Origin of the sequence: Aquidulcibacter sp., assembly GCF_044346625.1 — a bacterium.
In the GTDB taxonomy this organism is placed as follows: Bacteria; Pseudomonadota; Alphaproteobacteria; order Caulobacterales; family Aquidulcibacteraceae; genus Aquidulcibacter.
In genome coordinates, this window is sequence record NZ_JBIIYV010000018.1 from 1 (window position 1) to 50203 (window position 50203).

Sequence of the window (50203 nt, forward strand, 5' to 3'; positions counted from 1 at the left end):
GCCGACCAAAAACGGCTCAAAGAACGTCCATTCCCCATCTTCCATCAACAAACGCGCCAAGATAGCCTCCCCAAAAGCTACCTTGAATCAGAATTCAACTGATTTGGGAATCCAGTTTGTCAACAGGTCCTAGATCACCGCCGAAATTAGCAAAACTGCTCTAGGACGCAATGAAGTGCCGTTTCGAAGCGGCCGTGTGTGAATTGTAGGGATATTGCCCGAAGCCTCAGAGGTTAGGGAGTACATGTCGGTATGGAGACGGAAGTCTCGGGTAAGTGAACGTCAAGAGACGCTTTTCGAAAAGCAAGGCTTGTGTCTCGATCTTGAAGCCTTGCTTTCTCTTTATCAAGAGCTTCAATGGTTCCGCATGAACATTGCTTTGGAATGATTGATGTTGGCGGCATCGGTAGACTAGGACCAGATTGCGCTCGTTTAAGGCTATCAGATCCGAGTGTCGGCTGTGCGTTTTGTTGGTTCGTAACGACCTTCTGCATGGTTCACGCCGCGTTACGCCCCGCAAAGTTCCGGACAGTCTCAACGATATAGTCTTGTGTATCTTCGTCCAAATCTGGGTGCATGGGAAGCGAAATTACAAGATCGGCCTTAGCTTCTGTCACGGGAAGGCCACCTGGACCAACAGGGAAGCGGCTATAGACGTCCTGCTTGTGAATTGGAATGGGATAATAGGCTGCCGTTGGTACGCCGCGGGTCTTGGCGTAGGCCGCTAGGCCGTCACGGTCTGGGACTTCGATTGTATATTGGGCCCAAGTTGAGACGCCGCCTTCTATGACCGTAGGGACTACCACGCTGTCGCCCAATAGCTGGTTATACCGCGCAGCAATCCTATTGCGGGCTTCGATTTCCTCAGCGAACACAGCCAGCTTTTCAAGCAAGATCGCGGCCTGAACGGTGTCGAGGCGAGAATTCATGCCGATCCGGATATTGAGATATTTCGGATCATGTTCAAAGGTTTTGCCTGCCAAATCGCTCTTGGTCGCTTTGCCATGCACACGGAGGGAATCCATCACCTCCCAAAGCGCGTAATCGTCTGTGAGTACGGCGCCGCCGTCGCCATAGCAGCCTAAGGGCTTAGCCGGGAAAAAGCTGGTGGTGGCAACATCTGCCCAATGGATCGGATGTTGGCCGTTGAGGGTGCAGCCAAAACCTTGGGCGGAATCGGCTATCAGCTTCAAGCCATATTTTTTAGCAATTGCCGAGATCTCTGGGTAATTGGCGGGCTGGCCAAAGAGATCCACCGCGATGATCACTTTGGGCTTTAATTTACCTTCTGCCAACACGGCCTCAATTGAGGCTTCTAAATGCGCAGGATCGAGATTGTAGGTCACCGGGTCAACGTCAACAAAGACGGGGGTCGCACCCAACCACGGCACCACTTCGCCGGTCGCGGCAAAGGTGAAGCTGGGACAGAAAACTGCATCCCCAGTGCGAATGTGCCACGCCATCAAGGGCAAAACCAAAGCGTCTGTCCCGTTGGCGCAGGACAAGGCGTATTTCGACTGTCCAAACTCTGCCAGAGCTGCTTCAAAGGCCTGAACCTGAGGGCCCATGATATAGGCACCACCATTGATCACACCCATTACCGCATCATCAATGCGGGTGCCGAGCCTGCGACGCTGCGCCAGAAGATCAATAAAGCCAATCGGGGGGCGGGTGCTGTCAGTCATGCTCGTGTATCACTCATCCTCAAGCTAGCCTGTAATGCTGGCTAGGCTGTCTCATAAGCCATCGATTGGGGGTTTACTGCAAGCCAACGCAGATTGGCCCATCACTTTTGGCAACCAAGAGCAACAATCAAGCACGGGTGGCTTGATCAATCGCCTCCGCTATCCGCACAGCTGCTGCACCATCTGCGGCAGAAATCGCAACCGTCCGCTCGCCCAGTATAGCGGAAATAAAGTCGGCAGTGGCAGCGCCCATCGGGTCTGGGATACGAGTCGCAAAGTCTGGGTGGAGGCCGAAGTTGGGTCCATCGTCGAAACTCTTCGCAATAAAGTCGATCGCGACCTCGCCTTCAGCATAGCCAATAGTCATGCGGCGATCGCGCTCTTCAGCCGCGCGACTGGCAAGAAATCGGGCTTCGCTGCCGCCTTCAAAGGTCAGAACGGCTTCTACGGCATCGGGATTATTTGGCTCACCAGCCAAACGGGTGGCCTTAATGGCGACTGGCTCTGACCGGAATAGGATGCGCGCCAAATCAATGTCATGGACCATCAGGTCCAAAGTCACAGACACATCGGCGCCACGAATGCTGGGCAAGCCAACCCGCGTTGCTTCCAAGAATTTTGGCCGCTCCATTACCTCAAACAAACCCATCGCCTTGAAGATGTAACGTTCTTGGTGGCCGGCCTGCAGCACGACCCTGCGGTCCGCCGCATGCTGGCACAAGATGTCAGCGTCTGCAGACGTTGCGGCCAAAGGCTTTTCGACCAAACAATGTTTGCCCGCATCGATCGCGGCGCGCGCTACACCACCATGGGCGATGGCGGGGGTGGCAACCACCAGCGCATCAACTTCAGCCAGAATAGCTGACAAGTCGGTAAAAGCCTGTGTAGACAATTCGCTTGCAAGCGCCTCTGCCCGCTCCGCGTTCAAGTCAAAGATACCGACCAAGGTGGCGCGAGGGTTTGATTTAATTTTATTGGCGTGATTACGGCCAAATACGCCAGCTCCAGCAACACCGATCCGGACCTGTTTCTCTGAGATGTCTGACACGTAGAGAGCCTTCTGATAGGGCAAAAGCGCAGCAAATCCCACGCTGGACTTATGACCTGTCGCTAATGTGCTTCTAGGCGGTCCGCAACCCGAAGCACCTCTGCGAAGGCCAAAAACAAATGGTAGAAAGTGGAGGTGGGCATGGCTTTCGCGATGGGTTGTCCTGCATGGTCAAAGGCATCTAACCAACCGCCTATAGGCTCGACCGCCAAATAGCGATTGAGCAATAGCTGCAATGTCGGCCTTAACACGGGCACTGGATCAGCCCCTGTCAATTCATAGAGCGCGACAGCCGCTTTAAGGCGTTCGGTGTTCGGCCAAGTACGTGAGCCCGCGTCGACGAATCTGCCATCGTCCAGAATAACATTATAAGTGGCTGCACTGACGCGATCGACGCCTTTTTCTTCCCCAAACGCGATCAGGCCTTTGACTTGGTCTGTTACCTCAATACCCAATAATTTATGGGCTGAGGCCAGTATCCACGCCCATTCAAATTGATGACCGGGCTCTACCCAATGGCCTTTCTCTTCAGCCAATCGATCGAGATTGTCGTCAAAATACTCACACAAGGTCCCACGTGTCGGGTCGTAGAAATGGGACTGAAACAGTCCGATGATCTCGCGCGCTAAACGCGCAAAGATTTGGTCTTGTGTTGTTTCAAAACAAGCCAGGCAAGCCTCAAGCGTGTGCATATGCGGGTTTTGCAGCCGGGATCCCTTTACAGGAATCTGATGCCAAAATCCAAGCTTGGGGTGACGCATCTTCGTATCAATTAGGGTCACAGTCTGATGCATTAGGTCCAAAACATCGGGCGTTGGCGAAACGCGGTAGAACCAGCCCAACGAGAACAAAGCAAAAGCATTGTCATAAAGGTCCGTCGTTGGATCCAGGATCTGATTGTCAGACGTGACCAGTTTGGCCCAGCCTGAATCTGGCCCCTGCCAACAATGGGCCACCATGGCTTTATACATTGCTTTGGCATGGGTAATGCTCGGCTGCCAGCCAAGTAAACAGCCATGAGAAAACACATAAACTTGGCGGCAGAACACTCGGACCCGCTTAAAGCCTGGGTCAGACAGACCACCATCTAAGGCCAATTCCTCAACCGGGCCACCATGAACATGATCCCAACCGCGCGTCGCCCATAAGGGCAAAGCGTGATCAAACATCCAAGAGCGCAAGCGCTTGATCTCTAGGTCCACAACATATTGTCCCGGCGAGGCTTAAACGGTTTGATTGTAATGACCCACTTCAGAGAACGCCGCGAGTCTTGGCTTGGCTTCCTGATGGAACAGGGCGCGCATGTCGGCATCACTGAGCGTGCTCTCGACCACCACCACCAATTCCGGCTTATTTGAAGAAGCGCGAACCAAGACGAATGAGCCATCTTCCAATGTCACACGGGCACCATTGACCGTATTCACATCCCGGATTGAGCGACCCATGATTTTCCCGCCAGCGGCAGCCAACGCGACATAATCAGCGACCACCCGATCAATGACCCCATATTTCACTTCATCGCCGCAATGGGCGGACATGGTGAGCGAGGTCCAGGTTAGGGGAAGCTTTTGCTTCATCTCTGAAAGCTTGGCACCACCTGCGCGGTCCAACATGGCAAGGATAACCCGCGCAGCGATTAAAGCGTCGTCATAGCCACGCCCATATGGTGCACGCAGGAAAAAGTGTCCAGACTTCTCAAAACCAGCCAACGCATCAAGCTCATTGGTGCGGCGCTTGATATAAGAGTGGCCTGTCTTCCAATAATCGACCTTTGCGCCATTGGCCTTCAGGACTGGATCGATCTCATAAGCGCCGGTGGACTTCACATCGACTACAAAAGTCGCGTTTGGATGCAGGGCGCTCATGTCACGGGCGAGCAGTAGACCGATCTTATCCGCAAAAATCTCTTCCCCGGAATCATCGACTACCCCGCAACGGTCGCCATCGCCATCAAAGCCTAAGGCGAGCTCTGCACCTGTCGCACGCACGGTTTCGGCCATAGCGTGAAGCATTTCCTCATCTTCTGGATTGGGATTATACTTTGGGAATGTCCAATCGAGATCGCAGTCCATCTCCACCACTTCAGCACCCATCCGGCGCAGCGCATCTGGCGCATAGGCCCCAGCGGCACCGTTGCCGCAAGCGACGACCACTTTGATTGGACGGCTGAGTTTAAAGTCGCCAACTGCGTCCGCAATATAACGCTCCCGCATCCCCTCGATCCGGGTAAGGCTGCCGCCCGGGCGTTCAACGAAAGCACCGGACAAGACGATATCGCGCAGCTTGCCCATTTCATCGGGGCCAAAAGTCAAAGGCTTCTGAGCGCCCATTTTTACCCCAGTCCAGCCATTCTCATTATGGCTGGCTGTAACCATCGCGACAGCGGGCGCGTCCAAAGCAAATTGAGCGTAATAGGCCACGGGCGACAAGGCCAAGCCAATGTCCAAGACTTCACAACCAGCCTGCATCAGACCAATGGTCAAAGCTTGCTTGATCGACAAAGAATAAAAGCGGAAGTCGTGACCAACGACAACGCGGCTGGCACCATACTCATGCAACAAGGTGCCGAGGCCCAGACCCAGTGCCTGAACGCCAAGGAAATTCAACTCCGGCGCCTTCTCATTGCCTTGGATGCCAAACCACCAGCGGGCATCATACTCACGGAAGCCTGTTGCCTTCACTAGCGGATTCATCTCAAAATCCAAAGTATTGGTGGCCAAGTCCGTCCGTGGTTTCGGCATGGTAGTTTGCGTCATCTTGTAAGCTCCAATTGAAGTGGCAGTGCACTAGCGCGGAATGGGATTAGAATAAAGAGAAAGCATTTATGAGCCAGGCGGCAGTACCTACCTTTATATGCTATCGAAATACGACGGTCTGTTGGCCAGCCAGGAAACGTCATACAGCTGCGAAGAGCACAGCTTGATCAGGACGTTAGAGGTTGAAAATGCAGCTAAAGTCCTTTGGCACTCTAATTCTTTGTTTTGAAAGCGTCCGCGGCAAGTCGAACATCTTGCGCACGGTCCTTGTGCATCACCAAAATGCCTTGGGCGGTTGCGATGACCACAAGGTTTTCAACGCCGATTAAAGCGACGGGAACCTCCTCGGATCGCACCAAGCAGCCCTTAGTATCAAATAAAGCGGTTGGTCCCTGGACAACATTAGCGGACTCGTCCTTCTCAGCCAGATCCCAAAGTGTCAGGAACGAGCCAACATCGTTCCAGCCCATATCAACGGGTGCTACCGCGGCGCGGTCTGTGGATTCCATCACCGCATAATCAACCGAGATGGATGGAGCTTTCACAAAAGCGGCCTCATCAAGATAAATGCAACCGGATTCACGGCGGCTCTGGGCCAAAGCAGCACCCGCGGCCATCAAAACGTCTGGGGCGTGGGTGCTGAGCTCAGCCAAAAACGCACTGGCCTTAAAATAGAAGATGCCAGCATTCCAAGCATAATTGCCATCCGCTAAATAGGCCTTGGCCGTCGCCAAGTCAGGCTTTTCGCGGAACGCTTCTACCGCAAAAACACCCTCACCCAAGGCCTGTCCACTTCTGATATAGCCATAGCCCGTCTCCGGAGAAGTTGGGGTCACAGCAAAGGTTACGATTCTGCCGTCGACCGCAGCAGCACACGCATCTAGGCACGCTTGGTGCAAACGCTCTGGGTAAGCGATGACATGATCTGCCGGCAGAACAAGCATCAAGGCTTCAGGGTCACGTTCAGCTTGAATCAAAGCAGCAACCGCCAAAGCAGGCGCAGTGTTTCGGGGCATCGGTTCTAAGACAATGGTTGCGTCAGTTACATTTTCTCGGGCCAGTTCTTCACTAACTGGGCCAAGATGGCTAAGGCCGCAGATAACGAGCGGCGCACCAAAGCGCACCGCCTGATCTGCTGCGACACGCTGCAGAGTTTGACCAAACATCGTCGCTGTCCCAGCAAGTGCGTGAAATTGCTTCGGCTTGGTTTGTGTTGACAGGGGCCAGAGACGAGACCCAGCGCCCCCGGAAAGGATGACAGGTATAATCAGTTGAGAATGCAACGATGTCGTCAAAGACCTGCCCTTATTCCTGCCGAGCGCCCCAACCGCCGGCCATCATATGCCCACGGATTTTCTAAATCGCCTTAGAGGATAGACTGACCTGTCTTAGCCCAATCTTTCATGAAAGCTTCTAAACCAAGATCGGTTAAAACGTGCTTATAGAGCGCGTTGAAAACTGCAGGTGGCAGCGTCGCACAATCAGCACCCGACAAAGCTGCATCTCGAACATGCATTGCTGTCCTTGCGGATGCAGCAAGGATTTGGGTTTCAAAGCCATAATTGTCATAAATAACACGAATATCTCGGATCAGTTCCATTCCGTCCTGACCATTGTCGTCAAGCCGTCCGATAAAGGGAGAAATATAAGTTGCACCCGCCTTGGCGGCCAAAAGTGCTTGAACTGCCGAGAAACATAAGGTGACGTTTACAGGCGTTCCTTCCTCGCTCAGCGTCTTGCAAACACGCAAACCGACTGGGGTCAAAGGCAATTTCACCACAACATTGGGTGCAATTTTTGCTAAAAAGCGTCCTTCCGCCAACAAGGTGTCGTAGTCGCCTGCTACTGCCTCTGCACTTATGGGCCCCGGAATCAGCGCGCAAATTTCTTCAATTGCCTCTGCAATTTTGCGCCCAGACTTTGCAATTAGAGACGGATTTGTCGTCACGCCATCAACAAGCCCCGTTGCAGCCAGAACTCTCAGATCGGCAATCTCGGCGGTATCAATGAAAATCTTCATAAAGCTATCCAGTCAATTGGTGCGGAGGACGAAAGTGACCTTTAGCCCCTTAAAGCACGCAAGACAGTCCCTCAAGGCTAGGAGCCAGTTTGCAATTGCCATGCTTGTTCCTCAGCTGCAAAAGCCACCGATTTTCAGCCACCCATGGCATGATTCCTGCTAGTTCTCGGCAGACTCAGGTCAACCTGGCTTCCTTGTTATCTGCAACAGCGGGTGGGCACTGACGACCGGAGAGACTATAGAGCGCTATTGTTTACGCTGACTCAGGGAAGTTAGTTATGAAAAAAATTCGTAAGGCCGTTTTGCCAGTGGCAGGGTTTGGAACGCGGGTACTGCCAGCGACCAAATCTTTACCGAAAGAAATGTTGCCCGTCTTTGATCGGCCTGCGGTACATTGGGTTGTCGAGGAAGCCTTGGAAGCGGGGATCGAGCATTTTGTTTTTGTGACCGGCCGCAACAAAAATGCGATCGAAGACTATTTCGATCGCGCTTACGAGCTTGAAGATTCTTTGCGTCGTGCTGGCAAAACTGTTCAATTGAAAATGCTGGAAGACATGTTGCCTGAAGCTGGCTCAAAGAGCTTTGTGCGCCAACAGTCACCGTTGGGCTTAGGTCACGCCGTTTGGTGCGCCCGCGACATCATTGGGAATGAGCCTTTTGCGGTGTTGTTGCCAGACGTTTTGGTGCAAGCAACTCCTTCCTGTTTGACGCAGATGATCGCTGGTTATGAGGAAGTGGGCGGCAATGTGATTGCCGTTGACCCGGTGCCCATCGAACAAGTATCGAGCTATGGCGTCATCGCGCACGGACCAAAAGTTGGCAAATCCATGCCGGTTACGGGCATGGTCGAGAAACCAGCCAAAGAAGTAGCACCCTCAAACCTACGCATTACGGGGCGTTACATTCTTCAGCCTGAAATCTTCCATTATCTCGAAACTCAAGAACGCGGCGCAGGTGGGGAGATTCAATTGACAGATGCCATGTTGCGCTTGATGGAAGTTCAGTCTTTTCATGCTGTCGAATTTGCAGGACGCGACTTTGATTGTGGCTCGCGCATCGGCTACGCAGAAGCATTTGTTGGATATGCGCTCAAGGACCCGGAACTTGGGGCGGATGTGCGCGCTATGATCGAACGGCTACTTGCCCGCGACTAAGAAATGGACGGTTATGCCGCACCCATAGAGCTTTTGCAGAACTAGACTTAATTTCTTCAAACCCGTCGCCTAAAGAAGCAGGCTTAAAGTTACTTCATTTGAGCCCAGCAATCGGCTCTGCATCACATGACATCGTCATAAGTAAGGGTTCAAGTTATGCGCGTTACAATGGTTGGCACTGGATATGTTGGATTGGTGTCGGGTGCCTGCTTTGCAGATTTTGGTCATCAGGTCATCTGCGTGGATAAGGATGTCGGCAAGATCGACCGCCTCCATCAAGGGATCATGCCGATCTTTGAACCTGGCCTTGAGGATCTGGTAGCATCAAACGTTAAGGCAGGCCGCCTATCCTTTACTACCGACCTGAGCGAAGCGGTAAAAGAGGCCGACACCGTGTTTATTGCGGTTGGCACACCTTCGCGACGCGGCGACGGTCACGCTGATTTATCCTACGTAGAGCAAGCGGCCCGCGAAATTGCAGAGCACATGCAAGGCTATACGGTGGTAGTCAATAAATCGACTGTCCCTGTTGGTACAGGCGATTTGGTCCAGTCGATCATGACCGAAGTGAACCCCAAGGGCGACTTTTCGGTGGTTTCTAATCCCGAGTTCCTGCGCGAAGGGGCTGCCATCGGCGATTTCAAGCGTCCAGACCGGGTTGTGGTAGGCACCGAGGATGAACGCGCGCGGCAAGTGATGCGCGAACTCTACCGGCCGCTCTTTCTGAACGAGACGCCGATCTTGTTCACGGACCGTCGCACAAGTGAACTCATCAAATATGCCGCGAACGCCTTCTTGGCCGTCAAGATCGCCTATATCAACGAGATGGCGGACCTGTGCGAGCAGGTTGGAGCCAATGTGCAAGAAGTTGCTCGCGGGATCGGCCTAGACAATCGGATCGGCAAGAAGTTTTTGAATGCCGGCCCAGGTTATGGCGGATCTTGTTTCCCGAAGGACACGCTAGCCTTGATGCGTACCGCACAAGAATCCCATGCGCCTGTGACCATTGTCGAAGCTACAGTTGCCTCGAACACAAACCGGAAGAAGCGCATGGCTGGCAAAATCATCGAGGCTTGCGGCGGCGATGTTGCGGGCAAGACAATTGGTATTTTGGGCCTGACCTTTAAGCCAAATACCGACGATATGCGTGACTCCCCAAGCCTCGACATCGTACCAGCTCTCTTAGCGGCTGGTGCCAAAGTCAGGGCTTACGACCCAGAAGGGATGGAAGAAGCGAAAAAGGAACTTACAGGCATTGAGATGGTAGGCGGTCCTTACGAGGTCGCTGATAATGCCGATGCGATCGTCATTCTCACCGAATGGGATCAATTCCGAGCCCTCGACTTTGAACGGATTGCCACACAGATGAGGAAGCCAGTAATGGTGGACTTGCGCAACATCTATAATCCAGAAGACCTACGCCAAGATGGGTTCACTTATGTGAGCATTGGGCGCAAGTGAAGCCTTTAGATTGGGCTTTACACGAGTGGTAACACCTTTTTACAGTCAAGGATTATTGCAGAAGAGATAGGCCGCGGAGACCGGAATGGGGATCATTGAAGACTGTCGGCGATTGTGGCGTAAACTGCCGCTTCCGACACGCCTGATGATCGGAAAGCGGATTCGCTTTCTGACTGAGCCGATGTTGGCTGCGAGTATCCCGGAGGCTGGATCATATCCGCAAAAGGCGTTTCAGTCGGTCACTATTTTGGGTTCATTTTCCTCCCCCATCGGTCATGGGGTCGCTGCAAAACTGCTCGACTATGAATTGCGATCCCGTGGGATCATCGTGCGGCGGATCGATGCTTCTGAATGGATTGGGGCCCCAATTGACCCCAAGCTCGCCATACGTTCAGAGGAAGCAGCCCCCGATGATGTTTTGATCGTCGCCTTGAACCCCGATGTCGCCATCCACGCCTTAGCAAAACTGGGCAAAGAGAAACTCCGCAACCGCAAAGTTATCGGCTATTGGGTCTGGGAATTGGAGGTAGTTCCGAGGTTCTGGAAGTTGGCCGGGCGATTTGCGCACGAGATTTGGACACCCAGCAATTTTTCCGCCCAAGCGCTCAAGAAGCTATTTGACGTGCCTGTGCACGTGGTGCCTCATCCTGTCGCGCTTTTGCCGCCACCCACAATGACAGAGGAACGTCGTGCCAAGGGCCGCGAAGCCTTAGGCGTTTCCAAATCCGCTTTTGTTGCGATCCAAAGCTTTTCGCTTGCATCAAGCCTGACGCGAAAGAATGCAATTGGAGCCATTTCTGCTTTTGTTGCCGCGTTCCACGATCGGCCGGACGCCCGGCTAATCCTCCGCCACCTGTCTGGCGACCGGTTCCCGGATTCTCTTCAACGGTTGCGCGAAGCGGCACAAGTAGCGGGCCCACAAATCATTTTACGGCCTGCAGGCGAAGGGCTTGATGACCTACACGATCTTTATGCCGCGTGCGATGTTTATATTTCATTGCACCGAACTGAAGGATTTGGCTTGAACTTGGCCGAAGTCATGATTGCGGGACGTCCCCTCATCGCGACCAAATGGTCCGGCAATCTCGATTTCATGGACGCCAAATGCGTAGCTCTGATTAATGCAGATTTGGTACCGCTCGACGATCCCGACAAAGTCTATACCCAAAAGGCAGCCCGATGGGCAGAACCACGAACGGATGAAGCCGTCCGCTGGTTAAGGACCTTAGCCGAGAACCCAAAACAGCGCAGCGAGCTAGCACAAGCTGCAAAAGCCAAGGCGATGACGGAATTGAGCGGGAATGCGGTTCAAACCTTGCAACAAGGCACTCAGAAAGCCGGCAACTAGCTAGAGCAACCTCTTCCGAGCTAATCTAGGCTCCGCAGGTCGACGCTTTTTACCATCGCAATATCACCGCGCCGCTTAAAGTCCGGTAAGATGCGCTGCAACCACATTAATGCTGCGGTTTCTTTGTCTTTGCGGGCCGCATCCAACACATGATTAATCAGGGTGCGCAGATTTTCGGGCGGCTCCATAGGATCGCTTGCAACCAAAACACCTTCTACTGGTGTGTTCTCAACCCGCTCAAACGTATGGAATAATTCTTCGTGCAAGCGCTCACCATCTCGTAAGCCTGTTTCAACGATAGCGATATCGCGCCAAGGCTCCTTGCCTTTCATTCGGATCATGGCCTCAGCTAATTCCATAATCCGCACAGGTTCGCCCATATCCAGCACAAATTGACCGCCAGATATTGAACTGCCCTTCTCGGAACCAATCGCCGCAGCCTGTAAGACCAGAGAGCTAGCTTCCTCCACGGTCATAAACCAACGCGTCATTTCCGAATGCGTGATGGTGACCGGTCCGCCACGTGCGATTTGACGCTCAAAAACGGGCATAACCGAACCGCTAGATCCGAGAACATTGCCGAAGCGGACAGAGTGGAAAGCCCCTTTCGCGCGGCGGGAACAGTCGCGTACATAAAGCTCGGCAACACGTTTAGCTGCCCCCATGACGTTGACAGGATTTACGGCCTTGTCAGTCGAAATGAAGACGAACGATTCAACATCTACTGCAATCGCAGCATCAGCCACTACACAGGTCCCGCCCAGATTGACTTCAAGCGCCTCACAAAAATGGCCTTCCATCATAGGCACGTGTTTGTTGGCGGCCGCGTGAATGACGACATGAGGACGATATTTCTCAAAAATGGCATTGATGCGTTGCGCGTCGCGTATGTCGCACAAGCGAGCCACAATATCGATACTAGGATGGGTTGCCCGTATCTCTGATGAAATTTGGAATAGATTGTTCTCAGAAGAATCAACCAAAACAATCCGACTGGGTGATAGCTCAGCGATTTGCTTGACGATTTCACTACCTATGGTTCCACCGGCACCGGTCACTAAGATCTGCTTGAAGCGCACAAGTCCACGTGGCCCGCGCAAATCGAGTTCACGGCGTGTTCGACCCAAAACATCAGCAGGGTGCACCGCCCCCAAGGTAGCCCCAGTGCCTTCGGGAATTCGCATGAGCGCTACGCCTTTGCGCGCTGCGACTTGTAATGCGACTTGAGCAGCGCGCCGAGCAGGATCGCGGCCGATTAAGGCAATGCGGACTTCGGAATTGCGTGAAAGGGCGTCTGTAACCAAAGGCTCCAGTGCGTCAAGGCTACCAAAAACGCGCGCACCGGCAAAAATCTTACCAACTTGAGTGCCCATCGTGGAAACAATGGCGATCGGTCGGATTGGCAACGGCCCTAGGAGACGTGCCGCGTGGATTGCCTGAGTAATGGCATCGGTTGGTCCAACAAGGATTGTCGCCGGGGCATTTGGTGCGATGGTACGGAACAGGGCGCGCAAGCCACCCCCAGAAAGCACGCGGGCAAAACCCCGCGCTGCCGCCATCAGAATAAGGGAGACCGCCGCAGCTACGGCAGGCGAAATGCGCGGCACTGTCACCCTAGGATCAATGAAGAACAAGACCGCTACTGTTCCAATGCCAGCGGCGGCAATGGCCTGCGACAAACGGACTAAGTCATCGGCCGAGGTCCAGCGCCAAACCAATTGGTTGAGACGAAACGCCACCAAAGCGATGGCAATCGAAATTCCGTAACAAGCCAATGCCACGATTGTGCCTTCAGTAGTTGCCGGCTTCAATCCGATCCCATAGGCCAAGTACAGCGCCAACCAAAAACTCAACACCGCCAATAGGATATCAATCAGATAGCCCGTGGAAAAGATTTTTAGCTTAGCGTTAGTCAAATCAAATCCTCAAGCTGAAGGTCCCAGCGCATAATAATATCCGTGCTGGTGTCGTTGGCTCGACGCTTACAAACCAACTGATGGCGGCGATTTTGTGACAATCCTGACAATAATTCTGCATTAGACTGATTTATCTGGGTATCAAAGCCCGGACATCGGAACCGCCACGCCTGTCGCGCTGGTGTACGGATCAAAATGCTCTCGCCATCCCGACTGGGTACAGGACTACAACCTTCGCCCAAATCGAATTGTAGTCCAACCACTTGGACACGTGCGCCACTGGCCCCTGAAAACAAAGCGTCCTCGCCATGCATTTGCCTACCATCCTCGCGGATCGTCACGGTACGGATACAGCTATGTCGCTGACCATCCACTTCAAATGTTGCTTTGCCTTCGAGAAGGGCTTGTCCGTCTTCATCCCGACGTCGAATTTGTGCGTCAGACATGGCAACAGACCGCTCAAAAATCATGGCTGATAGGCCATATGGGCCGCAGGAGACAAGTTCAACGCCATGAGCCTCTACTTCGCAGATCGGCCCAGTGTCTGATAACCCTTGGGGTGTGCGCAGCCAAAGTCGCGTTGAGCCAGCTTCGATCAGGCCAATATGCCCGGTCTTGAGGATCGAGGATCGCCGCCAACGGCCAGGTCCCAGAACAGACTCAACTAAGCCGCCATAGCCACGCTGCTTGTTGAAAGTCACAAGCGATCCGTTGGCACGCTGCAAGGTAGCTAGAGCTTGGCGAACGCGTTGATTAATCGGCTCGGCCTCCACCACACGGGTCAACATCGCGAGGTCAGCTGCTGCTGATAAGGTACCCAATGGCGAACCGTCTGCGAACATGCCATCCGGGGCAATTAGTTCCTCCACCTGGTCTAAAGCCTCTTCAAAAGTAGCTTGACGTAACAGGCCAGGGGCACTGCCGCTGACACCCAATAGGGCCGATGCTCTTGTCCAGATGGCGCGACGGTTCAAAGGCTCCCATCCTCTTGCAAGACCAGCCAGAAAGCCCCGATCCGGCTCAATCAAGCGGGTTATATCGGTCAAGAGTTCACACCAGATTTTCGTCTGCAGCTTGAGTGAGAAATCCTGCATCATCGGCAAGAGATGCGCCAACCAATTGATAATGCGTCGACCGCGCCAAATCTGCACCTCACTTTGGCTCGGCCCGATGGATGCGGCCTTCCATTTTGCCAAGCCCGATTGAGGCTCTTGAGTTTGGCGGATGAACCATTGATCGAGCCAGAGTTCGAGGATTGGAACGAGATCACCATAGGCGGGCGACAAATCACGCAAAAATTCGAAGGATGCGGTCCAGCTTTGGTTAAAAGCGGATGGAAGTGAAAACGGACCTAGAAATGGGTCAAAATTGCCCAAGCCCGTCCTGGTTGGAGTTCGTCCTTGAAGAAGATCCAAACCTTCTTCCTGCACAGATGGGCGGAAATCCGGCAATTGATGCCATTGCCTTCGAACCAGTGATCCCTCGTCATCAAACACGCCTGTCTCAAATAGGCCGCGCAATTCGTGGCCGAGGCGCGCTTGACTGCCCGCCCCTGATTGATGCTTGGCTTGGATTGGCATCTGGGGCCCCTAGCCTGCTGCCGCTTTGAGGGCGGAGATATTGGCCTGATACTGCTGTGGGCCACCTTTAAATACCGCTGTCCCCGCTACCAATGTATTGGCCCCAGCATTGTAACAATCGCGGGCCGTCTGTGGATTTACCCCACCATCAACCTCCAGCAGGATTTCTCGCCCAGTCTGATCGATCATTTTACGCAATGCTTCAATCTTGCCCAACTGGCTGGGCAAAAAGGCCTGGCCGCCGAAGCCCGGATTGATACTCATCACCAAGATCAGGTCAACCATATCCATGACATGGTCCAACACAGATTCATGGGTCGACGGGTTCAACACGACGCCCGCCTTCTTCCCCAAATTCCGGATCGTTTGGAGGCTACGATGTAAATGAGGCCCGGCCTCGGGATGGATAGAGATGATGTCCGCCCCTGCCTCGGCAAAGGCTTGCAAATAAGGATCAGCAGGAGCGATCATCAAATGCACGTCAAATGGCTTATCGGAATGCGGTCGCAGCGCCTGCACAACTTGCGGGCCAATTGTAATATTGGGAACAAAATGGCCGTCCATCACATCGATATGAATTAAGTCAGCACCTGCTGCCGTGATAGCCGCGACCTCTTCGCCTAACCTGGCAAAGTCCGCAGACAGAATGGAGGGGCTGATTAGAAGCTTTGACATCGTCCATTCATGCTCTGCTTCGGGTGGTTACTGCAAGATGACAATGTGGCTCGTCAATCCAAGGCCTAAAGAGGCTTTACAAATCGAGCGATGAAAAACCCATCCATGCCGCCACGATCAGCCCAATAGTGAGGTAGAATTCGCAGAAAGCCTTGCTCTGTCACCGCCAGGCCCAAATCGGGGACCTCTTTAGGCAGAATTGGGGCTAGCTTCAGCCCCGCCTCAAAGGCCGCAGCCACCGCAGGATCGGCCTCCTCAGGCTCCAATGAACACACGGCATAGACCAGACGCCCACCAGGCTTTAGGGCACCAGCCGCGGCTTTCACCAGTTCGATCTGCACGGCGGCAAAACGCGCTACATCGCTGGGTGTCTTGATCCAAAGCGCTTCGGGATTGCGACGCAAGGTACCAGTTGCACTGCAAGGGGCGTCCAACAAAATGGCGTCAAAATAGGGCTCTGCGTCAACCGTGCGCGCATCTGCGACTTGGAGACGGGCTGTGAGACTGGTTCGCGCCAAGTTTTCCGCTACCCGATTGATCCGCCCTGCATCGAGGTCAAGAGCTGTGACATCGGCCCCGGTCGCGGCCAATTGCATGGTTTTGCCCCCTGGTGCGGCGCACATGTCCAGCACTTTTTCACCAGGCTTGGTTGCCAAAAGGCGCGCAGGAAGGGCAGCTGCCGCATCTTGCACCCAATAATTGCCTTCACCCCAGAGCGGCAAAGTGGTCACATCGGTTGGTGTTTCCTTCAAGCGTATGCTGCCAGTGGGCAGAATTATGCCGTCAACGGCTTCAGCGATAGCTGCGCCTTCGCCTTTTGTGGTCAGATCGAGAGCTGGCTGGCGCGAAAGGCTTTCAGCAATCGCATCGGCGGCCTCGCTACCATAAGCCGTGCGCCAACGGTTCCACCATAGGGCAGGCACCCGCTCACGGTCAGGAGGCCGCACCAAGGGCTCCGTGGCAATCCGGCGCAACACGGCATTGATCAGCCCAGCAAAGCCGCGCCCTGTGGCCTCAAACTTGGCCAAATCAACGGACCGGCCGACTGCGGCATGGGGTGGGGCCAAGCCTTCAATCAGCTGTGCAGCACCAACGCGTAGAAGAGCCTTCGCAAAGTGGGCGCTATCAGGCAGAGGCTTTGCCAATTTTGTCGCCAACACCGCGTCGACGAGGCCAAGCGCGCGCAAAGTCGCCAAGGTCAAATGGGCAGCAAAGCCCCGGTCCCGCCCATCGAGGCGAACGAATGCTTGCTCTTTCCGCATCGCCTCTTCCAGGGTCCAACGCTGATCGACAACATGGGAGACAAGGCAGACAGCGGCGAAGCGCGCAGGGTCGGGATTGACCAGCGGGCGAGGCGGGCGACGGTCACCTGTTCCTCTTTGGCCGGAATCGCGGCGAGATGAACCAGAGTGGGACTTGCGGGGACGCGAACGTTCAAAATGGGGTGGATCAGACGGCATGGCGCAGGCTCCTGCGCGTCCAATAGCTTTGGGTCAAGTGCCAGGACAGATAGAGCCGCACGCAGGCACACCCATAATGATTATCCCCACGGACCTTTCTTGGCCCCCCAAGGTCCGGCACCCCGACCAGTACTGTCATCCAGGCCAAGCGCATTGCCGGGCAAGTCATGGCTTTTTAGGGCTTGTAATTGCGCCACGCGGTTCTCGGTGGCCGGGTGGGTAGAGAACAAATTGTCGCGCAGACCACCAGCCAGCGGATTGATAATAAACAGATGTGCTGTCGCGGGTTGGCGTTCTGCATCTTCATTATGGACTTGGCGGGCACCCTGCTGAATTTTCTGGAGGGCTGAAGCCAACCATTGCGGGTTGCCGGCAATTTCAGCCCCTAGACGGTCGGCTTCATATTCGCGTGAGCGGCTTATGGCCATTTGCACCACAGCCGCCGCCATAGGTGCAAAAATCATCATCGCGATCATCGCAATCGGGTTGGGCCGTTCACGGTCACCGCCAAAAAACATCGCGAAGTTCGCCAGCATGCCAATAGCCCCTGCCAGCGTTGCAGCAACAGTCATCGTCAAGGTGTCATGGCTTTTCACATGCGCAAGCTCATGCGCCATAACGCCAGCAATCTCTTGCCGGCTCAACATGGACAAAAGACCCGTGGTAGCCGCAACAGCCGCATTTTCTGGATTACGACCGGTGGCAAACGCGTTGGGCTGAGGGTTCTCGATCACATAAATTCGCGGTCTCGGCATTTGGGCCTTGTGCGCCATCGTAAGAACGTCTTGCGCATAGGTTGCAATTAAGGGGTCACGGTGATCTGGTCCGACTTCGATGGCCCGATAGGCACTCAAGATCATTTTGTCGGAGTTCCAATAGGAGAACACATTCATCCCAGCAGCCACCACAAAAGCTATGGCCATGCCGCCTGCCCCACCAATCAGATAGCCCACGCCCATAAAGATGGCAGTCATAGCTGCCAGTAGCATAAAGGTCTTTGTGGTGTTCATGGAAAGCTCGACTCCGATTAAACTGAACCTATATGTAGGGGCTATGATATCCGAAGAAAGCGCCGATCCTGTCTCTTCTCCTTCACCTCTGCGTGAAGACCGGTCCTATGACTTGGACACGCCCGCTGGCCGCGCCCTTGCCGAGGCAGCCGCACGCCGAGCTCAGACCGAAGCTGAACTAGCTTTGGCTCATGAAATCAATGGCCCAAAAGGGGCAGAACCGACCCGTTTTGGCGATTGGGAACGCAAAGGCATTGCCTACGACTTCTGATGGCCTCTTGCTGTCTCAGATCAAGACACGAAGTCGCCTCATAGGGTTTGTAAGGTGGACCCGGGTGCCCAAATTCCCCGCACGCGGGCACCGCCTTGAACTTTTAAGCTTTATCAGCCCTTTAGAAGGCAACGACGTAAATCTGAGCCGGGCCACAGGACGTGGCTTGCCATTATAGGGGGTCAGAATGACCAAAACTGCTTTCATCGTCTCTCTGATGGCACTTGCCGCCGCTGGACAAGCTTCTGCAGGTAGTCAGCCCGCTTCAGGTCCGCAGAGCCTCGCCACAAATGATCCCTGCCTGCTTGGCACTGCCGCTGACCAAGCCGCTTGTGCTGGCATGATCCGCGTTGTCCCTGGCATGACGGTACAAAGCCAAACCTACAGCACTTCGCCTACCCAAGGCTCTGGCAGCCAAAGCTCTGGCCCGACCGTCTTGTTTGATCCAAATCGCGGCAATAACCATGCTGCGGCTACCCAAGTTCAACCAGTCCAGACCCAAGCCATGGCCTCCAGCGCACCGCGCCAGCAAACCTTGACTGTGACCTCCACTCATCACAACAGCACTCCGCAAGCCGCAACCAGCAATCAAAGCGCATTGACCACAACAGACGCGCGGACAAATCAGACGATGTCCATGAATTGCGTATCCCCTCAGGCAGGTGCGGATGTGACCTGCCGCGGCCATTGGGTCCCAACTCAGCAAGCGCCAACGATCCAACCACATTTTCAATCACAGCCTGCGCAAGTGGTGATTTTGCAGCCACCGGTCGCGCAATCGCCCATCATGGTGCCCCCAACTCTCCCCCGGACCTTGGTAACACAGCACCTGATGCCACCAGTGCCTTGCTGCCAGCAGCAGGAAGTGACGGTGATCCCTGCAAACTTCTTTATGGGCGGCATGAGTTATGGCGTCGGCTTCCCAACCGAAACCAGCTATAGTTATGGCGGCGGTGGGTATGCCATTGTTGGTGGCGGCACGCGCTTTTCAGGCGTGCGCGAGCGCGTCCATCTCGACCCGCCACCACGCAAGCCGCGCAAACCACCACACAAGCCTTGCGGCTGCCACTAAAGGCGAAGCTTTAATCGGCGCGGCGAAACTTTTGAACTTGTGATTTCATCAAGCGCAACGCGAGGCCGTCGGGCAAAAGCTTGCCGATGGCGGCAATAGTCTTGTTGGTGGTACCCGTGACCACCACTGGCTGATTGGCCTCCAGCGCGTCATAGCCAATCTGGGCAACGCTCTTTGCATCCTGCCACAACCATTTCGGCATGGTAGAGACTTGATCGCGCATGCCGTTCACATCATGGAACTCCGAATAGGTGAAGCCAGGGCAAAGCGCGCTGACGTGCACCCCATTATCCGTGTTTTCCAGATTCAGAGCTTGGCTAAACTTGATCAGGAAAGCCTTCGAAGCGCCATAGAGCGTGGCACCTGCCGCCGATGGCAGATGTCCGGCAAGGGAGGCGACATTCATGATACGGCCGAAGCGGCGGGCCTGCATTCCGGGCAGCACCCGATAGGCAAGCTCGAGGGGAGCCTCGACCAGCACTTGCATAAAGGCCGCGTGATCCTCCCAACTAGAGGCAAGATAATTGCCTTGAAGGCCATAGCCAGCATTATTGACCAAGGCGTCTACCGGCCGGCCGGCAGCCTCCAAAGCCGACACAATCTGCTCGGGTGCCGCCCGGTCTGCCAAATCTGCCGCAATCGTGATACTTTCCGCGCCCCAAGTTTGCTTCAACTCGGCAGCGAAAGTCTCCAATCGATCAGACCGGCGGGCGGTCAGCGCCAAATCATAGCCGCGCTCAGCGAAGATGCGGGCAATTGCCTGACCGATCCCTGCCGAAGCACCGGTTACCAAACAAAGTCGTCGTGCCATGATGTGATCTCCTGCCGCCAAAACGGGTTAGTTTGTGTATGGGGTGGATAGACGGCCCCTGCCAGCCCGTCTAGCGCAGAACTCGCAACAGCGGAGGCAAGGCTTAAAGCAAAGTCAGCGAGAAACGCGCAGTAACACGGGAAATCCAACAATCGCCTCTACCTATTGTGCTTGAGCATTGAAGCCACCCGACAAAAGGCGTATTGGCGCCGCCTACAATCGCGCACAAGCAGCGGGTCGGGTGTCCGACTCACTGTGTTCGGGGAGCCAAGATGGCATCGCCTTCAAATATGTCAGCGGACCAAGAACCCTCCAAGGGCTTTAGCGATCCAGCCAGCGGTGCCCAGGGTGGCGGCCATGGACATGGCAGCCAATCAGCCGGCGGATTTTTCATGCTCGCCTTGGGTTCGGTCGGTGTCGTATTTGGCGACATCGGGACTAGTCCGTTTTATGCGATGCGCGAAGCGCTCGCCCATGCCAAGGGCTCTGGAAATCTGGAAGTAGCTGTTCTGGGGGTGGTATCCCTCGTGCTCTGGGCTCTATTCCTGATTGTGACCTTGAAATATGTCGTGTTCCTCATGCGGGCCGACAACAAGGGTGAAGGCGGCACGTTGGCTCTCATGGCACTGGCCCAACGCGCCATGGGCCGAAAGTCACCTTGGGTCTTTTTCTGCGGCGTGATGGGCGCAGCCTTCTTCTATGGCGATGGCATCATCACGCCCGCCATTTCCGTTCTGGGTGCGATTGAAGGCCTAAAAATCGCGCCAGGTGTCGGCAATCTGTTTACGCCATATATTCTGCCGATTTCAGCAGCCATTCTGATTGGCCTTTTTCTGGTCCAGTCCAAAGGCACCCATAAAATTGCGGCTTTGTTTGGCCCCATTACGGCTTTGTGGTTCCTAACGCTAGCTGGTCTAGGTATCTACCATATAGCCGATGATCCGCGTGTCTGGCTTGCCTTCAACCCATTATATGCCGTCCGCTTTTTGATGGAAAATGGCTTTGTGGCTTTAGTCATTCTTGGCTCAATCTTCCTCGCTGTAACAGGCGCTGAAGCGCTTTATGCTGATATGGGCCACTTTGGGAAAAACCCGATCCGTGCGGCCTGGTTTGTCCTAGTCTTCCCATCCTTGGCGTTGAACTACCTAGGTCAAGGGGCATTTGTGCTGGCCAATCCAGCAGCAAAAGCAGATCCCTTCTGGATGATGGTACCGGAGGCCGCCTTCTGGCCTGTGATGATTTTGGCGACAATGGCCGCGGTGATCGCCAGCCAAGCCGTGATCACCGGGGCTTTCTCAATGACGCAACAGGCGGTCCAGCTTGGCCTGCTGCCACGGATGCAAATCCGCCGTACCAGCGAGACCCAAGCCGGGCAAATCTATGTGCCCCAAGTCAATACCTTTTTGCTGATTGGTGTCTTGGTGCTGTTGTTCTCGTTTAAGTCCTCCGGCAATTTGACTTCCGCTTATGGCATCGCGATTACCGGGGCCATGTTTATGGACACGCTTTTGGCGGTGCCAGTAGTTACGCGCCTGTGGAAGTGGAATGGGTTCCAAGCTGCCCTATTGTTGGTTCCCATTGCAGCTTTGGATATGGTCTTTTTAGGTTCGCAAATACTCAAAATTCCCCATGGTGCGTGGTTCCCCCTCGTGTTGGGGGCAGCCATCGTAGTGATCATGTGGAGCTGGCAGGAAGGCAGTCAAATCCTGTCTGAAAAGACGAGGCGAGATTCAATCCCGTTGCGTGACCTTTTAAAAACCCTTATGGCCCACCCACCCCATCGTGTCGCAGGGACCGCCATTTTCTTGACGAGCGACCCCGATCTTGCGCCAGTGGCGCTGATGCATAACCTCAAGCACAATAAAGTTCTGCACGAGAAGATTGCTATCTTAAGTGTTCGCACAGCTGAAACACCGCGTGTGGCCGATGCCGACCGGATCGAGATTGAAGAAATTATCCCCGACGTCCGCGTCGTCATCGTCAATTACGGTTTCATGGAAAGCCCCAATATTCCCAAAGCACTGACCATGTGCCGGAAGCAAGGGCTAAAGTTTGACATTATGTCGACGAGCTTCTTCTTGGGCCATCGTACGATTGTGGCGTCCAGCACGTCGGGCATGCCTTTGTGGCAGGATCATTTGTATATTTTCCTGTCGAAGAACGCGACCAATGCGACAGACTTCTTCCACATTCCTTCTGGGCGTGTGGTGGAACTAGGAACGCAGGTTGTGGTCTAGAGCAACACCTGTTGCTCCAATCTGGACTGGGCGCGCAACTTTGATCCCGAGCGGATCAAAGCGCGCTCAAATCTAAAGTGGGCGCGCAACTTTGATCCCGAGCGGATCAAAGCGCGCTCAAAACCCCTATCCAAGAGGACGATATGGTGCTCTAGTCGGTTGGGTGAACCCGCTCGATTTTTCTCACTTTCTGCTGTGGACCGGGGATTTGTGCTTTGTCGCCGGTCTCATCCTGATGGCGTTGATTTCGGCGTCTGCTGCGGCAAAAATTGATCCCGGAGCGCAAGTCCCGATGCAATTTGGGCTGAACGGACAGCCCACTTGGTCGGCACCCCGGCGGCTGGCACTGTTGTTCGCCCCCGCCCTTGCCGCTGGCTTCGGGCTACTCCTAACCTTCCTCGCCCATCGTCTGCCAAACGAGCAATTGACCAAAGAAGCTGTTTCATTGGGAACGTCTCGGGTGTTTATGGCTTTCACCTTTGTGCTGGCGCATATGGTGCATCTGGCTTTTGCCCTTAAATGGCTCAACAAAGACAAACGACGCTGAGGCCATTGCTCGTATGACAGGGAGTTAGCGGATCAGATGTTGCTTTGGCCGCTTGATCTCACGACGGGGATTGCCTAGCACGACACCCATGCTCTTCAGCCTTGGAACCCAAGCCCTATGACCACCCAACGCAAAGTCAACAAAGTCGTTCTCGCTTATTCTGGTGGTCTCGACACCTCGATCATCCTCAAATGGTTACAAGAAACCTATGGCTGCGAGGTCGTGACCTTCACCGCCGATCTGGGTCAGGGTGAAGAATTGGGCCCGGCGCGTGCCAAGGCGCTGGCGGCAGGGGTAAAGCCCGAGAATATCTTCATCGATGACCTGCGCGATGAATTTGTCCGCGATTATGTGTTTCCGATGTTCCGCGCCAATGCACTTTATGAAGGGGTCTATTTGTTGGGCACCTCGATTGCGCGGCCCTTGATCGCTAAGCGCCAGATCGAAATTGCAAACCTTGTGGGGGCTGATGCCGTCTGTCACGGCGCAACCGGTAAGGGCAATGACCAAGTAAGGTTTGAAGTCTCCTATTATGCGTTAAAGCCCGACGTTACAGTAATCGCGCCATGGCGTGAGTGGAGCTTCCAAGGCCGCCCGGACCTGATCGCCTATGCCAAAAAACACGGAATAGAGATTGCAACCGGCAAAGAGCAAGACGCGCCCTTTTCCATCGATGCCAATTTGCTGCATACCTCTTCTGAAGGCCTCGTGCTGGAAGATCCCAATGAACCTGTGCCTGACCTCGTGTCCAAGCGGGCAGACCGCCGCACCATTACGCCTGAAGAAGCGCCGGACAAAGCAACTCTCATCACCATCGGTTTTGAGCGCGGCGACCCAAATTCGATCAATGGCAAAGCCTATGGCCCTGCGGCATTGTTGGCCGAGCTTAACCGGATTGGCGCTGAAAACGGCGTAGGTGGCCTGGATCTGGTTGAAAACCGCTTCGTCGGCATGAAGTCGCGCGGCTATTACGAGACCCCTGGCGGCACAATTTTGTGGCAAGCCCACCGCGCGATGGAGAGCATTACGCTCGACCGTGGTGCCATGCATCTCAAAGACGAATTGATGCCGCGCTATGCCACCCTAATCTATAACGGTATGTGGTTCACGCCAGAGCGCAAAATGCTTCAAGCCGCTATCGACGTCAGCCAAGAGGATGTCTCCGGCGAGGTCACACTAAAAGTCTATAAGGGCGGGGTCTATGTGCAGGGCCGTTCCAGCCCGCTCTCGCTCTATAACAAAGAACTCATCAGCTTTGATGCGGCGGGTGGTTATAATCAGAAAGACGCCGAAGGCTTTATTAAGCTGAACGCGCTTCGCCTTCGGATCGCAGCTTGGCGCGATCAGCGCGCCGGCAAAAACGACTAGAATTAGCGCTTGGCCATACGCTCGGCGCGTTTGGCGATGCGGATCAAGAGCTGCTCAACCAAAGCGGTGTCGGGGGATCCCGCCCGCTTGACTTGCCCATCGGCCTCCAAAGTCGCGGTTAAGACATCTTCGAGGGCCGCACGGCTCCATAATCCGACTTGGCGGGCGACCTCGGCTTGGCGCTTCCAGAATACCCCCATCTTTGGGTGCTTCAGGATGTCTGCGGCATTGCCACCACCTTCAACCCCGGCTCGGACTTGCAGCAACAGGCGGACGCGGCGGCCTGTCCCATTCAGTATGGCAACCGAATTAGCCCCACCGCCAAAGGCTTGCTCGAGGCGCTGGACCATCAAAATCGGATGACCTGAAAACGCAGCATCTATGGCTTCATCCAAGCCGGCCTCACGCCCGCCAGAACCAACTGCTTCAACACAGGCCAAATCAATCAACCCAGCAGGGCCTGCATAGACCGCGAGCTTTTGCACTTCCGCCGCCACAGAATCCGTATCTTGGGCGACGGCTTCAAGCACGGCTGACAAGGCGTCAGGCTCTATGCTGGCACCCGCGGCCTTAGCTTCGGCACGGGCAACACCGAGCAATTCATCGCGCGTCGTCTCATAAAGTTGCAATGACCAAGCGTGACCAGAATCTTCAAAGATTTTGCGCGTCTTTGAACTCCGGCCAATATCGCCGACGTCCAAGATCAGCACGCCTTCTGGTTTGGGGCCGCCCTTTTCCACCCGCTCGAGCAAGCCAGCTAGCGCAGAGGCGTCCTTTTCACCACCGACCCGAACATGGGCAATCGCTGCGCCGCCAAACAGAGAGGGGCTGCTGATCGCCTCTTCCACACCACCAGGATTGGCCTTCAAGTCATCCTCTGAAAAGCGCTTAAACTCTAGCTCAGGATTTTGGGTCTGGTGGCGGATCGCAATCCCCTCTGCCAGCCGGCGCAATTGGCCGGAATCAGGGCCGGACAGGATCACAAAACGCGGCGAAAGGTCCTTTTGTGCAGCTTTCGTGGCCGCAGAACCCGTCAGCTTCATTGTGAGGCCCGAACTTGCCGTTGCAGATCTAGCCAAAGCCGCTCAGCGATCTGTCCGGCAACGCGCTCTTCAGCGTCTGCCTGCAACGCCACATCGCCATAGGCTTGATCGAGGCTTTCATAGGCCACATTGGTCGTAACGCTGCCGCGAATGGCCGGCAGCGGCGGCGCAGCGGCCAAAGTATAGGTCGCCGTTACCGTCATCTCGTTTCGAGTTGAAATGCCATCGGTGCCTTGTGCAGCAGGCGTGAAGGTCCGCTCAAATTTCACTGCCAAAAGCCTAGGACTGCCGGTCCCCTGTTCCAATACTGCGCGACGATCTAGCTCTTGACGGAGATAATGTCCGGTGCGGCCCTCAATAGCGGCAATTGTCACCGGCCCGATGCCAGAGCCTTGCGTGCTATAGACCGGCTGAAAGCCGCAGCCTGCTATAGCGACCGACAACCCGAACATCCAAGCAATCGCACCAAACTTTGCCAAAGCCTTGCCCATCCTATGCTTCACGGGTCACGATGTTGATGATCCGATCGGGAACCACAATGAGTTTAGCCACAGTTCGACCTGCAAGGAAATGTGCCGTCTCGGGTAAAGCCAGAGCCAAGGTTTCCAACTCTCCCTTGGCCGTCCCTTTGGCGACATGCAGCTCGCCACGCTTCTTACCATCGATTTGAACCGGCAGCATGATGGTAGCTTCTGCCAACAGGCTTTGATCGGCTTCTGGCCAAGGCGCAGTTGACACAAAGCCTTCGCCGCCCATGCGCGCCCAAGCTTCTTCAGCCAAATGGGGTGTAAAGGGTTGCAGCACGCGGGCGAGAATGCCCAAGACTTCAGCCCGGGCCGCCATTATTTCCGCACTCTCCTCACTCTCGGCGCGACGGATATGGCCAACCAATTCATGGAACTGGGCGATGGCGCTGTTAAAACGGTAGCTATCAACTGCCAAGCTAATGGCTGCAATGGCCTTATGCCCGGCACGACGAAGCTCCAGCGCCGCGCCGCCAACACCCTTCGCGACATGAAGGGGGCCAGGTGCACCTTCCGGCAGGGAGTCAAAGGCGGCCCAGATTTTCTGGACAAAGCGCCACGATCCCTCAACACCCGATTCTGACCATTCCACATCCCGCTCCGGCGGAGAATCGGACAAGACAAACAGGCGGGCGACATCAGCACCATAGGTGTCGATAATGTCTTCGGGATCAACAGTGTTCCGCTTGGACTTCGACATCTTCTCAATGGGGCCGACAACGGCGGGCTTGCCAGTCGCAATTTCTACTGCACCGGTGCCCGTGATTTCGACTTCTTCAGGAGACAGCCAAAGGCCTTCTTGCGACTTAAAGGTCGCGTGCGTAACCATACCTTGGGTGAATAGGCGGCTGAAGGGTTCTGAGGTCGGCTGATGACCAACTGCCTTCATCGCGCGCGCAAAAAAGCGCGAATAGAGCAAGTGAAGCACGGCGTGCTCAACCCCGCCAATATAGTGATCCACTGGCAACCAATGGGCGACAGCTTCCAGGTCTGTTGGACGGTCCTCTGGCTGGCCACAGAAGCGGGCCCAATACCAAGACGAATCGACGAAAGTATCCAGCGTGTCCGTCTCACGCAGGGCCGGTGCACCGCACTTTGGGCAATCAACGTGCTTCCAGCTTGGGTGATGGTCTAAAGGATTGCCCGGTTTGTCAAACGTCACATCCTCGGGCAAGGTCACTGGCAATTGGTCTTCAGGCACACCGACGGGGCCACAGGTTTTGCAATGAATGATCGGGATCGGGCAGCCCCAATAACGCTGCCGCGATACACCCCAATCGCGTAAGCGGAAGTTTACAGTGCGCTGGCCTGCTCCCAAGGCTTCCATCCGGTCCATAGCCGCCGACTTGGCCTCGTCCCTGGTCATCCCATTTAAGAAATCAGAGTTGAACACGGTGCCATGGCCCAAATAGGGGCCATCGGCCAAAGTTACTGCCGAAGCATCGGCACCGTCGGGCAGGATCACAGGCTTGATCGGCAGATTATATTTAGTCGCAAACTCATAGTCGCGCTGATCGTGGGCGGGACAGGCGAAGATCGCGCCAGTTCCATAATCCATCAAGACAAAGTTGGCGATCCAGACCGGCAAGGTCTGGTTCGGGTCAAATGGGTGGACGACCCGCAGACCCGTATCAAACCCACGTTTTTCTTGGGTCTCAATGGCTTCTTCGGACGTACCCGCCCGGCGGCAGGATTCACAGAATTCCGCCAATTCTGAATTGGTTTCAGCCATTGCAATTGCAATCGGATGATCGACCGAGATCCCAGCAAAGGAAGCCCCGAACAAGGTGTCAGGCCGGGTTGTATAGACCTCCAATCCCCCATCCACTGGTGAAGGCGTGGCCGGCACAAATTCAAAGCGGAACCGCAGCCCCTCGGACCTGCCGATCCAGTTGTGCTGCATGATCCGCACCTTCTCAGGCCAACCGGTCAAGCCTTCCAGCGCCGTGACCAATTCCTCGCCATAACGCGTGATTTGGAACATCCACTGTTCCAGATAGCGCTGCTCAACCAGCGCGCCCGAGCGCCAGCCGCGACCGTCTACCACCTGCTCATTAGCCAGAACCGTGTTTTCAACCGGGTCCCAATTCACTTTGCTCTTTTTGCGATAGACAAGGCCAGCTTCGAGAAAATCGAGGAACATCTTCTGCTGGTGGCGGTAATAGGACGGCTCACACGTCGCGAACTCACGCGACCAATCAATGGCAAAGCCCAATTGCTGCAACTGGGCGCGCATGGCGTCGATGTTCTGGCGTGTCCATGCGCCTGGATGGGCCCCACGCTCGCGCGCAGCATTTTCAGCCGGCAAACCGAAAGCGTCCCACCCCATGGGGTGAAGCACCTGATCGCCCGCCGCACGCCTGCGCCGCGCAATCACATCACCCATCGCATAGTTACGCACGTGGCCAATGTGGATACGCCCGGAAGGATAAGGGAACATTTCCAAGACATAGCACTTGGCGCGCGATGGGTCGGGCGGGCCGGCCTCGAACAATTTGGCAGCGTCCCAACGCGCACGTTGGCGCGGTTCGGTTTCGCGGTGATTGTAACGTGCAGCCATGAAAGACCCTTATTGCCTCAAACCAAATGGAAACGGTGAACAGCACCACGCCGACCAGCGAAACGAGCCCTATGCCTTTGCCCTAAAAGCGGGCGTGCTGCCAAGCAGACACAGGCAGTTTATCCCGCTCTGATGCAGAACCTAGAGCGCTATTCCTACCTAGAGGTCGAGCTTGGTCGAATTACCGCGTTTCGAGCTGGGCGATGCGCAGCTGGCGTGCCCGGGTCAAAATCGCATTCTCAATTTGGATCGCCGTGTCAGGATCAACGGTCGCGTCGACCCAGGCGCCGGTAACGTCCTTGGCCTGACGGAACACTTGCACCGACAAACCATCCGCGCGCAGACGTGTATCGAGAATATAAACCTGAACTTTGAAGCGCTCATCAGGCTTTTCAGCGACAGAGTGCCAATCCGTGACATAGGTGCCGCCGAAAGGATCGGAATCCAACAATGGCAAAAAGTTAAGCGTATCGAGCGTTGCGCGCCATAAAAAGGCGTTTACACCAATCCCAGCTTCCCCCGTGCCCTTAGCAGAGCGGCCGGAAAACAGGCCGGTTCGAGCCTTTTTGGCTTGTGGTGCGGCGGCAGCGGCAGCGGCTTGATCAGTCGAAGTCGTTTTGGCGCGCGTGGCGCAGCCACCCAATCCGGTTGTGACCATGAGTGCGACGATGAGTGTAGGCGCGACAACGCGCATTGGCATGCTCCAGACTAGCTCCCCCGCCCGCCCCGGACGGAAAGCAAAGGGTCTATAGCATGAAGCTGTTCGTGCGCTAGAGTCAAAGGTGCGATCCAATGTGGCACAGACTGTGTGTTCAAACGCGCGTGGTGACACCGCGTTGCAGATTCATCACTATAACGGCGCGATGGTCATCAAAATCGCTCGATTGCAGAAGTTCACAACAATTTAGGATTGCTCTTAAGCGAGCAAGGAAATAGTAAAGGGTTGCAGGCATCTTTGTTCACGAGATGGCCAAAAAGGGAAACAGGGCGTGTTTGGAAGCCGTTTGATCATGGCAGGAAGTTTGGCAGTACTCATGGTAATGAGTGGCGGACAAGCCTTTGCGCGTGATCAAAAGAATGCAAATCCAGCCTCCACAACCTCCCAATCCGCGCAAGCACCTTGGTTCGAGCGGTTCACGTTTGGCTCTGAAGTGCGTGATGGTGCGAATGCTTGGGTCCCTCGTGGTGAACTAAAGGCTGCCGTAAAGGTTGATCCCCGCAGCCGGTGGGGCATGACGTTTGGCGTTCAACAAGACCCGACGACAGCTTTGACACCTCGCAATGGCCAGAATTCGGGCCGTACGTCAGCTGGGGCCTTTTATCAGGTCTCTCCTAAGTTCCGCGTCGGCGGCGAAGTTGTTGTCCCGAACGAGCAATTGGGCGTATCCCAAAGCCGCGAACGTTCGCAGCGTCGTGAACCCGGCGTCAAAGTCGAATCAGCTTTCAAGTTCTGAGCTTGATTTGGTTTGGGATACAGACCCTGGCTTTTGAAAATCACTCAGTCAGACCACTGATCAGTGCCACGCCATAAAGCCCGCTTCGTGCCAGTTGGCGCGTTGTTTTGGACTGAATGCCCCCCAAACCATAAAGATCGCAAGATGGAAAGGCCTTTTGCAGAAAAGCCAATCGAATCGGCCCCTTTGCGCTGCTGGCACCTGGCCTGCTTGCGCTGGGACTCTGGCTGGGAAATGCCACCGAAAGCAGAATTGCTCTGACACCCTGCTGTTTTGCTTTTGCGATACTCAGGCCCCGATGGGCAGAGGCGGTCTCGATTAGGCCGCCGACCGCGCTTCGACGACGCAGCCGCAATCGCTTTTCGGGCCAATGCACGCCATCCAAACCGGCTTGTCTGGCTTCACGGGGTGAAATAGTCGCCAACCGAACCGGTTGCCGTCCTTTGGCAGCAGACTTGGGCGTAGCCTTTTTGCCATAAGTCCGCTCAATCAAAATCGCTTCTGGCGGGCACATCAAAGACTGCCGCGCCAAATGATAGCCGCGGCCATCATCGGTCAGCACGACAAGGCGCGGATAGCCTGACTTCAACGGCTTTCGGAATGAGCGCAGGGCGGCTAGAAGCCTTGGCATGGACATAAGCCAACGCATCGCCGAAATCAGCGACCGGATCAAGCAGGCAGCACTAGCGGCAGGCCGCCCGGCCGACAGCGTCACCCTTGTGGCTGTCTCAAAAGTCCAACCGGAGGACCGAATTGAAGGTGCTTTGGCTGCAGGCCTCCGCGTCTTTGGCGAGAATCGGGTCCAGGAGGGCCAAGTGCGCTGGGCCACCCGCCGGGCTATCTACCCAGACCTGAAACTCCATTTGATCGGTCCTTTGCAGAGCAATAAGGCCGAAGATGCCGTGGCTTTGTTCGATGTCATTGAAACGGTGGACCGACCCAAGCTGGTTGAGACTTTGGCAAAACTTGCCGGGGCCGGTAACAAACTGCCTAAGCTGCTAATTCAGGTGAATAGTGGCGAAGAGGCGCAAAAGGCTGGCGTTGCGCCTCGCGATCTTCCAGCCTTGCTGGACCTGTGCGCCGCTCGTAGGCTGCCGATTGAAGGCCTCATGTGCATTCCACCTGAAGACGAAGAGCCTGCGATGCACTTTGCCCTTTTGGCCAAGCTTGCCCGCCGCCACAGCTTGGGCGTCCTGTCGATGGGTATGAGTGGCGATTTTGAAACAGCAATCAAGTTCGGTGCGACCCATGTACGCGTGGGCTCTGCTTTGTTTGGCACGCGCGTGAGCCCGGCTTAATCCGTTTCGACGGAACAGGCCGTTTACTGCGTTAGAGCAATCAAGGAGGCGACATCATCATGAGCCTAGACGCTGTCATCGCTGCCAATAGATTTGGCCTCGGGGCCCGCCCCGGTGACCTTACAAAGGTCGTGCTTGATCCAAAAGCTTGGCTGCTTAGCCAAGTTGGGCAGAGCCAAGCTACAAACATCCGATCGGACAATCTGTTATCAAGCGCCCAAGCCTTTGAAGCGCTCCAGACCTATCAGCAAGCTCGCGCCGCCCAACAGCGTGCGGCTGCTTCGCCCAGTCCTGCGGTGAACATTGATGAGCGCGTACGTCTAGCTGACTTGGTCAACCAAACCACCGGTCGGGAGATCGAAGCCCGAATCCAGCATGCTGTGACAACCACAGCTCCCTTTGCCGAGCGCTGGGTCCAGTTCTGGTCAAATCATTTCACCATGGCCGCGCGCAATCTGCAAACGACGCCGTTCCCCGGTTCGTTTGAACGAGAGGCCATCCGACCCTACGTCTGGGGTCGCTTTGAAGACTTGCTGGTAAAAGCCGATACCCATGTGGGTATGCTGATTTACCTCGATCAAGCCCAGTCGATTGGCCCCAATTCTCAAGCTGCACAAAACCAACAGGGTCGCAGGCGGGCTGCAGGCCTGAATGAGAACCTGGCGCGCGAAATCCTAGAACTGCACACTTTGGGTGCTGACGGTGGCTATAGCCAAGCCGATGTGACCGAATTTGCCCGCGCGCTGACCGGCTGGACGGTGGCAGGTCCGCGACTTCGCCGATTGGCGCAGGATGCCAAGATCGGCACAACCATTTTTGTGCCCGCACTCCACGAACCTGGAGCCCGCGTGGTCTTGGGCAAAAACTTTCCTCCCGCCGGAGAGAACCAAGCTTTGGCCATTTTGAGCCATCTCGCCCGGCAACCCTCGGTGGCCAAAAGAATCGCGGGTAAAGTCGCGCAACATTTTGTGGCAGATGATCCACCACGGGCCCTTGTGGCCCGCTTGGAGGCCTCATTTCGACAAAGCGGGGGCGATTTAGCGGCTTTAGCCAAGACTTTGATCCAAAGCCCTGAAGCTTGGGTGCCTGAAGCCAGCAAGTTCAAAACACCCAATGACTTCCTGATCTCGACCATGCGGGCAAGTGGTGCCACGGCGGCCTCAACGCAGGCCCTGCGGGCAACCTTTGAACAACTGGGGCAAACGCCCTGGCGCGCGCCCAGTCCAAAAGGCTGGCCAGATGTCGCCAGCGAGTGGGCGGCCCCTGATGCCATTCTGAAACGCATTGATTGGGCCAATCTGGCAGCCGATGTAATTGGCGAGACGTTCCAGCCCATCGCCTTTGCCGAGAGTGCCTTGGGCCCTGCTCTGACTGACAAAACCAGAACTGCCATTTCCCGCGCACAGACCGCCCGTCAAGGCATTGTGCTCGCCCTTATGAGCCCGGAGTTTCAACGCAGATGACCAACCGCCGCACACTCCTCACCTCGGGGCTTTCGGGCCTTTCCCTTGCGATGCTTGGCGGAACAGCTAGTTTTGCCCAAGCCGCAACCAGTTCTGGGAAATTCGTGTTCATCATTTTGCGCGGGGCTATGGACGGCCTAACAGCCGTCGTCCCCTATAATGATCCGGCCTACCGCACGTTTCGTGGGGCAATTGCCCTAGACGGACCTGGCGGACCCAATGGGACCCTGCCTCTCGTCGACGGCTTTGGTTTGCATCCCGCTTTAAAAGAGATGCATAGTATATGGCAGACGGGTCAGATGTCCTTCATGCACGCGGCGGCCAGCCCCTACCGCGAGCGCTCGCACTTTGACGCCCAGGACATGTTGGAAGCAGGCACCGCACAATTGACGAGCGTCCGGTCCGGCTGGATGAATCGTGCCTTAGCGATGTTGCCGAATGGACCCAATCAAGAAGGGGTCGCCATTGGCCGAACCATTCCCTTGGTTCTGCGTGGACCAGCTAAAGCCACCTCATGGGCCCCACCTTTGGCTCCAGAAAGCGATGGCGATACCTTGGCCCGCTTGTCCGATCTTTATGCCGGGGACGCCATGCTTTCCAATGCCTTAGCGATGGCGATTGAAACCGACCGAATTGCTGATGGTGGGACCATGACAAGCGGTGACACGGGCCGCGGTCGACAAGGTGCTTATGCTCCTTTGGCCAGCGCTGCCGCGCGCATTCTGGCAGCACCGGGTGGTCCAGCTGGTGCTGTCTTGTCGTTTGAAGGCTGGGACACCCACGCCAACCAAGGAGGCGCACAAGGCCAGTTGGCTAACCGATTGGAGGCTTTGGATAACGCAGTTAAAGCCTTGCGCGTCGGGCTTGGCCCGGTATGGGCCAGTACGACGGTTGTGATTGCCACCGAGTTTGGCCGCACGGTCCGGGTCAATGGCACTGGCGGTACCGACCATGGCACTGGAGGGGTTTCGTTCTTGCTGGGTGGCGCGGTGAAGGGTGGTCGTATGCTGGGAGATTGGCCAGGCTTGAGCCGCCTTTATGAGGACCGCGATTTAGTCCCGGCCAATGATGTTCGCCAACTGTTTGCCCAAGGCCTAACCAATGCTTGGGGATTAGACCGTCAGGCCGTGCTGTCACGCGTATTTACCGCTTAACAGCACAGCCATAGCCGCCCTATTTAGTACCAAACACCTTTTGGAAGAACAGGGTTTCCGCTTCACGTTGGGCGTCGCGGTTCCCCTTCTTGGCAAAGCCATGGCCTTCATCCTTGGCGACCATATACCAAACTTGGCCACCATTACTGCGGACTTTGGCCACGATCTGATCGGCTTCTGAGATCGGCACGCGAGGATCGTTTGCGCCCTGGATCACAAATAAGGGCTTTGTGATCTTAGAAGCATTATTCAATGGCGCGATTTTTTCATGGAACGCACGCATGGCTGGATCGCGCTCGTCACCATATTCGACCCGGCGCAAATCACGGCGGTAGCCATTGGTGTTTTGCAGGAAGGTCGTGAAGTTCGAGATGCCGACAATGTTGATGCCGCCCGCCAAGCGATCATTGAAATTTGTCATGCTGGCCAGTACCATATAGCCGCCATAAGACCCGCCATAGACCACGACTTTACGCTGGTTGAGGTCTGGTTGGGTCGCGATCCAATCCAAAAGCGCGCCAATGTCTTTGACTGAATCCTCGCGCTTGAAGCCATTGTCGAGATCGACATAGGTTTTTCCATAGCCGGTTGAGCCCCGCACGTTCGGGAAGATCACCGCGGCACCAAGCTCATTCACCCAGTACTGGACTGTTGAGGAGAAGCCAGGACGTGATTGGCCTTCTGGGCCACCATGAATATTGATGATCACGGGGGCTTGGTCCGACGCGGTCGCGCTTTTTGGCTTATAGATATAGGCGGGGATGGTGCGCGCCTTGCCATCTACCTTGTCAAACGTTGGGTAGTTAAAGAAGCTTGGCTCAACAAAGTTGGCGGGGTTCAAACCACCAATTTCACTCATGGTCCATCGGGTCAGCTGCTTGGTTGCGACATCAAACGTATAAGCATCGCCAGGTGCCTTGGCCGTCGAGAGTGTCATACCCAAACGCTTGGAAGCAGGGTCCCAGTCTACGCCGCCAACGGTGCCAACAGGCAAGACGACCAGCTCTGCTTTAGCGCCTTTTGAAGTGCTTTGCAGATAGAGCTTCGAGAGCCCATTCTCATTGACGGTGTAGGCGAGCATTTTGCCGTCAGGGGACAGGTCAAAGCCTTCAACGTCCCAGTTCATCGTAGATGATACACGGGTCCGCGCACCGGTCGCCAAATCGAGTTGGACCAGATAGGAAAACTCGGACCCTTCATCGGTCAGGATATAAATCGACTTTCCATCCGCCGCAAAAGTCCCGCCATCATAGGCGACTTTTAGGTCTGGGGTGATGGCGGTCAAAGTCCCGGTTGCAACATCCAATGTCCAGCGCTTGGAGTAATTAACCGAGATGCCCTGCCCCAATAGAATGGTCTTTCCATCATCGGAGAGGTCAGCAATACCAAAGCCGCCTTCAGCACGATAAACCAAGCGGCGGCTGTCAGGCTGTTCTGGGTTGGCGATCACGATGTCGCGAACAGCTGTGCCATTGCGGGTGACAGTCCAGGCAGCCAGCTTGCCGTCTTTGGTGAAGCGGACACCAGCATTTTGTGTGCCCGGTTCGGTGAAGGCTTTAGCAAGGCCAGTGGCACGATCAAACAAATAGGCTTGGGTGAACTCATCCCCGCCTTTGTCCTTACCAAAGACGAAACTGCCGCCCGAATTTGGTCGGACCGCGGCACCCCCAACGGGCTCTGCATAATAGGTCAATTGGCTGCGCGCGCCCATCGCCATTTTGACTTCATGGATTTGGGGGACATCACCAAAGCGGGTCGAAATGAGAATGCCACCGTCGGGCAGAAAGTCTTGGAAGGAAGCCGCACGCGTGTTTGTGTATTGAATCAAGCGCTCGCGGATGGCTTCGGGTGTAACAGGCACATTCTGCATGACCAATTGACCCGAGGTGCGGGTCTCAACCGCGGCAACAGGGGCAGTTTGGGCCGTTGCAATCGCCATCGCCATGGGCGAGACAGAAAGCGTAAGGGCAAGGACGATGGCACGGGTCGAAATCATTGTGAGCTCCTTCAAGGGCGACTGCCGCCTTGGTCAAAAAACGATATCCAGCGTAAACGCACAGCTTCATTCAGGCATTGAGTGATAGGTGTAACAAAGCCCCACAATATGGGAAAGGTAAATCATGTTGAAATCCAGTAAGCCTTTTGAAAAACTGGTGCTCGCCAGCCACAATCAAGGCAAGCTCAAAGAAATCGCGGCCCTTGTCACCCCATTTGACGTTGAAGTCGTAAGCGCTGGGGATTTGGGTGTGCCGGAGCCCGAAGAAACCGAGACGACTTTCATTGGCAATGCCCTATTGAAAGCGCGGGCCTCTTGCCTGGCAACTGGTCTACCTGCCTTGGCAGATGATTCGGGGCTGGAAGTAATGGCACTCGAACGCGCACCTGGTATTTATTCGGCCCGATGGGCTGGGCCTGACCGCGATTTCTACGCCGCTATGGCTGAGATTGAACGACAGTTGCAAGCGAAAGGCGCGACCGACCGCTCAGCCCGCTTTGTGTGCGCCTTGGCGTTGGTTTTTCCAGATGGCCGCGAACAAGCCTTTGAAGGCGAAGTGATTGGTGAAGTGGTGGCTGAGCCGCGTGGCACGAACGGTTTTGGCTATGATCCGATCTTTGTCGCCACAGGCCACACAGAGACCTTTGGCGAATTGGACCCCGCAGTGAAGCACGCGATGAGCCATCGCGCGGACGCCTTTGCGAAATTTGTCGCTGCAGTCCTATCATGATTGAGCGGCGCTTAGGGCTTTACGTCCATTGGCCCTTTTGCGCGGCAATCTGCCCCTATTGTGACTTCAACGTCTATAAAGCACGCGGGCAAGATACCGAGCCCTTAGTGATGGCCATTCTGGCTGACATGGCCTATTGGCGCGATCAAACCGGTAAGCGCCCGCTGACAAGTCTATTCTTTGGTGGCGGCACGCCAAGTTTGATGGACCCGGACCAAGTTGCCCGCATCATTGAGCATGCGGGTAGCCTTTGGGGCTTTACCGATGACTTTGAAGTCAGCCTTGAAGCAAATCCGACGGACGCTGAGGCCGCTCGCTTCCATGACCTTCGCCTCGCAGGCGTCGAACGGCTGTCGCTCGGCCTGCAAGCATTAGATGATGCGAGCTTGAAGGGCCTTGGCCGATTTCACAGCGCGCAGGAAGGTTTAGCAGCCGCACTTCTGGCCCGGGCGATTTTTCCTCGCCTCTCGATCGACTTGATACATACCCGCCAAGGCCAGACCCTGGACGCGTGGCAGCAAGAGTTGGATCTTGCACTCACCCTCTCGCCCGACCATGTTTCGCCCTATCAATTGACAATTGAGGACGGAACAGCCTTTGCCCGCGCTGTTAGGCGCGGCTCGCTGCATTTGCCAGACAATGATCAAGCGGCAGATTTCTACCTTCTGACCCAATCTGTCCTCGAGCAAGCGGATTTTGATGCCTATGAGGTTTCTAACCATGCCAAGGGGATCACCAATCGGTCGCGTCATAATATGCTATATTGGACTTCGCAGGATTGGATTGGTCTGGGTCCCGGCGCACATGGACGATTGGGATGGGGCGCTGCCCGGCGTGCCACCAAGGCCCATCTCCGTCCAAAAGCTTATTGTGACGGGGTCGCCATAAACGGTCATGGCACCTCAGAAGACGAATTATTATCAGAAGACGCTGTGCGCGATGAGTTCTGGCTGATGGGCTTGCGCTTGCAGGACGGGATAGTCATCAAGAATGCGCCTGGCGTGCCCCTCCCCGACGATCAAATTCAATCGCGCCTGCGCCAAGGCTTGATGTGGCAAAACCCAACCCGTCTTGGATTGACTGCTGAAGGACGTCTCGTTGCCGATACAATAATCGGGGATTTACTGGCTGGCGGAGGCTAACCAGCCCGCCGCGCCCGCCAATGTTGCGAACTTTGCCCCCACGCATTGACCTGGAATTCGTGCATAGGCTCTGGCATTCTGGTTGGCCCTAAATTGGTGGACCCCAAACGTGCAGCCAATTGTTCTGAGGGCTTATTGGCTGGATCAATGATATGGATGATATCTGTCCAGCCCAGGTGGTCTACCACCCAGTCCATACAGGCTGTGGCCGCCTCGACCCCATAGCCCTTGCCGGTGGCCTCGGGTGCCAAACCCCAACCAACCTCCGTGCCGGGCCAGCCTTCAGGCATCCATGGACCGATGCGGCCTACCCACCGACCTGTATCGCGCTCAATGACAGAAAACATCGAAAAGCCGCGCAGCGACCAAGCACCCGTTATGGCCGCCAATTGCCGCCAAGCCATGGACTCTGGCAAAGCACCGCCAATGAATTGCACATGGTCGGCGTTTGCCATCATCGCCGCGAAAGCAGGGAAATCGTCCTGCGTCGGTGGACGCAGGACCAACCTCGCCGTGGTTAACGTCGGGCCGATCGCCATGATTAAGCCAGCGAAGGCTCGATCTCTTTGCAAGCAGCCAGCAAGCCGTTCACCGCTGCAACCGACTTTGCCCACATGTCCTTTTCAGCGTCATCCATCGGGAACTCGATAATGCTCTCGATACCACCGGCACCGATCACCGCCGGCACGCCGACATACATGTCGTTAATGCCATATTGGCCAGTCAAATGGCAGGCGCATGCCAGTACACGCTTTTTATCTTTCAGGAAGGAAGCAGCCATCGCGATCGCGCTTTCGGCTGGCGCATAATAGGCCGAGCCAGTCTTCAAAAGCGCCACGATCTCGCCGCCACCGCCGCGGGTGCGCTTCACAACTGCGTCGAGTTGTTCTTGGCTGATCTTGCCTTGTTCTACCAAGACGGGCAGTGGCAAGCCGCCGACGGTGGAGTAACGCACCATTGGCACCATGTCGTCGCCATGGCCACCCAAGGTCCAAGCATGAATATCTTCGACGGCAACTTTAAAATGCTCTGCCAAGAACCAGCGGAAACGCGCGCTGTCCAGAACGCCAGCCATGCCGCACACCATATGGTGAGGCAGGCCGGAGAATTCGCGCAGGGCCCAAACCATGGCATCGAGCGGGTTGGTAATGCAGATAACAAACGCGTTCGGCGCGTAGGTTCTGATGCCTTCGCCAACAGCCTTCATCACTTTAAGGTTGATGCCGATTAGATCATCGCGGCTCATGCCGGGCTTGCGGGGCACACCGGCAGTGACGATGCAGACGTCGGCACCGGCAATGGCGGCATAGTCGTTAGCGCCTTTGATATCGATATCGGAACCAAACACCGGGCTTGCTTCATCAATGTCCAAGGCTTTGCCCTGTGGCACACCTTCAGCGATGTCGAACAAAATAATGTCACCCAGCTCTTCGCGTGCCGCGATATGGGCCAATGTGCCGCCAATCATGCCTGCACCGATAAGCGCAATCTTCTTACGAGCCATATCTGTTTCCCTTCGGACTAGATCCTTGCGTGTCATAGGCGCTCTAGCGCGCGTTTGAAGGCACTGCAACGAAAGAGAGCGGGCAATTGTGCGATTGGCCGATCAGAGCGGCAAATTTTGCCCGTTAACCGTAATGACCCGGCAGTGTTTACCATGTTTGGCAAACATCGACTTTGATTTCTCCTTAAAAATATACATAAAATACAATTGATTATATGATTAACGTCGCTGGCATGCCTTTTGCGGAGCTTCAGACTGAGTTTGCGGACTGACCCTCAAGATCGCGAGGGTTCCGCCTGAATGGCTGGAAGGACTTTAGAAGATGGCAAATAGCGTCCACACAAATATGGGTGCAATGGTCGCACTTCAAAATTTGAATGCGACCTCGCGTGAACTGAGTGTTACCCAAAGCCGGATCAATACCGGTTTGAAAGTTGCCAGAGCACAAGACAATGGCGCGATCTATAACATCGCCCAACAGCAACGCTCTGAAAATTCTGCCTATAACGCGGTTGCTGATGGTTTAAACCGGGCAAAGTCGATTGCTGACGTAGCGCTGGCTGCTGGCGAAGCCCTCTCGGATATCTTCACCCAGATGCGCGAGAAAGCGGTTGCGGCATCAGACACCTCGATCTCGGCAACAAGCCGTCAGGCTTATAACTCCGAATTCACTGCCCTTCGTGACCAAGTGCCCTCGGTCATTGCAAACGCGGTTTTCGACGGTGCCAATATCCTCGGTGGTGGTGCGAACTTGACGTTTCTTGCCAACACTACCGGCAGCCAAACCATCACTTTGCCAACCCTCGACTTGGCGTTGGGCGCAACCACGGGTTCCGCGCCAGCCGTGCCGGCCGCCGATGTTTATTTGGGCGCGGCCTCAGACTTGAGCACGGCCGTATTGGCCGCAACTTCGAGAGATCAGGTCGTTGCCTCCCTCAACTTCATCAACTCAGAGCTGGCGCGCCTTGGTGCATCGGCCAAGCGGGTTGAGAACCACTCGATCTTTGTTTCCAAATTGCAAGACGCGATCACTGGCGGCATCGGCAATCTGGTTGACGCAGACCTCGCCAGCGAAAGCGCTCGCTTGCAGTCGCTGCAAGTCAAACAACAATTGGGCACACAGGCACTCTCGATCGCCAACCAGGCGCCTCAGACCATCCTGTCCCTGTTCAGGAACTAAAGGACCAGAGTTTAAAGCGGAGACACGCCGGATCAAAGTTTCTTGAACCAGCTGGTAATTTACGAAATATTCACCATGTTTCCGCAACAACTACTGTAAGTTAATTTGGGTCATCTCACCTTAAAACTTGTTGAGACTGGCCGGGTGATTAAAAGAGAAAGACCGAACCATGGCAGGTAGTGTGCATACAAATATGGGAGCCATGACGGCTCTCCAGAACCTGAACAAGACCAATCGCGAAATGGACGGCATTCAAAGCCGGATCAATACGGGCTTGAAAGTCGCCGTCGCGAAGGACAATGGTGCGATCTACAACATCGCCCAACAACAACGCTCGGAACTCTCCGCTTACGATGCGGTTCGCAACAGCTTGAACAGGGCCAAGTCGATTGCCGACGTGGCCCTGGCAGCGGGGGAGCAGATTTCGGACATCTTCTCGCAAATGCGCGAAAAGGCGGTTGCCGCCTCAGACGCGTCGGCGAGCGCAACCTCCCGGGCGGCCTATAATGCCGAATTCATCGCGTTGCGCGACCAAGTTGCCTCGGTCATTGCTAACGCCGTGTTTGACGGTGGCAATGCCATCGATGGCGCGGCCGCTAGCTTCACCTTCCTCGCTAATTCGACGGGTAGCTTAACGGTTACCCTACCAATCATCGACCTTAGACTGGTCACGGGCGCTGGTACGGCCGTAGCTGCCCCCGCCGCGGACATTTATCTGGGTACAACTGACGTCCTCGACACGGCAGTCAATGCTGCCACGGTTCGTGACCGGATTGCGGCCTCCCTTGAGTTTGTGAACTCCGAATTGGCGCGCCTTGGGGCTTCTGCAAAGCGCATCGAGAATCACGAGATTTTTGTGGGTAAGCTGCAGGACAGCATCAAAGGCGGGATCGGCAATTTGGTCGATGCCGACCTCGCGGTGGAATCGGCGCGCTTACAGGCAGCTCAGGTCAAGCAACAATTGGGGACCCAAGCCTTGTCGATTGCAAACCAAGCGCCGCAGAGCATCTTGAGCTTGTTCCGCCAATAGTCCGATAAGAAAAGCCCGGTTCACGCCGGACGTACGAAACTGTCGAGCACTTTCTTTTCGCCAGATTTTTCAAACTGAATGGTCAGTTTCGATCCTTCGACATGGCGTACGGCACCATAGCCAAATTTATCATGAAAAATGCGCTGGCCAACTGCATAGGTGGCATCCTTAGCCCCAGTCCGCGCCAGAAGTTTGGCTTCACCATCAATGATCGGGCCACCAAAACCTTTTGCCATGCCAGGGGCGAGCTTGCCTAAAGCAGCCGCAGCCTGCGCGCGCTTCCAGCCCGGACTTTCATAACCTGTTCCAAAGCCATTGCCAGGTTGGGTCGAAAGTGGGCCATAGGCCGCAAATCGCTCTGCCGCGCCACCAGTCCCTTGATTGAAATAGCCTGTGTCTGAAACTGCATCGACATGGTCATCGGGGAGTTCATCGACAAAGCGGCTGGGTAGGACGCTGTTCCATCGTCCATAAATTTGGCGATTGGCAGCAAAGCTAATCCGCGCACTTTCCCGGGCGCGCGTTATCCCAACATAAGCAAGTCGGCGCTCTTCCTCTAAAGCTTTGTCGCCCTTTTCATCCAAAGCCCGCCTAGAAGGAAACACTTCTTCTTCCCATCCGGGCAGAAACACCAATGGCCATTCAAGACCCTTGGCGGCATGGAGGGTGAGAATTTGTACCGCGTCGCCTTCTTCTGTGCGATCTAGGTCCATGACTAATTCAATGTGTTCGAGATAGGCCGCCAACGTATCAAATTGGCCCATCGAGCGAACCAATTCTTTCAAATTGTCGAGCTTCGACACCGATTGAGGATTCTTGTCCGCTTTCAGCATGTCGGTATAGCCACTCTCATCGAGGATGAGTTCAGCCAATTCGGTATGCGGCAACTCCAACGATTTTTTGCGCCAATGTTCTAATTGATGGATAAAGCGAGCAAGGCCCGTACGTGCTGGACCCTTCAGTTCGTCACTACCCAATAATTGGCTCGCCATGGTGAACAAGGGAACGCCAGCAAGCCGCGCAGCCGTGCCTAACCGTTGCACACTCGTATCGCCAATCCCACGTTTGGGCACATTGACGATCCGCTCAAACGCCAAATCATCATCGAGCGAACGAATGAGACGCAGATAGGCGTGCGCATCGCGGATTTCGGCCCGTTCAAAGAAGCGCGGCCCACCAATGACTTTGTAAGGGATTTGCAACATCAAAAAGCGCTCTTCAAACGCGCGCATCTGCCAGGACGCCCGCACCAGGACCGCGCTCTCATCATAGCGGCGGCCGGTGCGACGCCATTGCTCAATATCATCAGCGATCAAACGCGCTTCAGCCTCACCATCCCAAATACCGCGTACCAAGACCCGGTCTCCTTCTGGGATTTCCGTCCATAGGGTTTTGCCAAGTCGATTTTTGTTGCTGGAGATTAAATGGCTCGCCGCTGCAAGAATATGGGGGGTTGAGCGGTAATTTCGCTCCAATCGGACGATCTTGGCACCAGGGAAATCATGCTCAAAGCGCAGGATATTGTCGACTTCCGCTCCACGCCAGCCATAAATGGACTGATCGTCGTCACCCACGACGCAGATGTTCTTCCGTTTTCGCGCGAGGAGGCGAAGCCACAGATACTGGGCGACATTGGCATCTTGATATTCGTCTACCAGAATATATTTGAAGCGGTCATGGTACTCCGCCAGCAAGTCTGGTTCCTTCAAGAAAAGGCTAATAGTTTCCAGCAGGAGATCGCCGAAATCGACGCAATTAAGCACTTTGAGACGGGATTGGTACAGTGCGTAGAGCTTCGCCCCTTTGCCATTAGCGAATAGAAACGACTCATCGGCTGGCACTTTCTCTGGTGTGAGTGCACGGTTCTTCCATCCGTCGATCAAACTCGCAAGGAAACGAGGGGTCCAGCGCTTTTGGTCGATATTTTCGGCCTCGATTACCTGCTTCATCAAACGGATCTGATCATCGGTATCGAGAACCGTGAAGGTGGGCTTTAAGCCCACTAATTCAGCATGGCGGCGCAAGATCATCGCGCTGGTTGAATGGAAGGTACCAAGCCAGCGCAACCCTTCTGCGGCGGGGCCGATCAGAAGCTGCGCGCGATCGCGCATTTCCCGGGCGGCCTTATTGGTGAAGGTAACTGACAAGATTTCCCACGGTTTCGCCCGACCTGTCGCCAGTAATTGTGCCAAACGCGACGTCAGCACCTTTGTTTTACCTGTCCCGGCACCAGACAACACCAATACAGGGCCATCCAGGGCTTCAACCGCCTCTCGTTGCTGATCGTTTAGGCCCATCATCCACGGATGCTCAGACCCACCTGTTGGCCGGGCCGCAGCACCCGGCGCGCGCGCGATTGCACGTTGAGAAATCGTCAAGGCGGGTTGGGGAGAATGGGGTTCACTGGACATGGCGTTGATTCGCTAAGATAAGAACGATAAGCGAACATAGGGATTAAATGTGTGCTTGTCGCGTGGTTCTCGCAATCGCGTCTGCGTGAAGCACTAGGCCACTGTTTTGCCGCAAAATGGATTATGACTGGCATGATGATACGCAACCTGTTCCTGACCAGCGCTTTATTCTGTTCGATGGCTGCCTCGCATGCTGTGGCACAATCCATCCGCACCATTGAGTCCGCGCCTTTACAAGAAGTTGGCCCATGGGGCGCTGCTGCCCCGCCCCTAGGCCTTGAGCGTCTCGATAGCGACCTTTGGCAGGGCGCTGACCCCGGCACATTGGCTTTGGCTTTTGAACGGATCGGCCCAGATTTGCGCTTTCCCGCACTACAGCGTTTGGTTCGCCAAGCGGTGTTTTCAGGTGGTTCGGCCCCGGCCGGTGACCTTGATTTGGCCCGCGCTCGATTTCTTGCGGCCAATCGCTTAGGCCCATCAGAAGCGGCGACGCGCCTATTCCAAACCGTGCCACGCTTAAGCGCAGACCCAGCCTTGATTAATCTCGCAATTGATGCCGCTTTTCGCGCGGGCCGCGCCGATGAGGCCTGTGGCTGGGTTGCTTCACCAGGTCTAGAAGACGCCAATAGCATGAGCACGAGCTCAACCTGGCTGGAAACTAGGGCCACTTGCTATGCGTTAAATGGGGAGGCCGCTGCAGCCAATCTCTCGGTTGATCTCGCTCGGGGCAAAGGCCAAACCGATACTTGGCTGGGCCGGGCAGTTGCCGCGGCTTCTGGACCGGTCACAAATCCGCCGCCCTTTCGCGGAGATAGCGGCCGCGCGCTGGTTCTGAGCATGAAGGCGCAATTGAAATTGCCAAAAGCGCTGGCAAGCAGTGGAGACCCGTCCGCGCTTTCGGCGCTGATAAACTGGCCAGACTTTGCAACCCTTTTTCCCGCTGAGGAAGTAGCGCCCCTGGTGCGCCGTGCCGCCCAAACCGGGGTCGCTTCCCCTGCCCAAGAAGCGCTTTTGAGAATCCCGCCGCTACCACCTCCAGTGATGCCCGCGCCTGCAACCGATGCGACCCTTGGCCCTCAGATTGAAGCAACTGCGCCACCCCTGCTGCCACCATCGCCACCAATCGCGGAGACCTGGGCCAAGACTTTAAGCCAAGCAAATACAGCGCAGGGCCGTGCTTTAGAAGCCCGCTTACTTAAGGCTGATTTGCAGAACCTAGTCGAAACCGCGCCAGAAGAGATCCCGGCTATGACTTTGCCAATCTTGGCAGAGGCAGCGCTTTGGGCGGGAGATATCCGGCTTGCAAAAGCTCTTGAGGTCCGCAGCCCAATTCCACTGTCGCCTCGGCACCGGCTAGTGCTAGCCCTGCTGGATCCGGTGTCGGGTGATCGACCCGTCCAACGCCATATTGAGGCTGCGACCAACCCGAGTAGTCAACGCCAAGCCATTCGCGACGCTTTGATCGCTTGGTCTGCCGGCATGCCAACATTGGGCGGGCTTGCGACCTTGGTTCAGCCTGGCCTGCCGGACATAAAGGGCGGGCAAGCTGGTATGCGAACAGCGCTAACCTTGGCTGCAGAGCGAGGATCGAAGGGCGAAGTGGCCCTATTGGTGGGCTTGGCGCTTCAAGGCCAAGAGCCTGCAAGTGCAGATGCTGAGACCGTTGCGATTGCTGTGGGTGCACTGCGCCGCGTAGGTTTGTCGACCCAGGCTGTGGATCTGGCACGAGAGTATCTGCTAGCTTTAGACATGGCCGTTCCAACGCGCGCTGCCCCAGCAGCGACGCCTGCAGTTAATGCTGTAACCGCGAAACCTAATCCGGCATCGGCCGCCTCACCCAGTAGCTTGCGGACAAGCGCGCCGGCGGCAAGTCAGCCAAAAGCCATAGCGCCTGCTTCGGCCGCTCAACCCAATCAGCCAAAGCCCGCGACTTCACCTCGCACACTTCCACCTTCACCTACGCCTAAGGCCAAAACCAAAGCCCCATCAAAGCCCAGTTGGGCCCCGCCCAAGTGAACGCACTGATTGAAGCCTTTTTGGAGATGATTGGGGTCGAGCGTGGTGCTGCCCGCAACACGTTAGATGCTTATCGACGTGACCTAACCGATTTCGCTTCGTTTTTAACCGTGCGGGGTCTTGAGGCACGCGCAGCCGATCACGAAGATATCGAGGCTTTTGCGCAGGACTTAAGCGTTCGCGGTCTGAGCAGCACCACCATCGCCCGACGACGGGCGGCATTGCGCCAATTCTATCAATTTGCCGTCAGCGAAGGATGGTGCCCAGACGACCCAACAAAGCGGTGGGATGGACCCAAGCGAGCACGCACCTTACCGAAGACAGCAGACGTGACCGACATTGACGCGCTGCTTGCCGCAGCCACCCGCCTTAAAGGCTGGAAAGCATTGCGCGCTGCCTGCTTGATCGAGTTGGTTTATGGCTGCGGGTTGCGGGTAAGCGAATTGGTTGGCTTACCCATGCGGGCGGTGCCCAAACCAGAAACAGCGGCTATGCGTGTTAAAGGCAAAGGCGGGAAGGAACGCTTGGTGCCTTTGGGCTCCCATGCACGACACGCCTTGGATGCTTGGCTTGAGGTCCGTGCCCACAGTTTGCCAGATGGTGCTCAAGGAGCCGAAACTGGCAAGTTTCTGTTTCCGGCCAAGGGCAAAGCTGGCCATTTTGGGCGGCGCGAATTTGCGCGTCTATTGGACGGCCTTGCAATTGAGGCCGGCCTTGACCCAAAGAAGATGAGCCCGCACGTGTTGCGCCATGCCTTTGCAACCCATTTGGTGGAGGGCGGCGCGGATCTGCGATCGGTCCAGGTCATGCTGGGCCATGCCGACATCGCGACAACACAAATTTATACTCATGTGGCTGACGCGCGCTTGACTGAGTTGGTTACCCAGAATCATCCCCTAGCATATCGCACAAAAAAGGGCCCCTAAGGACCCTCAATGCGATTTAGTGTTGATCCAGTGGAACTTTTTAAGCGATGTTACGCTTTGCAGCGCGGATTATAGCCGCTTCGTCCAAGAAAGCCTGCTCGCGCTTTGCTTTTGACGCATTTGTCCGGCTTACCCGGCGCTCTTCCAGCATTTCAAACTTTTTCTGCTCTTCGAAAGCCGACTGCAAGTCACCGCGCAGCGCTTCCAATTGCTCTTCAACACCTACGAGCGAAGCTTCTAGATTGGCGCGTTGGGCAACCAGAACTTGGGAATAGGCAACCCAATGGCTCATCATTGCGGGGTCTGCTTCGGCGCGCGACCGCTCGCGTTTTTCGGAGATCAAGAGATCACCTTTTTTCCGCTCAATATCTTCGCGCGTGCGCTCGGCCGCGCTGATCAGCATCTGCACGCTGTCGACCTTATGCTTGGCCAATTTGATTAGCGTTGAGCCGGTTTTCATTATTACTTTCCCTGCGTTACAGGTCCTATCTACACGCTGTGGGTTAAGAAATCGCTCTTTCGATCTGTAGAATTTTCCCGCGGGTAGGAAAACAGCACCATCCGCTCAATCACTTACTTTTCCACCGGCATCACCTCCAGCATTAGCTTTGTGTGTTCATGATGTCTGATAGCCGTTCGAAGGTCTCGGCAAAGGTGGTCCGCTCTTGCTTGCCCTGGCTCAGGAATTCTTCAAGCGGCTCTGCCAAAGCGATCGCGCGATCTGTCCCGGGGTCGGCACCGCGCCGATACGCTCCTAGGCGGATTAGCTCTTCCATATCCGAATAGGCTGCCAAGGCGCGCTTGGCATCACGAACCAGGATTTGTTCTTCGGGCGCATGGCATTCTGGCATGAGGCGGGAGACGGATTTCAGAATGTTCAGTGCGGGGAAGCGGCCACGTTCGGCGATCGCCCGCTCAAGTACCAAGTGACCGTCAAGTATGCCACGCACGGCATCCGCAACAGGCTCATCATGATCGCCGCCATCGACCAAAACCGTGAACAAGCCCGTGATCGATCCAATCTGATCGCCGCTTGTTGGGGCACCGGGGCCCGCGCGCTCAAGTAGTTTTGGTAATTCTGCAAATACGGTAGGCGTATAGCCCTTAGTTGTTGGCGGTTCACCGGTAGCCAAGCCTATTTCCCGCTGGGCCATCGCAAAGCGGGTCACACTGTCAAACAGGCAAAGGACTTGTAGGCCTTGGTCACGAAAATGCTCTGCAACTGCAAGGGTCGTATAGGCTGCTTGCCGGCGCTTGAGGCTGCTTTCGTCCGAAGTCGCCACCACCACGACAGAGCGCCGCAAGCCTTCGGTTCCCAAGGTGTCTTCAACGAACTCTTTGACTTCTCGGCCGCGCTCTCCAATCAGGCCGATCACGACCACATCGGCGGCGGCACCTTTTGCAAGTTGTGACATGAGCACGGACTTTCCGACGCCTGAGCCTGCGAAGATACCCATACGTTGGCCTTGGCACAGGGCGCAAAAAGCATCGATAGCGCGAATGCCCGTCTCCATGCGCTGGCCCACCCGAACCCGGGTATGGGCAGGCGGTGGAACGCCCCTTAAAAGTCGAGGGTGGGACCCATTGGCCACAGGCGGGCCGCCATCGACAGGATTACCAAAGGCATCAATCACGCGCCCCAGCCAAGCGGAGGACGGGGCGATCATGGGCGAGGTTCCTTCAAAGACGAGGCTGGCCCCCGCGCGCAGACCTTCCACTGTTTCAAATGGCATCAAAAGGGCGCGTCCATCACGGTAGCCGACGATTTCTAGCCGGGCATAGCCTTCCGCAGCTTCGACAATTGCCCGAGCGCCCAAGGCCATAGCTTGGGGTGGACCACTTGCTTCCACCATAAGTCCTTTGACCGCAACAATCCGGCCTTCGTAGCGTGTATGGTCCTGATGCCTCAGCGTCTCGGCCAAATCAGCCAAGCGCACACCGCTGTTTAGTCGTGAATGTCCATCTGGACGCATCCTGCCGCCCTGCTTTCGCTGCTAAAACCCGTCACACTTAAGACGCCATGTGAAGAAAAGAGTGAACATGGTTGATAAAGTCGCATTTGAAGTGCTTCGCGTTAACCTGTCGTAAAGATCAATTCGGCAAACGTAGCGCCAACATATGGAAAATGTCAGACAAGCCGCAAAAAGCGGTTAACCATCTTTAAGCAAATCAGCTTAGGCATGGGTCGTTGGTTGTTACACCGCCCATTCAGGGCATGTCGGAGGGGGCTCCATGCGGGTTCTGTTAATTGAAGACGATAGCGCGACGTCGCAGTCGATTGAGTTAATGCTGAAGTCTGAGGGCTTCAATATATACACGACTGACCTTGGCGAAGAAGGCGTCGATCTGGGCAAGTTGTATGACTACGACATTATTTTGTTGGACCTGACCTTGCCTGACATGAATGGTTTCGATGTCTTGCGACAATTACGCAATTCTCGCGTTGGTACGCCAATCCTGATCTTGTCGGGGACGAGCGATATTGACACCAAAGTCCGTGGCCTAGGCGTTGGCGCAGACGATTTCGTCGCGAAGCCTTTCCACAAGGACGAACTGGTTGCCCGCATCAATGCCGTCGTTCGACGCTCGAAGGGCCATTCGCAGTCGATGATTCGCACTGGCGACATCGTGGTGAACCTCGATCAGAAAACAGTGGAAGTGAACAACCAGCGCGTTCATTTGACCGGCAAAGAATATCAGATGCTAGAACTGCTTTCCTTGCGCAAGGGTACGACCCTGACAAAGGAAATGTTCCTAAACCACCTTTATGGCGGCATGGACGAGCCAGAACTGAAAATCATCGACGTTTTCATCTGTAAGCTTCGCAAGAAGTTGGCAGCATCGGCCGATGGTCAGCACCATATTGAAACAGTTTGGGGCCGTGGTTACGTGCTCCGCGATCCAACACCAGGCGAGCAATCCGCCGCGGCGTAGAAGCCCAACGAACTTCTCTTTTGATTTCAATTACCTTTAAAAGGGCCCGTCATTTGGCGGGCCCTTTTTCAGTTCCGATTAACCACATGGCACAATACTTGCTGGCAAGAACTTCCGGCACACAAAGTGTCAGAAGATGGAACAGATCGATGAGAAGTGCACCGCGTTACAATGTCGAAGCTTCGTTTCGCCCCCGGGAATTGCGGGATTACAGCGAGCCTGTGATACGCCCGTCCATTCGCCTCCAGGTCCGCCCGACATTCTGGCAACAACTGCGGCAGGCTATTGGCCTTTAGAGCATTTTCCACTTAATGTGCATCATATCCGCAGCTAGCGAAGTAGTTTCGGCACTCTTCTGGTTTGAACATGGTGACGAGGGAGCCGATGATATCCCACAGACCTGATACTGTCCGTTCGCC

General features: G+C 55.4%; 42 protein-coding genes. 19 read left to right on the forward strand and 23 right to left on the reverse strand.

Translation table 11 applies throughout. The features are described 5' to 3' along the window. Positions 1 to 497: 497 nt before the first annotated feature. The 6 genes from ACIQ20_RS06670 to fsa all read right to left on the reverse strand — a co-directional run bounded on the left by ACIQ20_RS06670 (position 498) and on the right by fsa (position 7509). The gene (locus tag ACIQ20_RS06670) at positions 498 to 1685 is read right to left on the reverse strand and encodes a DegT/DnrJ/EryC1/StrS family aminotransferase (RefSeq protein ID WP_395778629.1); all 1188 of its coding nucleotides are present in this window, start codon (positions 1683 to 1685) and stop codon (positions 498 to 500) included. A gap of 127 nt (positions 1686 to 1812) precedes the next feature. Further along, positions 1813 to 2733 carry a Gfo/Idh/MocA family protein gene (locus tag ACIQ20_RS06675; protein ID WP_395778631.1) on the reverse strand — a complete coding sequence of 307 codons (921 nt, stop codon included), beginning with the start codon at positions 2731 to 2733 and terminating at the stop codon, positions 1813 to 1815. Positions 2734 to 2795: 62 nt separating this feature from the next. After that, a complete protein-coding gene (locus ACIQ20_RS06680; RefSeq protein WP_395778633.1) occupies positions 2796 to 3935 on the reverse strand; it encodes an AGE family epimerase/isomerase in 1140 nt (379 codons plus the stop codon). Between the two features lie 21 nt (positions 3936 to 3956). Further along, positions 3957 to 5474 (reverse strand): phosphomannomutase/phosphoglucomutase, encoded by a 1518-nt coding sequence (locus ACIQ20_RS06685; protein WP_395778710.1) that lies wholly within the window; start codon positions 5472 to 5474, stop codon positions 3957 to 3959. A gap of 227 nt (positions 5475 to 5701) precedes the next feature. After that, complete coding sequence (locus tag ACIQ20_RS06690) at positions 5702 to 6784, reverse strand: mannose-1-phosphate guanylyltransferase/mannose-6-phosphate isomerase (RefSeq protein WP_395778635.1); 1083 nt, start codon at positions 6782 to 6784, stop codon at positions 5702 to 5704. 71 nt (positions 6785 to 6855) lie between these two features. Beyond that, positions 6856 to 7509, reverse strand: a complete 654-nt coding sequence (fsa, locus tag ACIQ20_RS06695; protein WP_395778637.1) for a fructose-6-phosphate aldolase — start codon at positions 7507 to 7509, stop codon at positions 6856 to 6858. Positions 7510 to 7787: 278 nt separating this feature from the next. Between fsa and galU the strand changes: the two genes are divergently transcribed. The 3 genes from galU to ACIQ20_RS06710 all read left to right on the forward strand — a co-directional run bounded on the left by galU (position 7788) and on the right by ACIQ20_RS06710 (position 11472). Beyond that, positions 7788 to 8663 (forward strand): UTP--glucose-1-phosphate uridylyltransferase GalU, encoded by an 876-nt coding sequence (gene galU / locus ACIQ20_RS06700; RefSeq protein ID WP_395778639.1) that lies wholly within the window; start codon positions 7788 to 7790, stop codon positions 8661 to 8663. A 156-nt stretch (positions 8664 to 8819) separates the two neighbouring features. Further along, positions 8820 to 10124: a UDP-glucose dehydrogenase family protein gene (locus ACIQ20_RS06705; protein WP_395778641.1), complete on the forward strand. Its 1305-nt coding sequence runs from the start codon at positions 8820 to 8822 to the stop codon at positions 10122 to 10124. Between the two features lie 85 nt (positions 10125 to 10209). Further along, on the forward strand, positions 10210 to 11472 hold the full coding sequence (locus ACIQ20_RS06710) for a glycosyltransferase (protein ID WP_395778643.1): 1263 nt from the start codon (positions 10210 to 10212) through the stop codon (positions 11470 to 11472). A 20-nt stretch (positions 11473 to 11492) separates the two neighbouring features. Here ACIQ20_RS06710 and ACIQ20_RS06715 read toward each other — a convergent pair whose 3' ends face one another. The 5 genes from ACIQ20_RS06715 to htpX all read right to left on the reverse strand — a co-directional run bounded on the left by ACIQ20_RS06715 (position 11493) and on the right by htpX (position 18113). Continuing rightward, on the reverse strand, positions 11493 to 13388 hold the full coding sequence (locus ACIQ20_RS06715; protein WP_395778645.1) for an SDR family NAD(P)-dependent oxidoreductase: 1896 nt from the start codon (positions 13386 to 13388) through the stop codon (positions 11493 to 11495). After that, on the reverse strand, positions 13385 to 14968 hold the full coding sequence (locus tag ACIQ20_RS06720) for a heparinase II/III family protein (protein ID WP_395778647.1): 1584 nt from the start codon (positions 14966 to 14968) through the stop codon (positions 13385 to 13387). Before ACIQ20_RS06720 ends, ACIQ20_RS06715 begins: the two co-directional genes overlap by 4 nt. A 9-nt stretch (positions 14969 to 14977) precedes the next feature. After that, positions 14978 to 15643 carry a ribulose-phosphate 3-epimerase gene (gene rpe / locus ACIQ20_RS06725; RefSeq protein ID WP_395778649.1) on the reverse strand — a complete coding sequence of 222 codons (666 nt, stop codon included), beginning with the start codon at positions 15641 to 15643 and terminating at the stop codon, positions 14978 to 14980. A gap of 65 nt (positions 15644 to 15708) precedes the next feature. Continuing rightward, a complete protein-coding gene (locus ACIQ20_RS06730) occupies positions 15709 to 17103 on the reverse strand; it encodes an RsmB/NOP family class I SAM-dependent RNA methyltransferase (RefSeq protein WP_395778651.1) in 1395 nt (464 codons plus the stop codon). Positions 17104 to 17183: 80 nt separating this feature from the next. Beyond that, a complete protein-coding gene (gene htpX, locus ACIQ20_RS06735; protein WP_395778653.1) occupies positions 17184 to 18113 on the reverse strand; it encodes a zinc metalloprotease HtpX in 930 nt (309 codons plus the stop codon). 43 nt (positions 18114 to 18156) lie between these two features. Here htpX and ACIQ20_RS06740 point away from each other — a divergent pair, with 43 nt between their 5' ends. Together ACIQ20_RS06740 and ACIQ20_RS06745 are read left to right on the forward strand one after the other, a co-directional pair. Then, entirely contained in the window at positions 18157 to 18384 is a 228-nt protein-coding gene (locus ACIQ20_RS06740) for a DUF1674 domain-containing protein (RefSeq protein WP_395778656.1), read from the forward strand. A gap of 187 nt (positions 18385 to 18571) precedes the next feature. Further along, positions 18572 to 19456: a hypothetical protein gene (locus ACIQ20_RS06745; protein ID WP_395778658.1), complete on the forward strand. Its 885-nt coding sequence runs from the start codon at positions 18572 to 18574 to the stop codon at positions 19454 to 19456. A 10-nt stretch (positions 19457 to 19466) separates the two neighbouring features. Here ACIQ20_RS06745 and ACIQ20_RS06750 read toward each other — a convergent pair whose 3' ends face one another. Next, a complete protein-coding gene (locus ACIQ20_RS06750) occupies positions 19467 to 20267 on the reverse strand; it encodes an SDR family NAD(P)-dependent oxidoreductase (protein WP_395778660.1) in 801 nt (266 codons plus the stop codon). A 272-nt stretch (positions 20268 to 20539) separates the two neighbouring features. Here ACIQ20_RS06750 and ACIQ20_RS06755 point away from each other — a divergent pair, with 272 nt between their 5' ends. From ACIQ20_RS06755 to ACIQ20_RS06765, 3 genes are all read left to right on the forward strand, one after another. Next, the gene (locus tag ACIQ20_RS06755) at positions 20540 to 22504 is read left to right on the forward strand and encodes a potassium transporter Kup (protein WP_395778662.1); all 1965 of its coding nucleotides are present in this window, start codon (positions 20540 to 20542) and stop codon (positions 22502 to 22504) included. A gap of 163 nt (positions 22505 to 22667) precedes the next feature. Then, positions 22668 to 23051, forward strand: a complete 384-nt coding sequence (locus tag ACIQ20_RS06760; protein WP_395778664.1) for a hypothetical protein — start codon at positions 22668 to 22670, stop codon at positions 23049 to 23051. A 117-nt stretch (positions 23052 to 23168) separates the two neighbouring features. Continuing rightward, positions 23169 to 24419 carry an argininosuccinate synthase gene (locus ACIQ20_RS06765; protein ID WP_395778666.1) on the forward strand — a complete coding sequence of 417 codons (1251 nt, stop codon included), beginning with the start codon at positions 23169 to 23171 and terminating at the stop codon, positions 24417 to 24419. Between the two features lie 2 nt (positions 24420 to 24421). Here the strand turns inward: ACIQ20_RS06765 and holA are convergent, their stop codons facing one another. The 4 genes from holA to ACIQ20_RS06785 form a co-directional block, all read right to left on the reverse strand. Beyond that, the gene (holA, locus tag ACIQ20_RS06770; protein WP_395778668.1) at positions 24422 to 25462 is read right to left on the reverse strand and encodes a DNA polymerase III subunit delta; all 1041 of its coding nucleotides are present in this window, start codon (positions 25460 to 25462) and stop codon (positions 24422 to 24424) included. Continuing rightward, positions 25459 to 25953 carry a hypothetical protein gene (locus tag ACIQ20_RS06775; RefSeq protein WP_395778670.1) on the reverse strand — a complete coding sequence of 165 codons (495 nt, stop codon included), beginning with the start codon at positions 25951 to 25953 and terminating at the stop codon, positions 25459 to 25461. Before ACIQ20_RS06775 ends, holA begins: the two co-directional genes overlap by 4 nt. 1 nt (position 25954) lies before the next feature. Then, positions 25955 to 28546: a leucine--tRNA ligase gene (gene leuS / locus ACIQ20_RS06780; protein WP_395778673.1), complete on the reverse strand. Its 2592-nt coding sequence runs from the start codon at positions 28544 to 28546 to the stop codon at positions 25955 to 25957. Positions 28547 to 28727: 181 nt separating this feature from the next. Continuing rightward, entirely contained in the window at positions 28728 to 29240 is a 513-nt protein-coding gene (locus tag ACIQ20_RS06785) for a DUF3576 domain-containing protein (protein ID WP_395778676.1), read from the reverse strand. A gap of 295 nt (positions 29241 to 29535) precedes the next feature. On the opposite strand from ACIQ20_RS06785, the gene ACIQ20_RS06790 reads away from it, so the two are divergent. Then, entirely contained in the window at positions 29536 to 30000 is a 465-nt protein-coding gene (locus tag ACIQ20_RS06790; RefSeq protein WP_395778678.1) for an NtrZ family periplasmic regulatory protein, read from the forward strand. Between the two features lie 40 nt (positions 30001 to 30040). Here the strand turns inward: ACIQ20_RS06790 and ACIQ20_RS06795 are convergent, their stop codons facing one another. Further along, the gene (locus tag ACIQ20_RS06795; protein ID WP_395778680.1) at positions 30041 to 30631 is read right to left on the reverse strand and encodes a thiamine phosphate synthase; all 591 of its coding nucleotides are present in this window, start codon (positions 30629 to 30631) and stop codon (positions 30041 to 30043) included. Positions 30632 to 30635: 4 nt separating this feature from the next. Between ACIQ20_RS06795 and ACIQ20_RS06800 the strand changes: the two genes are divergently transcribed. The 3 genes from ACIQ20_RS06800 to ACIQ20_RS06810 are packed head-to-tail and all read left to right on the forward strand — an operon-like array spanning position 30636 to position 33915. Next, the gene (locus ACIQ20_RS06800; protein ID WP_395778712.1) at positions 30636 to 31298 is read left to right on the forward strand and encodes a YggS family pyridoxal phosphate-dependent enzyme; all 663 of its coding nucleotides are present in this window, start codon (positions 30636 to 30638) and stop codon (positions 31296 to 31298) included. 59 nt (positions 31299 to 31357) lie between these two features. Beyond that, positions 31358 to 32761, forward strand: coding sequence for a DUF1800 family protein (locus ACIQ20_RS06805; RefSeq protein WP_395778682.1), 1404 nt, complete (start codon positions 31358 to 31360; stop codon positions 32759 to 32761). Beyond that, complete coding sequence (locus ACIQ20_RS06810) at positions 32758 to 33915, forward strand: DUF1501 domain-containing protein (RefSeq protein WP_395778684.1); 1158 nt, start codon at positions 32758 to 32760, stop codon at positions 33913 to 33915. Before ACIQ20_RS06805 ends, ACIQ20_RS06810 begins: the two co-directional genes overlap by 4 nt. Positions 33916 to 33934: 19 nt before the next feature. Here the strand turns inward: ACIQ20_RS06810 and ACIQ20_RS06815 are convergent, their stop codons facing one another. After that, positions 33935 to 35911, reverse strand: a complete 1977-nt coding sequence (locus ACIQ20_RS06815; protein ID WP_395778686.1) for a S9 family peptidase — start codon at positions 35909 to 35911, stop codon at positions 33935 to 33937. A gap of 124 nt (positions 35912 to 36035) precedes the next feature. Here ACIQ20_RS06815 and rdgB point away from each other — a divergent pair, with 124 nt between their 5' ends. Together rdgB and hemW are read left to right on the forward strand one after the other, a co-directional pair. Next, entirely contained in the window at positions 36036 to 36641 is a 606-nt protein-coding gene (gene rdgB, locus ACIQ20_RS06820) for an RdgB/HAM1 family non-canonical purine NTP pyrophosphatase (protein WP_395778688.1), read from the forward strand. Beyond that, entirely contained in the window at positions 36638 to 37783 is a 1146-nt protein-coding gene (gene hemW, locus ACIQ20_RS06825) for a radical SAM family heme chaperone HemW (RefSeq protein ID WP_395778690.1), read from the forward strand. Before rdgB ends, hemW begins: the two co-directional genes overlap by 4 nt. Here hemW and ACIQ20_RS06830 read toward each other — a convergent pair. Both ACIQ20_RS06830 and mdh read right to left on the reverse strand, forming a co-directional pair. Continuing rightward, a complete protein-coding gene (locus ACIQ20_RS06830; protein WP_395778692.1) occupies positions 37780 to 38322 on the reverse strand; it encodes a GNAT family N-acetyltransferase in 543 nt (180 codons plus the stop codon). The genes hemW and ACIQ20_RS06830 overlap by 4 nt on opposite strands. Before the next feature lie 2 nt (positions 38323 to 38324). Next, positions 38325 to 39287 (reverse strand): malate dehydrogenase, encoded by a 963-nt coding sequence (gene mdh, locus ACIQ20_RS06835; protein WP_395778695.1) that lies wholly within the window; start codon positions 39285 to 39287, stop codon positions 38325 to 38327. A 322-nt stretch (positions 39288 to 39609) separates the two neighbouring features. On the opposite strand from mdh, the gene ACIQ20_RS06840 reads away from it, so the two are divergent. Together ACIQ20_RS06840 and ACIQ20_RS06845 are read left to right on the forward strand one after the other, a co-directional pair. Beyond that, entirely contained in the window at positions 39610 to 40467 is an 858-nt protein-coding gene (locus ACIQ20_RS06840) for a flagellin (RefSeq protein WP_395778697.1), read from the forward strand. Positions 40468 to 40636: 169 nt separating this feature from the next. After that, positions 40637 to 41497, forward strand: coding sequence for a flagellin (locus ACIQ20_RS06845; protein WP_395778700.1), 861 nt, complete (start codon positions 40637 to 40639; stop codon positions 41495 to 41497). Positions 41498 to 41517: 20 nt separating this feature from the next. Here the strand turns inward: ACIQ20_RS06845 and ACIQ20_RS06850 are convergent, their stop codons facing one another. Next, positions 41518 to 43908 carry an ATP-dependent helicase gene (locus tag ACIQ20_RS06850; RefSeq protein WP_395778702.1) on the reverse strand — a complete coding sequence of 797 codons (2391 nt, stop codon included), beginning with the start codon at positions 43906 to 43908 and terminating at the stop codon, positions 41518 to 41520. A 132-nt stretch (positions 43909 to 44040) separates the two neighbouring features. Between ACIQ20_RS06850 and ACIQ20_RS06855 the strand changes: the two genes are divergently transcribed. After that, positions 44041 to 45924, forward strand: a complete 1884-nt coding sequence (locus tag ACIQ20_RS06855) for a hypothetical protein (RefSeq protein WP_395778704.1) — start codon at positions 44041 to 44043, stop codon at positions 45922 to 45924. Continuing rightward, the gene (locus tag ACIQ20_RS06860; protein WP_395778706.1) at positions 45921 to 46850 is read left to right on the forward strand and encodes a site-specific tyrosine recombinase XerD; all 930 of its coding nucleotides are present in this window, start codon (positions 45921 to 45923) and stop codon (positions 46848 to 46850) included. Before ACIQ20_RS06855 ends, ACIQ20_RS06860 begins: the two co-directional genes overlap by 4 nt. A 40-nt stretch (positions 46851 to 46890) precedes the next feature. Here ACIQ20_RS06860 and ACIQ20_RS06865 read toward each other — a convergent pair whose 3' ends face one another. Together ACIQ20_RS06865 and fliI are read right to left on the reverse strand one after the other, a co-directional pair. Next, on the reverse strand, positions 46891 to 47310 hold the full coding sequence (locus ACIQ20_RS06865) for a flagellar FliJ family protein (RefSeq protein WP_395778708.1): 420 nt from the start codon (positions 47308 to 47310) through the stop codon (positions 46891 to 46893). Positions 47311 to 47452: 142 nt separating this feature from the next. After that, entirely contained in the window at positions 47453 to 48781 is a 1329-nt protein-coding gene (fliI, locus tag ACIQ20_RS06870) for a flagellar protein export ATPase FliI (protein ID WP_395778714.1), read from the reverse strand. A 301-nt stretch (positions 48782 to 49082) separates the two neighbouring features. Here fliI and ctrA point away from each other — a divergent pair, with 301 nt between their 5' ends. Next, positions 49083 to 49784, forward strand: a complete 702-nt coding sequence (ctrA, locus tag ACIQ20_RS06875) for a response regulator transcription factor CtrA (protein ID WP_085341292.1) — start codon at positions 49083 to 49085, stop codon at positions 49782 to 49784. Positions 49785 to 50203 lie beyond the last annotated feature (419 nt).

What these genes read in the sequence shown, in the direction of transcription:
- leuS (WP_395778673.1), bottom strand. Translation starts at nt 28,546, where the DNA reads ATGGCTGCACGTTACAATCACCGCGAAACCGAACCGCGCCAACGTGCG.
- ACIQ20_RS06855 (WP_395778704.1), top strand. Translation starts at nt 44,041, where the DNA reads ATGATGATACGCAACCTGTTCCTGACCAGCGCTTTATTCTGTTCGATG.
- ctrA (WP_085341292.1), top strand. Translation starts at nt 49,083, where the DNA reads ATGCGGGTTCTGTTAATTGAAGACGATAGCGCGACGTCGCAGTCGATT.
- ACIQ20_RS06720 (WP_395778647.1), bottom strand. Translation starts at nt 14,968, where the DNA reads ATGCCAATCCAAGCCAAGCATCAATCAGGGGCGGGCAGTCAAGCGCGC.
- galU (WP_395778639.1), top strand. Translation starts at nt 7,788, where the DNA reads ATGAAAAAAATTCGTAAGGCCGTTTTGCCAGTGGCAGGGTTTGGAACG.
- ACIQ20_RS06795 (WP_395778680.1), bottom strand. Translation starts at nt 30,631, where the DNA reads ATGCCAAGGCTTCTAGCCGCCCTGCGCTCATTCCGAAAGCCGTTGAAG.
- ACIQ20_RS06730 (WP_395778651.1), bottom strand. Translation starts at nt 17,103, where the DNA reads ATGCCGTCTGATCCACCCCATTTTGAACGTTCGCGTCCCCGCAAGTCC.
- ACIQ20_RS06840 (WP_395778697.1), top strand. Translation starts at nt 39,610, where the DNA reads ATGGCAAATAGCGTCCACACAAATATGGGTGCAATGGTCGCACTTCAA.
- holA (WP_395778668.1), bottom strand. Translation starts at nt 25,462, where the DNA reads ATGAAGCTGACGGGTTCTGCGGCCACGAAAGCTGCACAAAAGGACCTT.
- rpe (WP_395778649.1), bottom strand. Translation starts at nt 15,643, where the DNA reads ATGTCAAAGCTTCTAATCAGCCCCTCCATTCTGTCTGCGGACTTTGCC.
- mdh (WP_395778695.1), bottom strand. Translation starts at nt 39,287, where the DNA reads ATGGCTCGTAAGAAGATTGCGCTTATCGGTGCAGGCATGATTGGCGGC.
- ACIQ20_RS06710 (WP_395778643.1), top strand. Translation starts at nt 10,210, where the DNA reads ATGGGGATCATTGAAGACTGTCGGCGATTGTGGCGTAAACTGCCGCTT.
- ACIQ20_RS06865 (WP_395778708.1), bottom strand. Translation starts at nt 47,310, where the DNA reads ATGAAAACCGGCTCAACGCTAATCAAATTGGCCAAGCATAAGGTCGAC.
- hemW (WP_395778690.1), top strand. Translation starts at nt 36,638, where the DNA reads ATGATTGAGCGGCGCTTAGGGCTTTACGTCCATTGGCCCTTTTGCGCG.
- htpX (WP_395778653.1), bottom strand. Translation starts at nt 18,113, where the DNA reads ATGAACACCACAAAGACCTTTATGCTACTGGCAGCTATGACTGCCATC.
- ACIQ20_RS06845 (WP_395778700.1), top strand. Translation starts at nt 40,637, where the DNA reads ATGGCAGGTAGTGTGCATACAAATATGGGAGCCATGACGGCTCTCCAG.
- ACIQ20_RS06740 (WP_395778656.1), top strand. Translation starts at nt 18,157, where the DNA reads ATGATATCCGAAGAAAGCGCCGATCCTGTCTCTTCTCCTTCACCTCTG.
- ACIQ20_RS06805 (WP_395778682.1), top strand. Translation starts at nt 31,358, where the DNA reads ATGAGCCTAGACGCTGTCATCGCTGCCAATAGATTTGGCCTCGGGGCC.
- ACIQ20_RS06705 (WP_395778641.1), top strand. Translation starts at nt 8,820, where the DNA reads ATGCGCGTTACAATGGTTGGCACTGGATATGTTGGATTGGTGTCGGGT.
- ACIQ20_RS06670 (WP_395778629.1), bottom strand. Translation starts at nt 1,685, where the DNA reads ATGACTGACAGCACCCGCCCCCCGATTGGCTTTATTGATCTTCTGGCG.
- ACIQ20_RS06785 (WP_395778676.1), bottom strand. Translation starts at nt 29,240, where the DNA reads ATGCGCGTTGTCGCGCCTACACTCATCGTCGCACTCATGGTCACAACC.
- rdgB (WP_395778688.1), top strand. Translation starts at nt 36,036, where the DNA reads ATGTTGAAATCCAGTAAGCCTTTTGAAAAACTGGTGCTCGCCAGCCAC.
- ACIQ20_RS06685 (WP_395778710.1), bottom strand. Translation starts at nt 5,474, where the DNA reads ATGCCGAAACCACGGACGGACTTGGCCACCAATACTTTGGATTTTGAG.
- ACIQ20_RS06815 (WP_395778686.1), bottom strand. Translation starts at nt 35,911, where the DNA reads ATGATTTCGACCCGTGCCATCGTCCTTGCCCTTACGCTTTCTGTCTCG.
- ACIQ20_RS06750 (WP_395778660.1), bottom strand. Translation starts at nt 20,267, where the DNA reads ATGGCACGACGACTTTGTTTGGTAACCGGTGCTTCGGCAGGGATCGGT.
- ACIQ20_RS06765 (WP_395778666.1), top strand. Translation starts at nt 23,169, where the DNA reads ATGACCACCCAACGCAAAGTCAACAAAGTCGTTCTCGCTTATTCTGGT.
- ACIQ20_RS06745 (WP_395778658.1), top strand. Translation starts at nt 18,572, where the DNA reads ATGACCAAAACTGCTTTCATCGTCTCTCTGATGGCACTTGCCGCCGCT.
- fsa (WP_395778637.1), bottom strand. Translation starts at nt 7,509, where the DNA reads ATGAAGATTTTCATTGATACCGCCGAGATTGCCGATCTGAGAGTTCTG.
- ACIQ20_RS06755 (WP_395778662.1), top strand. Translation starts at nt 20,540, where the DNA reads ATGGCATCGCCTTCAAATATGTCAGCGGACCAAGAACCCTCCAAGGGC.
- ACIQ20_RS06830 (WP_395778692.1), bottom strand. Translation starts at nt 38,322, where the DNA reads ATGGCGATCGGCCCGACGTTAACCACGGCGAGGTTGGTCCTGCGTCCA.
- ACIQ20_RS06775 (WP_395778670.1), bottom strand. Translation starts at nt 25,953, where the DNA reads ATGGGCAAGGCTTTGGCAAAGTTTGGTGCGATTGCTTGGATGTTCGGG.
- ACIQ20_RS06850 (WP_395778702.1), bottom strand. Translation starts at nt 43,908, where the DNA reads ATGTCCAGTGAACCCCATTCTCCCCAACCCGCCTTGACGATTTCTCAA.
- ACIQ20_RS06810 (WP_395778684.1), top strand. Translation starts at nt 32,758, where the DNA reads ATGACCAACCGCCGCACACTCCTCACCTCGGGGCTTTCGGGCCTTTCC.